The sequence below is a fragment of the Streptomyces sp. NRRL WC-3742 genome (assembly GCF_000720635.1).
Taxonomy (GTDB): Bacteria; Actinomycetota; Actinomycetes; order Streptomycetales; family Streptomycetaceae; genus Kitasatospora.
Window position 1 is genome coordinate 57,672 of the sequence record NZ_JOCF01000004.1, and the last position, 55,934, is coordinate 113,605.

Here is a 55,934-nt window from a genome sequence, read left to right on the forward strand (position 1 = left end):
GTCAGCATCCGGTCCAGCGAGCGGAACGCGCCGTCCAGGGTGCGCACATCGGTGACCCAGACCGGCACCCCGGCCGCGCGCAGCGCCTCCAGGTCCGGGCGGCGGTTCTCCTCGTCGTTGGCGAGGACGAGGTCGGGCTCGAGGGCGAGGATCGCTGGCACGTCCGGGTTCTTCGTTCCGCCGATCCGGGCCACGGCCAGGTCGGCGGGGTGACTGCACCAGTTCGTGGCGCCGACCAGCAGGCCGGGGGCGGTGGCGGCGAGCGCCTCGGTCAGGGAGGGGACCAGCGAGACCACCCGGCGCGGCGGGCGCGGCCCGAGCGGAACGGGCAGGTCGAGGTCGTCGCGCAGCACGGTGGGGTCGGCCATCCGGCCACCCTATGCGCGCACGGCCCACCGGGAGAGCCCGGGACGCCTGGGAAGCCCTGGGAAGCCCGGGAAAGCCGGAGGATCTCCGGGAACCCGCCCGCCCCCGCGCCCGACTACCTGGTCCGGGCCCGCAGCACGGGCCCCGTACCGACACCGACCAGGAGAGCCGCCATGCGCCCCCGCGTTCGCCGCCCACTTACCCGTCCGAGCACCCGTCAGGCGGTCGCCTCCGGCCTGGCGGCCGCCGTCGCCCTGCTCGCCACCGCTTGCGCGGGCGGCGGCGGCGCGAGCGGCGGCAGCGCCGGGTCGGGCGCGAGCATCACCGCCGTCGCCGACGGCTTCCCCGTCAAGGTCGCCGACTGCGCGGGCAAGGAGACGACCGTCGCCAAGGCGCCGACGAGGATCGTCACCAGCAACGCCTCCAGCCTCGAGATGCTGCTGCGCCTCGGCGCCGGCGACCGGGTGATCGGCACCGGCTTCCCGCCCGGCAAGGGCACCCTGCCCGCCGAGGTCGCCGAACAGGGCGCCAAGGTCCCGGTGTTGGGCGACAAGGCCATCCCCAAGGAGAAGCTGCTCGGCTCCGGCGCCGACCTCTACGTCGACACCTTCGGCGCCATGCCGATGATGGGCGGCGCCGCCGGGCCCAGCGAGGAGGAGTACGCGGCGGCCGGCATCCAGCACGTCTACCTGCTCTCCACCGCCTGCGCCGGCACCCCGAAGGCCGCCAAGGGGCCCCGCACCGACCTCTCCGGCGTCGAGGAGGACATCCGCCGCCTCGGCGCCGTCACCGGCACCTCCGCCCGCGCCGAGGAACTCGTCACCGGCATGGAACGGCGCACCGGCGAGGTCCGCAGCGCGCTCGCCGGGGTGCCCGCGGAGCAGCGGCCCAGCTACTTCCTCTTCGACTTCGACGGCGGCACCAAGCAGCCCGTCACGGTCTGCGGGCGCCAGGTCGCCAACGCGGTCATCACCCTCGCCGGCGCGCGCAACGTGTTCGCCGACTGCGACGCCGACTTCAAGCCCGGCAGCTGGGAGGACGTCGTCGCCAAGAACCCGGACTGGATACAGCTCGCCGTCCGCAACCGGGGCAGCGAGGAGGCCACCCGCAAGGCGTACGACGAGGCCGAGGCGTTCCTGCGCGGCTTCCCCGCCACCCAGGGGCTCAAGGCCGTCCAGCAGGGCCACTTCATCCGGCTCGGCTCCGAGGCCACCACCATCGCGGGCGTGCGCAACGCCGACGCCGTCCGGCAGATCGCCGCCGCCCTGCACCCCGACCTCGTCAAGAGCGGTCAGTAGAAGGTGACTTCGACCACCGTCCCGTCGGCGCGGGACACCGCCCGCCCGGCCCGCACCCTGCGGGCCGGGCCGCTGGCCCTCGCCCTCGCCGCCGCCCTGACGCTCGCCCTCACCGCCGCCGTCAGCCTCGGCGCCGTCGACATCCCGCCCGCCGAGGTGTGGTCCGTCATCGCCCGCCGCCTCACCGGACAGGCCCCCGAACCCGGCACCCGCGACCTCATCGTCTGGCAACTGCGCGTACCCCGCGCCCTGTTGGCCGCCCTCGTCGGCGCCGGACTCGGCCTCGTCGGCACCGCCGTCCAGGCCCTCGTCCGCAACCCGCTCGCCGACCCCTACCTCCTCGGCGTCTCCTCCGGCGCCTCCCTCGGCGCCGTCGCCGCGATCGTCCTCGGCACCACCCTCGGCCTGCAACTCTCCTTCGGCAGCGCCCTCGGCCTCACCGTCTCCCTCGCCGCCTTCGCCGGCGCCCTCGGCGCGTTCACCCTCGTCTGGCTGGTCGCCCGGCGCGGCGGAGGCTTCAACCCGCTGCGCCTGGTCCTCGCGGGCATCGGCATCGCCCAGTTCCTCGGCGGCCTCACCAGCTACCTCGTCCTCCAGACCCGCGACGAACAGCAGACCAGAGGCGTCCTGTTCTGGCTCATGGGCAGCCTCGGCGGCGCCGTCTGGGCCCAACTCGCCGTCCCCGCCGTCGCGGTGGCACTCGGTCTCGGCCTCCTCCAGGCCCGCGCCCGGGGCCTCAACGCCGCCCTCATGGGCGACGAGACCGCCGCCGGACTCGGCGTGGACGTCACCCGGCTGCGCCGCGAGGTCTTCGTCGTCACCAGCGTCCTCACCGGTGTACTCGTCGCCGTCTCCGGAGCGATCGGCTTCGTCGGCCTGATGGTGCCGCACGTGTGCCGGCTGCTCGTCGGCGGCGACCACCGGCGCCTGCTGCCCCTGTCCGCCCTCACCGGCGCCCTCCTGCTCGTCGTCGTCGACACGGCCGCCCGCACCGTCCTCGACGGCCAGGAACTGCCCATCGGCGTCGTCACCGCCGTCCTCGGCGCCCCCACCCTGCTCTACCTGCTCGACCGACGACTGGAGCGCGCGTGAGGATCGCCCTCGAGGACCTGAGCGTCACCCTGGCCGGACGCCGGGTCGTCGCCGGAGTGCACCTCGTCGCCGAGGAGGGCGAGATCGCCGGACTCGTCGGACCCAACGGCAGCGGCAAGTCCAGCCTGCTGCGCACCGTCTACCGGCACCTGCGGCCCAGCGCCGGACGCGTCCTGCTCGACGGGCGCGACCTCGCCGGGCTGCGCCCCGCGCAGTCCGCCCGGCACATCGCCGCACTGCCACAGGAACGCGGCGGGGACTTCGAGTTGAGCGTGCGCGAGGTCGTCGCGATGGGACGCACCCCTTACAAGGGCGCCTTCGCCGCCGACGACGCCGAGGACCGCGCCGTCACCGCCGAGGCACTGGAACGCGTCGGCCTGACGGCGGCCGCCGACCGCCGCTTCGCCCGGCTCTCCGGCGGTGAACGGCAACGGGCCCTGCTCGCCCGGGCCCTCGCCCAGCAGCCGGACGTGCTCGTCCTGGACGAGCCGACCAACCACCTCGACGTCCGCCACCAGGTCGAACTCCTCGCCCTGCTGCGGCAGCAGCGCCGCACCACCCTGGTCGCCCTGCACGACCTCAACGCGGCCGCCTCCGTCTGCGACCGGCTCCACGTGCTGCACGAGGGGGCGCTGGTCGCCTCCGGGGCGCCGCGCGAGGTCCTGACGGCGGAGCTGCTCGCCGAGGTCTTCGGCGTCCGGGCGGCCGTGGTCGAACACCCGCTCACCGGTGACCCGTTGATCGCCTTCGACCACCGCACCCCGGCCACCGCTCCGGCCACCGACCCGGCCACCGCTCCGGTGCGGCAGTGCGGCGGCGTCGCGCTCTGACGGGCTCGGTTCTGGTTCCGGTGGGGCGGCGGGTGAACGGTTCTCGTTCGCCCGGCGCCCCTTTCGTGTGGCCGTATTCGACTCAGAGCTCGGCTCGGAACTCAGCTCGGAACTCAGCTCAGGATTTAGTTCAGAATTCAGTTCGGAGCGCCTCGAAGTGGCTCGGCCGTCCCTCGCGCAGTACCGGGCGGCCGAGTCGGGCCGCAGTCTCACTGCGCAGCAACTCCCAGCTGTCGTCCGGGCGGTGCAGGGCGGACGAGTGCCACGGGGTGGTCCAGGCGTCGGCCGCCGCGAGCAGGCGGATGCCGAACTTCGGGGCGCCCACCGGCTGCGGGTGGATCGACAGCCGTACGGCGCCCGGGTGCCGCTCGGCGATCAACTCGCCCCAGGCGCGGCTGCGTTGGATCACCCCGTAGGCGCGGCGGCGGCAGTCGCGCTGCAGGGCGGAGCGGGTGCCGGTGAAGCCGGCGGTGTCCTCGACCAGGAAGCGGGTGATGCCGAGGTAGAGCCGCCTGGTCTCCTCGTCGCCCACCACCTGCTCGCGCAGCCGCTCCAGGCTCGGGGCGTAACGGGCGTGCACCCGGGCGCGCTTGTCCTCGTGGGGGAGGTCGCCGAGGACCTCGCGCAGGTCGAAGGTGGCCAGGTGGCCGAGCCCCTCGCGGCGGATCATGGCGGCCAACTCGTCGGAGTAGGCGTCGATGTGGTCGTCCGGGACGCCGATCAGGTCGCCGAAGACGTGGCCGTCCGAGCAGATCAGCAGCCGGGCGCCGGGGGAGTGGAGGCGGCCGATCGCGGCGCAGAGCCCGTCGAGGAAGGTCAGCGAGAGGCGCTCGCCCTCGTCGGGCAGGTGGCCCAGGACCTTGGCCGGGTTGGGGGACTTGCAGGGGAAGCCGGGCAGGGTGAGGAGGATCGGCTCGCCGGCGCGGACGAAGGCGGCGATCCGCGCGAGCTGCAGCGGGAAGTGCTCGGGACGGGCCTGCGCCCCGGGGTCACTGGCGCGCCGGTGGGGCAGCAGCAGGGCGAGGACGCGGGCGGCGAGGCGCATCGGCTCGTCGGGGCGGTCGGCGGGGTCGGGGCGGGCGGGGATCGCGTCGGGGCGGGTCGGGGCCGGGGGGGTCGGGGCGGTGGCGAGGGGCATGGTGTGTGGGGTCCTTCGGGATGGTCTTTACGGGAGGGGGCTGTCGGCGTCAGCGGCGCCGGTCGTACGCGACGGGGAGCCGGTCGACACCCCGCGCCAGGACGGCGGGGATCCAGGTGAGGTCGTCCAGCCCGTCGCCGGGTTCGGCCGAGGGGCGCAAGCCGGGCAGGCGGGTGAGCAGGGTGGCGACGGCGATCTGGAGTTCGGCCCGGGCGAGGGCCGCGCCCGGGCAGTAGTGGATGCCGTGGCCGAAGGCCAGATGGGCGTTGGGGGTGCGGTCGAGGTCGAGCCGGTCGGCGTCGGGGAACCGGGTCTCGTCGCGGTTGGCGGCGCAGAGCGAGACGATCACCGAGTCCCCGGCGGGGACGGTGGTGCCGAACAGGTCGGAGTCCTCGGCGAAGAACCGCCAGGTGGTGAGCTCGAACGCGGCGTCGTGGCGCAGCAGTTCCTCCACCGCCCGGGCGAGCGCGCCGTCGCCGCCGTCCGGCCCGTTTTCCAACCGCTGGCGCAGGCTCGCGAGTTGGGCGGGGTGGCGCAGCAAAGTGACCAGCATGGTGGTGATCTGGTTGGTGACCGGCTCCTGGCCCGCGACCAGCAGCTGGAAGACCATCGAGTCGAGCTCGGCGCGGCTCAACTCGCCTTCGTCGTGGGCCTCGACGAGTCGGCCGAGCAGGTCCTCACCGGCCGTCCAGCCGGGTTCGGCGCGGTCGGCGCGGTCGATGCGGTCGGCGCGCTTGCGGGCGACCACCTCGGCGATGTACGTCTGAAGGCCCCGCAGCCGCGCCTCGTACGCGGGCCGGGCGGGGTCGTTCGGGCCGACCGGCTGGACGACCTTGCCCCAGTCGCGGTCGAAGCGCGCCGCCAACCCGGCGGGCAGGCCGATGACTTCGGCGAGCACCCGGAAGGGGTAGTGGGCGGCGAACCCGGCGACCAGGTCGGCGCCGCCGTCGGCGGGCAGGGCGTCCACCAGCTCGTCCGCGAGACGCTGCAGTCGCGGTCGCAGGGCCTCCACCCGGCGCGGGGCGAAGGCGTCCAGCACGAGGCGGCGCATGGACGTGTGCTTGGGCGGGTCCTGGTGCAGGAGGTGGACCTGCAGTTCGGAGTGCTGCGGCTCGGGCATGATCGACGCCAGCGCGCGCCAGTTCGCGTTCCCCAGCGCGTGGTTCTTGCCCAGGCGCGGGTCGTTGAGGGCCGCGTGGGCGGCCTGGTGGCCGGTGACCAGCCAGGCGTGGATGCCGCTGGGGAACTCCACCCGGTGCACGGGACCGGCCTCGCGCAGCCGCCGGTAGAGCGGGTACGGGTCGCGCTTGTACTCCGCACCGTACAGCGGCACGGGATCGGCGCCGCCGCCGGTGTACGGGCAGCGCGGGGCCTGGGCGGGATGGTCGTGCATGGGGGTGCTCCTCCGGTACGCGGGGGGTCGGGGCGGGTCAGGTGGTCAGGTGGTCAGGTGGTCAGGGGCGGGCGCCGGGCGAGCAGCGCGACGGCCGTGGCGGCGAGCAGGGCGGCGAGGGCCAGGCCCGTACGGGCGGTGGCGGCCGCCGCCGTCGCCGTGGCGAGGGCGGGGCCGAGGGCGAACCCGAGGCTGCGGCACAGCTGGACGGCGGAACCGGCGGTGGCCAGGCGCCCCGGCGGCGCGGCGGACATCGCCAGCGCCTGGGTGGGGCCGCCGTTGAGTCCCATCCCGGCGCCGGCCAGAGCGAGCCGCCAGGCGATCTGCGGGCCGTCCCAGCCGGGGTCCAGCGGCACGAGCAGGGCCAGCCCGAGGGCGGTGACGGCGGCGCCGGTGAGCGCCGTCGGTCGGGCGCCCCAGCGGTCGGCCAGCCGCCCGCCGACCCGTCCGGCCAGCACCATGCCGAGCGGGAAGGCCAGCATGGTCAGCGCGGTGGCGGTCGCGCTCTCACCACGCGGGCCGCGCAGCTGCTGGGCCAGGAGGTAGTGGCAGGCGGCGAATCCGGCGGCGAGACAGAGTACGGAGGCGTCGGTCGCGGCCGTCCCGCCCGTGTGCAGCAGCTGCGCGAGCGGCCGCCCGCCGGGGCGGCGCAGCCACAGGAGGACCAGCGGTGCGGCGGGCAGCGCGAGCAGCAGCCACTGCGGCGCCCTCGGGGCGAGGGTGAGGCCGAGCAGTACGGCGGCGACGGCGGCGCCGATCAGCGCCGCGTCGCCGAGCGAGTCGCGCCCGGGCGCGCGCAGCCGTCCGTTCCCAGGGGCGTGGCGGTGGACGATCAGGGCGGCGGCCAGGCAGACGGGCAGCTTGACGAGGAAGACCGCCCGCCAGCCGAAGTGGTCGAGCAGCAGCCCGCCGACGACCGGCCCGGTGACGGCGCCGAGCGGCCCGAGGGTCGCGGGCACGCTCATCGCCCGGCCGCGCAGCTCGGGCCGGACGGAGGTGGCGGCGAGCACCGGCATCAGGACGAACAGCACGGCGGCGAAGGCCCCTTGGGCCAGCCGGGCGGCGATCAGCCACCAGGCCCAGGGGGCGATCGCCGCGAGCGCGCTGCACGCGGCGAACCCGGTCACGGCCGGCAGCAGCGCGGGCCTGGTGCCCACCCGGTCGAGCCACCGCCCGGCGGGCAGCAGCAGGGCGACGAGCGGGAGTTGGTAGCCGAGCGCGGCCCACTGGGCGAGGCCGGCGGAGACGTGCAGGCCCGTGGCGATGTCGGTGAGCGCGAGGTTGACCACGTTCATGTCGAGCATCGCGACGAAGGAGAGCAGGCCGGCGGCGACGACCAGGATCCAGCGGTCCGGCTCGGGGGCGATCTGACGGTTCGTCAGATCGGTGGGTATCGGATGCTGCGGAGCCGTCATGGAGCCCTCCGTTCGGATGCCGCTTCGGACCTGGGCGCCGCCTCGGCGGCGGGGTCCGGTACAGCAGTCGGGGGAGGGGCGGCCCGGGTTCCGAACAGGTGACGGATTTCTGCCCGGGCCGACGGCGAACAGATGTCAGCGAACGCCTTTCAGATGACAGCGAACAGATGACAGCTGGCATCAGCTGTCATCTGTTCGCTGAAATCCGTCCGCCGCCGACCGTCCGCCGCACCCCGGTTCGGCAGCCCGGCTCAGCAGGCCGCCGCGAACTCCCCGCGCTCGGCGGCGCGCAGCCGGGCGACCAGTTCCTCCCGTGCCCGCGCCACCCGGGAGCGGACGGTCCCGACCGGGCACCCGGCCACGGCGGCGGCCTCCGCGTAGCTGAGGCCGAGCACCTGCGTGAGCACGAACGCCTCCCGGCGCTGGGCGGGCACCCGGTCGAGCAGGTCGTCGAGGGCGACCCCGTCCTCGAACCCGGCGGCCGGCGCGGCCCCCGCGCCCTGACGCTCCGCCGCCTCCTGCCAGTCCGGCAGCACGGCGAGGCGTGGTCGGGCCGCCGCCGTGCGGTAGCGGTCGACCACCGTGCGCCGCGCGATCGACAGCAGCCAGGTGCGCGCCGAGGAGCGGCCCGCGAACGAGGGCAGGCCGCGCAGTGCGCGCAGGAAGGTCTCCTGGGCGAGGTCGTCGGCGGACTGGACGTCGGTGAGGTGGGCGACGAACCGCCACACGTCCCGCTGGGTGGCCCGGACGAACGCCTCGACGTCGGCGGCCCGCCCGCCACGGGCGCTCAGCGCGAGCGCGGTGAGCTGGTCGTCATCCACGGTCGCCTCCCACCCGGCCGGTCCGAACGCGGCCGCCGTGCGGGACGATGGTCAGATGAGATGCGCGCAGTTCCGTACCGCCCTGTCCGCTCGCCTCGACGGCGAGCCGACCGGTCTGCCGGAGCCCCGGCTGGACAAGCACCTCGCGCGCTGCCCCGGCTGTCGCACCTGGCAGGAGGAGGCCGAGCGGCTGCGCGTCCGTACGGCCGCCACCGCTGCGGGCACGGCCGACGGTCCGGACGAGCGGTGGACGGCCGGACTGCTGGCCCGGCTGGCCGACGAGCCGGCAGAAGAAGGCAGGGAGAAGTAGGGCGCCGGCCGGAGCCGGTGCGCCGTGATGGTCAGACATGTGAAGGTCCCGAGGGGAGGGCTGGCTGCGGCGCCGCCACACGGCGACACCGTCGGCATCCAGGGGCACGCGCCACCGCGCCTCCCGTGAAGGGACGGCCGACGGCGGAGCCCGGGCCCGGTCACCACGGCGGCGCGGGAACGGCGCGGCCGGGCGACGGGGCGACCTGCCCGCCACGGGTGAAGGCTCGGAGGTGAAGGAGCGGCGGCGGGCGCGTCAGCAGGCGAGGGCGAGCGCCGGCGGCCCGCGCCGGACCACGGCGTGCGTGAGCAGCACCGAACGCGCAGGCCGCACCGACCGGTCGGCGGGCCGGGGCGCAGTCGGCGGCCGGTAGCCGAACGGGCGCAGGCGCAGCGCCAGCAGCGGAAGCACCACCGCCCCCGCGACCACGGCACCGAGCGCGCCGAACAGCTCGAAGAGCCGCACCAGCGCGGCGTCCCCGCGCCACAGCAGCAGCGCACAGGCCAGCGCCGCCACCACGTGGGCGGCGAGCATCCCCGCCGACATGCCGTGCGCCATGCCGCCCGACGGACCACCCGACAGGCCGTGCGCCGACGACATCCCGTGCCGCATCCCCGACATCCCCGGCATGCCCGACAGCCCCGGCATGCCCGCCATCGCGTGGTGCATCCCCGCAGCGCCGTGCGGAGCCACCGAGGCCGGCGGCGCGACGCCGGGGTCGAGCCCGGCCATCCGTGCCAGCTCGACGGGGGAGAGCCCGCCCGGCAGCCGGTCGGGGTTGCACAGCAGAAGCGCGGCCCAGTCGGTGCCCCCGCCTCCGCCTCCGCTCCCGCCGGAGCCGGAGGACCCGGCACGCTGGAAGAGCAGGTGCAGCGCGCTCTGCGCCACGACCATCCAGACGCTGATCACCGCGAGCCCCCGCCGCTTCCCGGCCAGCAGCCAGGTCGGCAGGAGGACGGCCCCGGCCGCACCGGCCAGCACCGGCGCCGTGACCCCGGCCCCGCCCATGGCGACGTGCGCGGCGGCGGCCAGCGCCACGCACAGCGCGGCGAAGACCACGGCGCGCAGCAGGCGTACTCGGTCGGTCATCACGATGGCACTCATCGTCGCACCCGCCCCGCCCGCTGCGCGCCGCACCCTCCGGTGCCGGCTGGTTCCGCTCCGTGAGACCATGCCGCCGCTGCCGGGACCCGGCCGTCAGTGCGCCGGTTCCCACACCGCCTGGTCGTGCGCGAACAGCACCCAGCGCGGGGCCGCCTCCGCGACCCGGTCCAGCCACGCCGGGTACCCGGGCAGCGGGGGCTCGACCCCGTCGAGTGCCGCGCGCCGGGCCAGCACCCCGTGCCCGTACTCGCTCGCGAAGTCGTACGCCTGACCCGCCAGCAGCACCGAGCGTCCGCCCGAGCGCTCGACCAGCAGCGACTGGTGGCCCTGGGAGTGCCCGGGCGTCGGCAGCACCCGCACGCCCGGCCAGATCTCCGCCTCGCCGTCGACCTCGCGGTACTCGGCGCCGGGGAAGTCGACCAGCGCCTCGATGGTGTACCCGCCGCGCCGGGCGACGGCCAGTTCCGTGCTCTGCACCACCACCGGGGTCCCGGCCAATAGCGGGTTGGCGCCGCAGTGGTCGAAGTGCAGGTGGCAGTTGACCACCAGGTCGATGTCGGAGACCGCCACCCCGGCCGCCGCCAGCGCCTCCGGCAGCGGACGGCGGGACGGCCGGTAGTGCGCCTCGGTCTCCGGCTCGCCCGCGCCGATGCCCGTGTCGAACAGCAGCAGGCCCTCGGGGCGCCGCACCAGGTACGCGAGCACCGGCTCCACCCGGGGCTCCGGGCCGCCCACTTCGATGGCCGGCCGGACGAAGTAGCCCAGGTCGAGGCGGCGGATCGGGTGCATCGGCGTCATCCCCTGTTCGTGTTGCCCGGCACGGGCGGCACGGCACTGCTCATGCCCGCCCCATGCCGTCATGTCGTCACATCGTCACGTCGTCGTACGGTCGGGGGTGTTGCGGGTGACGTTCGTGCGCCCCCACCGCGCTCCGGCCGCCCCGGGGTACCCCCGCTCCCCGTGGACGCGCCCCCGCAGGGGCCGCGTCCGCACCCTACCTGTCGACCGTCAGGCCCTCGTCGGCCCGGACCACCTTGACGGCCGGACCGCAGCCGCCGCCGGACGCCCGCCGCCCCGGCCGTGGCGCCCCGGTCGTGCCGCTCCGACCGTGCCGCTCCGACCGTGCCGCCCACGCCTGTGGCGGGCGTTACGGCGACCGCCCGACCCGAGGCGCACAATGCCGTCCATGATCGAACCCTCCGCACCCGCGACCGATCCGTCGTCCACCGACCAGGCCGACCCCGCCCCCCTCGCGGCCTTCGACGGCCCGACCGCCGACGTCTGGACCGCCCTCGGAGGCCCGGCCGACCTCCTGCGACGGGTGAGCTTCCACGGCCCGCAGGGCGGCCTGCCCTCCGGCCTGCCGCTGCGCCGCCTCGCCCGGGCCACGGTGGCCGCCTGCTCCCTCGCCGCCGCCGAACTCGCCGCCCGCCGCGGCGCGGGGCCCGTCCCGGCGGTCCGGGTGGACGAGGGCGCCGTCGCCGCCTCCTTCACCAGCGAGCGCCACCTGACGATCGACGGCCGCAGCCCGGTCGGATTCGCGCCGCTGTCCGGCTTCTGGCGCACCCTCGACGGCTGGGTCCGCACCCACGCCAACTACCCGCACCACCGCGCCCGGCTGCTCGACGTCCTCGGCCTGCCCTCCGACACCGGGCCCGAACGCCTCGCCGAGACCCTCGCCGGGCTGCGCGCCGAGGACGTGCAGGAGCGCGCGTACGCGGCGGGGGCGCTCGCCGTGGCCGTCGCGCCGGTGAGCCCCGCCAGGCACCCCCTGGTCGAGCACCTGCCCGTCGCCGCCTCGAGCCTCGCCCCCGCACCCGTACGACCGCTCGGCGCCGCGCCCGTCGACCGCCCCGCCGCCGGGGTCCGCGTCCTCGACCTCACCCGGGTCATCTCCGGACCGGTCGCCACCCGCACCCTCGCCCTCCTCGGCGCCGACGTCCTGCGGATCGACTCGCCCCGGCTGCCCGAGTCCGACGACGCCCACGCCGACACCGGCTTCGGCAAGCGCTCCACCCGCCTCGACCTCGCCGAGCCCGCCGACCGCGCCGTCTTCGAGGACCTCCTCGCCACCGCCGACGTGGTCGTCAACGCCTACCGCCCCGGCTCCCTCGACGCCCACGGCCTCGCCCCCGAGGCGCTGTTCGCCCGCCGCCCCGACCTGATCCTCTCCCAGATCGACGCCTGGGGCTGGAACGGCCCCTGGGCCGGGCGACGCGGCTTCGACAGCCTCGTCCAGGCCGGCGTCGGCATCGCCGCCCACGAGGCCGGCCCCGACGGCCGCCCCGGCGCCCTGCCCGCCCAGGCCCTCGACCACGGCACCGGCTACCTCGCCGCCGCCGGCATCCTGCGCGCACTCGCCGACCGCGCCGCCGGACGCCCCGGCGGCCGCCACCTGCGCCACTCCTTCGCCGGCACCGCCTCCTGGCTGCTGCACGGCATCGCCCCCGAACAGCCGAGCGCCTCGTACGGCCGGCCCTACGACCCGCAGCCCTGGCTGACCGTCACCGACTCCGCGTACGGGAAGCTGCGCCACGCCCTCCCGCCGATCGGCTACGAGGGCGCCCCTCGCAACTGGTCGCGTCCGCCCGCCCGTTGGGGTAAGGACGAGGCCGTCTGGCTGGGCTGAAAACCGGTGGGCGGTGTCGGCGGCCTCCGACCGCGTCGCCCGTACGACGACGTCCCGGCCCGCCCACGCCGCCGACTTCACCTGGTTCCGGCAGGCCACCCCGGCCCGGCCGACGCCTACTGCCCCACCCACGTCCAGGGCCGCCTCGGGTACGTGCCCGGGCCCTGACCCCCTCTCGTCAGGGGGCCAGGGCCCGGGCACGCGCGGGTAGGGCGTCGCGTCAGACCCCGGACGGGATCCGCTTGGCCCGGCCCCGCACCTGAAGCGCCGTCACGATCTCCACCACCCCGAGGATCAGCAGCCAGCACCCGGCCAGCACGGTCAGCGCGGCGATCGAACCGACCGGCCAGACCATCAGCAGCACACCGGCCAGCGTGTTCGCCACACCCGCGAACGCCTGCCAGCCGCGCGCCGGCATCATCGGGTCGGAGGCCGCGGCGGCGAGCTGGGTGATCCCCCGGAACAGCCACCCGATGCCGATCCACAGCGCCAGCAGCAGCAGCGACTGCACGGCGCTGCGAAAGCACAGCAGGCCCAGCATCACGCAGATCGCGCCGCTGATGAAGGCCATCACCCGCAGCGCCGTGCTCGCGTGGGTGCCGAACGCCGCGACCAACTGCACGACACCGGTCACCAGCAGGTAGAGGCCGAACAGCACACCCACCACCAGCAGGGTCTGCCGCGGCCAGGCGAAGACGATGACCCCCAGGGCGAGCGAGGCGAGCCCGGCGGCCAGCAGCACCTGCCAGGCGGCCCTGGCGAGCCGCCCGAGCGGACCCTGAACCGGGGTGCCTTCGGGCGTGACGATCGGAGAGACCACGGCGGCGAACTCCTCGAGGTGGGAGCGGACAGAGGACGAAACCCAGCCTCATCGCGGCACCGCCCGGCCGCCCGCCGGACTGCTCCGTCCGGGGGACGGCACCCGGGTCGCGCCGCTCGGGAGGTGCTGCCATATCGCTCCGGATGGGCGGTAGGTCTTCTGAACGCCATGTTCCATCCACCGGCGATCGATACCATCCGGTATGACATCCGCAGGGTGGGGGACCCCGCCGGTCGAACCGATCAGCCAGCACTACATCGTGTGCGGGGGCAACGCCCTCGCCCACCGCCTCGTACTGGAGCTCGTCGAGCACTACGAAGTCCCGGTCGTCGTCCTCGTCGCCGACCGCACCCGGGACCACGCGCCCCAGATCGCGCAACTGCCGGGCGTCTCGGCCGTCGTGGAGTACGCCAGCATCACCGAGGAGGCGCTGCGCGCCGTCTCCGTCACCACCGCCCGGGGCCTGGCCCTCGTCGAGGGCCGCGACCAGGAGAACATCCACGCGGCGCTCAGCGCCCAGGGCCACAACCCGGACCTGCGGATCGTCCTGCGGATGTTCAACCAGCGCCTCGGTGAGAACATCGAACGGCTCCTCAAGAACGGCGCAGCGCTCTCCGGTTCGGCCACCGCCGCCCCGGCCTTCGCGGCCGCAGCGCTCGGGCGGCCCAACTCGGTCGAGATCGAGGGGCAGTTCCTCTACGTCGCCTTCGACGAGGCCATCACCTCGGACCGGATCTGCGTGGTCGCCGACCACATCGACCGCCAGGACCTCAGCAAGATCCGCCTCATGCCGGAGGAGCAGGGCGCCTTCAAGGAGTTCCTGGAACTGGCCACCGAGTTCGGGGACGACGGGCCGGTCCGGCGCCCCGGCGGCGGCGCCGGACGGGTGCCGTCTCCACGCGCGGAGGAGGAGCCCGAGGCGGCTGCCGAAGCCGCACCCGATGGCGGCACCGACACCGGCGCCGACGCCGACGCCGACGCGGCTGCCGCTGCCGCTGCCGCTGTCGCGAGCGAGGAGAGCCCCGGCGGAGTGGCCGCGCTCCAGGCGCTGCCGATGGAGCCGAGCGAGGCGATCAGCTGGGTGCAGCGGGTCAAGTGGCGGGCCTTCGACACCCTGCGCTTCCTCACCAGCGCCCGGCTGCGGGTGGTGCTGCTGATCGCCCTCGCCGCCGTGATGCTGGCCTTCGGCCTGCTCTGGTACCTCAACCGGGACTTCGGCTGGACGGTCTACGTCTCGCTGCTCGACCTGGCGGGCGCGGCCCAGCCCGACCAGCTCACCGACGTCGCCAACGGGACGGGCACCGGCGGGCTCCCGCAGCGGATCGCCCAGGTGGTGATCACGCTGTGCGGGATCACCTTCGCGCCGGTCGCCACCGCCATCGCGGTCGAGGTGCTCGGCTCGAAGCGGCGCGGACTGCCGCGCAACCCGGGGGCCGGCACCCGCGACCACGTGATCGTCGTGGGCCTCGGCAACCTCGGCACCCGCATCGCGGAACAGCTGCACGGGCTGGGGGTTCCCGTGGTTGGCGTGGAGCGCGACCCCCAGGCGCGCGGCATCGCGGCCCTGCGGTCGCTGGGCCTTCCGGTCGTGGTGGGCGACGGGCCGTTCGAGGACCAGCTGGGCCGGGCCCGGCTGCGGCACAGCCGGGCGGTGGTCGCCGTCAGCGGCGACGACGCCACCAACGTCGAGGCGGCGCTGGAGGCCCGGCACGGCAACCCGTCCGTACGGGTCGTGGTGCGGCTGTTCGACGACGACTTCGCCCGGCACTTCTACGCCACGCTGGACGACGCGGCCTCCCGCTCGGTCTCCTACCTGGCCGCTCCCGCCTTCGCCGCCGCCCTGATGGGACGTGAGGTGCGCGGGACGCTCTCGGTGTTCCGGCACGCGCTGCTGGTCGCCCAACTGACCGTGGAGGACGGCAGCGGGCTGATCGGCATGAACCGGCACGACCTGGAGGACCCGGGCGGCGTGCGGGTGATCGCCGTCGGCTTCGCCCGCAACCCCCGGCTGAACTGGAAGTTCGCCGACCGCACCCGCCGACTCGGCCCGGGTGACCGGATCGTGGTCGCCGCCACCCGCAGCGGGCTCGCGCGGATCAACACCGCGCTGGTGGAGGAGGCCGACGGTCCTCCTCGGGTGACGAGCGACGGGTGACAGCTGACAGCTGACAGCGAACGAACGACAGCGAACGGATCACAGATTTCACCATCTGAAATCTGTGATCCGTTCGCTGTCCTCTGTGCGCCGTCCGGCGCCCGCCGTCAGCGGTTCTCGAACTTCGGCGCCCGCTTCTCCGCGAACGCCGCCATGCCTTCCTTCTGGTCGGCGGTGGCGAACGCCGCGTGGAAGAGCCGGCGCTCGAAGCGCACACCCTCGGCGAGCGTGGTCTCGAAGGCGCGGTTGACGCTCTCCTTCATCATGATCGCCGCCGGGGCGGACATCGCCGCGACGGTCTCGGCGGTGGCCAGCGCCTCCTCCAGCAGCTGGTCGGCCGGGACGACCCGCGACACCAGGCCGGCCCGCTCGGCCTCCTCGGCGCCCATCATCCGGCCGGTCAGGCACAGCTCCATCGCCTTGGCCTTGCCGATCGCCCGGGTCAGGCGCTGCGAGCCGCCGATGCCGGGGATGACACCGAGCTTGATCTCCGGCTGGCCGAACTTCGCGGTGTCCGCCGCCAGCAGGATGTCGCACAGCATCGCCAGCTCGCAGCCGCCGCCCAGGGCGAACCCGGCCACGGCCGCCACCACGGGCTTGCGCAGCGCGCCGAGCCGGTCCCAGGGGCCCAGCCAGTCGTCCAGGTAGACGTCGGGGAACGCGTTGCCCTGCATCTCCTTGATGTCGGCGCCGGCGGCGAACGCCTTCTCCGAACCGGTGATCACCAGACAGCCGATCTCCGGGTCCCGGTCGAACGCGGTCGCCGCGGCGACGACCTCGTTCATCAGCTGCGTGTTCAGCGCGTTCAGCGCCTTCGGGCGGTTGAGCGTGATCACGCCCACCCGGCCCTTGCGCTCGACCAGGATCGTCTCGTAGGTCTCGGTCTCGGTCATCGCCGTCGACTCCCATTCCGCTGCTCGGCGCCGCACGGGCGCGCCCTGACCACCCGAGGATCTACGACGTGCCCCGCCTCGCGCCAGTCTTGGCATGCGAGACGACGATCACCAGATCACCGGGGCTCGAGGGCGAGGGCCTCGCCGGGCCTCAGGGCCGGGCAGCGTCCAGGCCCAACCCGCCGTCCGGGCGGGGCGCGAAGAAGCGCTCGACGTCCGCGTCCGTCACCTCGGCGAGCGAACCGGGCGACCAGTGCGGATCGCGGTCCTTGTCGATCACCTGGGCGCGGATGCCCTCGACCAGGTCGTGACCCTCCAGGGCGGCGCAGGAGATCCGGTACTCCTGGTCGAGCACCGCCTCCAGCGAGGGGAGTGTACGGGCCCGGCGCAGCGCGGCCAGGGCGGCCTTGACGGCGGTGGGGGAGTTCCCGAGCAGCTGCCCGGCGGCCTCCTTGGCCTCCGCCACACCGGAGTCGAGCAGCCGCTCGGTGATCTCCTCGACGGTGTCTGCCGCGTAACACGCGTCGATCCAGGCGCGCTTGGCGGCGAGCGGGGCCTCGGGCGCGGGTTCGGCGTGCGCGGCGACGGCCTCCCGGACGGCGGCGGCGGGTTCGGCGTCACCGTCCAGGGCGCGGGCCAGCGCGTCGAGCAGCCCGGGCACCCGGGCGGAGGGCACGAAGTGGTCGGCGAAGCCGCACAGCAGCGCGTCGCCGGGGGCCATCGAGGCGGAGGCGAGCCCGAGGTGGGTGCCCAACTCGCCGGGGGCGAGGGCGAGCAGGCGGCTGCCGCCGACGTCCGGGACGAGGCCGATGCGGGTCTCGGGCATGGCGACGGTGGAGCGCTCGGTGACGATCCGCACCGCCCCGTGGGCGGACAGGCCGACGCCGCCGCCCATGGTGATGCCGTCCATGACCGCCAGGTACGGCTTCGGGTAGTGCGCGATCAGGGAGTTGAGCCGGTACTCGTCGCGGAAGAACGCCCGCATGCCGGCCCCGCCGGCCTTGGCGTCCTCGTGCATGGCGCGGATGTCGGCGCCCGCGCAGAGGCCGCGCTCGCCCGCGCCGGTGAGCGCGACGGCGCGCACCCGGTCGTCCTCGGCCCAGGTGTCGAGGGCGGTGCGGACGGCCGTGATCATGCCGTGGGTCAGGGAGTTGAGCGCGCGGGGGCGGTTCAGCACGATCCGTCCGAGCCCGCCGTCCAGGTGGGTCAGGACCTCCGGCGCCTGCTCCGGCTGTGCGCTCATCCGTCCGCTCCCGTCCCTCGGTGGCGGCGGCCGGGCGGCCGCCGCGCTCCACCGTACCGGGGGCGGCGGGCGGGGGTGATCACGGGGACGGCCAGACCTGGAGGGCCAGTTCGGCGGTGCGGGCCAGGTCGTCGGCGGTGGCGCCGTCGCGGGCCTGCTGGGACATGCCCTGGATCACCGTGGCGAAGTAGCGGGCGAGGGCGGACGGGTCGGCGTCCGGGGGGAGTTCGCCGTCCTGCCGGGCGGTGTGCAGCCGGGCCTCGAAGATCCGCAGGTTGGCGTTGCGCAGGTCGCGCAGCCGCGTCTGGACCTCGGCGTCCTGGACGGAGACGTTGGTCGCCGCGCTGATGACCAGGCAGCCGGCCGGGTGGGCCGGGTCCGCGTAGACGGTGGCGGTCTCGCGCAGGAGGCGGAAGAAGGCGGCGCGGGCGGTGGGCTCCTCGGCCAGGGCCGCGCCGAGGAACGACCCGACGGGGGAGTTGCCGTACTCCCGGACGACCTCCTCGAAGAGGGTGCGCTTGTCGCCGAACGCGGCGTACAGGCTGCCGGGGCGGATGCCCATGGCGGCAGTCAGGTCGCTGACGGAGGTGGCCTCGTAGCCGCGTTCCCAGAACAGCAGGGTCGCCGCTGCCAGCGCCTCGGCGCGGTCGAAGGCCGGCGGCCGGCCGCGCCGGGCCGGCTGGGCGGGCCGGGCCTGCTGGGCCGGTTGGGCCGGCAGGTCGGCGGTGGCAGCCGGTGCGGGCGGGGTCGTCGGGCGGGTCTTCTCGGCCATGCCGAAATTTTAGAGCAGTCGCTCAAGAAGTGGGCGGCGCGTGTGCTAGCTTCTTTCTTGAGCGATCACTCAATAAATGAGTGGCGACGCGAACGACGCGAACAGGGAGGGGCAGGCCATGACCGGGCGTGCACTGGAGGGCAGGACGGCGCTGGTCACCGGCGGTAGCCGGGGGATCGGACGGGCCATCGCGGAGCGGCTGGGCCGGGACGGCGCCGTCGTCGCGGTGGGCTACGCGCGGGAGAAGGAGGCGGCCGCCGAGGTGGTCGAGGCCATCCGCGCGGCGGGCGGCCGGGCGTTCGCGCTGCCCGCCGCGCTCGGGTGGCACGGCGACGCCGCCGCGCTCTGGGAGGCGTTCGACGAGCGGATCGGCGAGCACACGCCCACCGGGGGCGTGGACATCATCGTGAACAACGCCGGGATCGGGCGCAGCGCCGACCTCGCGAGCCTGACCGAGGAGGGCTTCGACGAGGTGTTCGCGGTCAACGTCCGCGCGCCGTTCTTCATCGTCAAGCACGGGCTGGCGCGGCTGCGCGACGGCGGCCGGATCATCAACATCTCCAGCGGCCTGGCCCGCATAGCCATGCCGGAGGTCATGGCCTACGGTTCGACGAAGGGCGCGCTCGACACCTTCACGCTCAACCTGGCCAAGGAGCTCGGGCCGCGCGGCATCACCGTCAACTCGGTGGCTCCCGGCATCGTCGACACCGACAACACGAGCTGGCTGCACGGGGACCAGGAGGCCGCCGCCTGGGCCGCCTCGGTCTCCGCGTTCGGCCGCGTCGGGCAGCCGGAGGACATCGCGGGCGTGGTGGCCTTCCTCGCCTCGGACGACGCCCGCTGGGTCTCCGGCCGGGTCGTCGACGCCACCGGCGGGTCGGCGCTGTAGCGAAGGGCGGAAACGGCGAACAGCTCACAGCTGACAGATGATGAAATCCGTCAGCTGTGAGCTGTTCTCTGAAATCTGTCAGCCGTCAGCCGTCAGCCGTCGGTTGTCAGCCGTCAGCCGACGACCCGACCCGCCACCTCGCCGAACCCGACGACCGCCCCGCCGGCCCCCGGAGCGGTGGCGGTGATCACGACCTCGTCCCCGTCCTCCAGGAACGTGCGCGTCGTCCCGTCCGCGAGCTTGAGCGGCTCCTCGCCGTTCCAGGTCAGCTCGATCAGCGCACCCCGGGTGTCCACCTCCGGCCCGCTGACCGTGCCCGAGGCGAACAGGTCGCCCGTGCGCAGCGAGGCGCCGTTGACGGTCATGTGGGTGAGCTGCTGCTGCGCCGTCCAGTACATGGTGGCGAACGGCGGGCGCGAGACGGTGTGCCCGTTGAGCCGGACCTCCATGGCCAGGTCCAGGCCCCACGGCTCGCGGCCGCGGTCGTCCAGGTACGGCAGCGGCTCGACGTCGCGCGCCGGCGGGGTGACCCGGGCGTGGCGCAGCGCGTCCAGCGGCACGATCCACGGCGAGATCGAGGTCGCGAAGGACTTGCCGAGGAACGGGCCGAGCGGCACGTACTCCCACGCCTGGATGTCGCGCGCCGACCAGTCGTTGAGCAGGCAGACGCCGAACACGTGCTGCTCGAAGTCGTCCAGAGTCACCGGCCGCCCCAGCTGGGAGGGGGCGCCGACGACGAAGCCGACCTCGGCCTCGATGTCCAGGCGCCGGCTCGGCCCGAAGCTCGGCGCGGCGTCCGAGGGGGCCTTGCGCTGGCCGTGCGGGCGCACCACCGGCGTGCCGGAGACGACCACCGTGCCGGCCCGGCCGTGGTAACCGATCGGCAGGTGCTTCCAGTTGGGCGTCAGCGGCTCCGAGCCCGGTCGGAAGATCCGCCCGAGGTTGGTGGCGTGGTGCTCGGAGGCGTAGAAGTCGACGTAGTCGGCGACCTCGAACGGCAGGTGCAGTTCCACCTCGCCGACGGGCAGCAGCGCGCCGGTGAGCGCCTCGCGGTAGGACTCGTCCGTCAGCCAGGCGGTGAGGTCCGCGCGCACCTGGGTCCAGGCCGAACGCCCGGCCGCCATCAGCGGGTTGAGCGAGTCGGCGTCCAGGAGGACGGACGGCGCCCCGGCGGCGCGGGCGGCGGCCCCGGCGTCGAGGACGAAGTCGCCCACGCGCACGCCGATCCGCCGCTGCCCGGGCCGGTCGGCGGCGGTGAACACGCCGTACGGCAGGTTGTGCACGCCGAACGGCGAGTCCTGGGCGCTGACGAGCCAGCTGCGGGGGCTGCTGGGGGTGGTGCTCAACGGTCCTCCTGGGGCAGTGGACTGGCCGGCAGCAGGCCGAGCGAGGCCAGGTCGGCCAGCGGTTCGGCGATGCTGCAGGTGCCGAACGCGGTGAACGAGTCGCGGATCACCGTAACCTGACGATCGGTCAGTGTACGGACGGCCTTGGCCAGTACCTCGCCGTCGCGCTCCGCGAGCACCTCGGTCGCCACGGCCGGGTCGCTCTCCCGCGCGGCCAGCAGCACGTTCAGGAAGCCGTGGTGCTCGAAGCCCGTCGTCGCGTCGGTGTGCCGGACGGCGTTGTGCAGCCCGGCCGTGCACTTGTACGCCAGGCCGCGCCGCGCGCAGCCGGTGAGGAAGGCCGCCAGCTCCTCCTCGTCGGGGAACGCGTCGGCGACCAGCCCGCCGGTGCGGAACTTCGCCCGGTAGCGGCTGCCGGCGATCAGGTCCAGTGCCGCCTCCAGCCCTTCCCCGCGCAGGAGTTCGCGCGGCAGCTCGACGGCTGCGGGAATCTCCGGCGCCAGCAGGCGGTCCAGTTCGGCGAGGGCGCCGGCCGCGTCGCGGGTGGCCAGCTCCACGCCGGCCACCTCGAAGGGCGCGGCGGCGGCGAGCGCCGGGGCCAGCTCCGTACTGCCCCCCGGCAGTACGAGCCCGACCCGTAGCGGCTGCTCGCCCGCCGCCGCCGCGGTCAACTCGTCCAGCCGGCCCGCTCCGCACAGGAGCGGCCCGACGGACTCGGCGTACCAGGCCGCCCGGTGGGCGCGGTGCGCGGGCACCGCCTCGGCGACCGGCAGGTTCCCCGGTGGGAACACCGCCGCGTCGTCGAAGAGCCCGCGGAAGAGCCCGGGAATCACCGAAGCGGCGGGGTTCGCGGAGGTCGCGGAGCTCATCGCCCGGGCCCCCGACCCGCCCACGTCCAGGCGTAGTTGGAGTCCTCGGAGGCCCGCCCGCCCTCGCCGAGCTCCAGCGGCCGGAAGGTGTCCACCATCACGGCCAGCTCGTCGAAGAACTCCACGCCGATGCTGCGCTCGTAGGCGCCCGGCTGCGGCCCGTGGGTGTGCCCGCCCGGGTGCAGCGAGATCGAGCCCTGGGCGATGCCCGAGCCCTTGCGCGCCGCGTAGTCGCCGCCGCAGTAGAACATGACCTCGTCGCTGTCCACGTTGGCGTGGTAGTACGGCACCGGGATCGACAGCGGGTGGTAGTCCACCTTGCGCGGAACGAAGTTGCAGATCACGAAGCCGTTGCCCTCGAAGACCTGGTGGGCCGGCGGCGGCTGGTGGACGCGGCCGGTGATCGGCTCGAAGTCCTTGATGTTGAAGGCGTACGGGTACAGGCAGCCGTCCCAGCCGACCACGTCGAACGGGTGGTGCGGCACGGTGTACCGGGTGCCCGAAACCCCCTGCGGGCCACGGTGCTTGACCAGCACATCGACGTCGCCCGAGTCCTCGACGACCAGCGGCCCGACCGGCCCGCGGAAGTCCCGCTCGCAGTACGGCGCGTGCTCCAGCAGCTGCCCGTACTTGGACAGGTAGCGCTTGACCGGGGTGATGTGGCTGTTCGCCTCGATGCAGTACGCGCGCAGCGGCTCGTCCCCGGCGGGCACCCAGCGGTGGGTCGTGGCCCGGGGGATGAGGACGTAGTCGCCCTGTCCGACCTCGATCGAGCCGAAGACCGTCTCGAGCGTGCCGGAGCCGGACTCCACGTACACGCACTCGTCGCCGAGCCCGTTGCGGTACAGCTCGCTCGGCGCCCCGGCGGCGACGTAGGAGATCCGCACGTCCCCGTTGCCGAGGACGAGCCGGCGCCCGCTCACCACGTCCGCCGACTTCCACTCCTGGCCGGCGAACAGCTCGTGCAGCTTGAGGTGGCGCGGGAGCAGGGGGTGGTTGGGCACCGTGGACTGGTCCGGCAGCTCCCACGGCACCGCGTCGACCACGGCCGAGGGGATGCCCCGGTGGTAGAGCAGCGACGAGTCGGAGGAGAACCCCTCCTCGCCCATCAACTCCTCGTAGTACAGCCCGCCTTCGGGTGTGCGGTGCTGGGTGTGCCGCTTGGGCGGGATGCTGCCCAGCTGCCGGTAGTACGCCATCTCCCTGCTCCCTGTTCCTTCTCGACCGTGCCGAACGGGTTCGCCGCGACGGTTACGGCGGGTGAGGGACCGCCCGGCGCACGCCACGATAGGGGCGATTCGCGCCGGACGGCCCCCAGCGGTCACAGGTTGCCGCGGCGGTCCTGCTCGCGCTCGATGGACTCGAAGAGCGCCTTGAAGTTGCCCTTGCCGAAGCCCAGCGAACCGTGGCGCTCGATGAACTCGTAGAAGACGGTCGGGCGGTCGCCGATCGGCTTGGTGAAGATCTGGAGCAGGTAGCCGTCCTCGTCGCGGTCGACCAGGATGCCGCGCTTCTTCAGCTCCTCGATCGGCACGCGCACCTTGCCGATGCGCTCGCGAAGCTCCGGGTCGTCGTAGTACGCGTCCGGGGTGTCGAGGAACTCCACGCCGCGGGCGCGCAGCACGTCCACGGTGGTGAGGATGTCGTTGGTGGCGAGCGCCATGTGCTGGCAGCCGGGGCCCGTGTAGAACTCCAGGTACTCGTCGATCTGCGACTTCTTCTTGGCGATGGCCGGCTCGTTGAGCGGGAACTTCACCCGGTGGTTGCCGCTGGCGACGACCTTGGACATCAGCGCGGAGTACTCGGTGGCGATGTCGTCGCCGACGAACTCGGCCATGTTCACGAAGCCCATGACGCGGTTGTAGAACGCCACCCACTCGTTCATGCGGCCGAGCTCGACGTTGCCCACCGCGTGGTCCAGCGCCTGGAAGAGGCGCTTGGGCGAACCCTCCGGGTGCTTCACCTTGCTCTTCGCCACGACGTAGCCCGGCAGGTACGGGCCGTTGTAGCGGGAGCGGTCGACCAGGGTGTGGCGGGTCTCGCCGTAGGTGGCGATGGCGGCGCGGCGCACGGTGCCGTTCTCGTCCGTGACGTCGTTCGGCTCCTCCAGCACGGTGGCGCCGGTGGCGCGGGCGTGCTCGATGCACTTGTCGACGTCCGGCACCTCGAGCGCCAGGTCGACGACGCCGTCGCCGTGGCGGCGGTGGTGGTCCAGCAGCGGGCTGTCCGGCAGGACGCCGCCCTTGATCACGAAGCGGCAGGAGCCGGAGCGCAGCACGAAAGCCTTGCGGTCGCGGCGGCCGGTCTCCGGGCCGGAGTACGCGACCAGCTCCATGCCGAACACGGCCTGGTAGAACTGGGCCGTCTGGGTGGCGTTGCCGACCACGAAGACGACCGCGTCCTGGGCGGTGACGGGGAATGGGTCGGAGGCCGCGTCGTGCTCGACGAGGCCGACGAGGCGGCGCAGCTGGTCGGCGTCGAGACCGGCCTCGCGCTCCTCGGGGGTCAGCTCAAGGGCGTGGGACTGCGGAGTCATCGGTCGTTCCTCCAGTTAGGGCCTCGGCTCTGAGGCGTCCGCTTGGATCGCGCACTTGGATCGCGGCCGCGCCGCATTGCGGGTGGGCGGTGCGGTTGGCGGAGAGCTTGCTCCTGTCCGATGGGTTGGGCAACAGGTCGGGTTTTCACTGCTCAATGTGTACAAGCTGATCAGGAAATCCCCGGTCCGACTGTGCAAAGTGCGCGGCCTGGCGAGGGGATTCACCGGGTCTGCGCAACCGCCCCTCCTGCCCCCGGAGCGGACGGCAGATGACGCAGGAACCACGCCCCGGCCAGCTCGGCGGCCCGCTCCAGTGTGCCCGGTTCCTCGAACAGGTGGCTCGCGCCCGGCACCACCGCCAGCTCGCTGACGCACCGCAGCCGCTCCCGGGCCCGCCGGTTGAGGTCCAGCACGGCGGTGTCCAGCCCGCCGACCACCAGCAGCGTCGGGGCGCGCACCCGGGCCAGATCGCCGGGCCCGGCCAGGTCCGGGCGCCCGCCGCGCGAGACCACCGCCCGTACGGCCGAGCCCGGCTCGGCGGCGGCGTGCAGGGCGGCGGCCGCGCCCGTACTGGCGCCGAACAGGCCCAGCGGGAGGCCGCGCGCCTCGGACGGGCCCTCCTCGCCGTCCCCGCCGCCCCCGTCGCCCCGGACGCTCAGGGACCGGGCCACCGCCGCCAGCCGGGCGCCCAGCAACTCCACGTCGAACACGTTGCGCCGGTCCGGCTCCTCGGCCTCCGTGAGCAGGTCGAACAGCAGCGTGGCCAGGCCGCGGCCGTTCAGGTACCGGGCGACGCCCCGGTTGCGCGGGCTGTGGCGCCCGCTGCCGCTGCCGTGCGCGAACACCACCACGCCGCGCGGGGCCTCCGGCACGGTCAGCAGGCCCGTCAGGTGCACGCCCGCGGCGGTCAGCCGCACCTCCCGCTCCGGCGTCGCCGTCCCGGCGTCCGCGGAGCCTAGCAGCCGCAGCACCTCCTCGTCCTGGGTCTGCGAGAAGTCGCCGTAGAACTCACCGATCGCGAAGAACGGCGACGGCGTGGCCACGCACACCAGCTCGTCCGCCGCCCCGGCCAGGCGCTCCGTCCAGTCCCAGGGCGCCACCGGCACCGCCAGCACCACCCGCGCCGCGCCCCGCGCCCGCACGATCCGGCAGGCCGCCAGCGCCGTCGAACCCGTCGCCACGCCGTCGTCCACCACGACCACCGTGCGCCCGCGTACGGCCGCCGGCGCCCGCCCGCCCCGGTAGCGGCGCGCCCGGCGCTCCAGCTCCGCCCGCTCCCGCCGCTCCACCTCGGCCAGCTGCTCCCCGCCCACCCCGGAGGCCCGCATCACCTGCTCGTTCAGCACCCGTACGCCGTCCTCGCCGATCGCGCCCATGCCCAGCTCGGGCTGGTGCGGCACGCCCAGCTTGCGGATCACGCAGATGTCCAGCGGAGCACCGAGCGCCGCCGCCACCTCGGCCGCCACCGGCACCCCGCCCCGGGGCAGCGCGACGACCACCGTGCCCGGGCCGCGCAGATGGCCGAGCAGGGCGGCCAACCGCCGTCCGGCATCGGTGCGGTCGGTGAAGTGGACTCCGGTGACACGCATTTCCACGGCCTCCGGTCTCCACCGTACGTCGCCCGGGCGGGCCCCGGGCGGCGGGCGTCCCGCGCCCCTGCGGGGCCTGGGCGGGGGTGGGCCGGGTCCGTGGCGGGAGAGGGCCGGGACCCCCTGCCGGGACCACTTCCGGGACCACTTCCGGGACCCCCGCCGGGATCTCGGCGGGACCGGGTCGGGACGGCCCGGGACACGGGGGTCCGGGGCCGGGACGGCACGGGCCGGAGGCCGGGAGCGGGACGGGACGCCACTCCCGCGCGGACGGGACGGCGGGCGGCGGAGCGTGGTGCGCAGAGACGGACCGCAGGGCCCGTCCGGGACCCGAGGAGCGTGCGACATGCCCGGCACAGTCATCACCGACCTGCGCCGACGCGGAGCCGTCGACCCGGGCCGCCTGCTCGCCGGCCCGCTGCGCGCGGTCGGCCTGCAGCGGCTCGAACCGGGGCGCAGCGCCGAGGTGGGCGGCGACGGAGCCGAACACGCGCTGTACGTCACCGCCGGCTCCGGCGTCGCGGCCCTGCCCGAGGACGTCGTACGCCCCGACCAGGCCGAGCGCGCCGACATCGGCGTGGCGCTGGTGGAGGGCACGGCGGTCGTGCTGCCGCTCGACTCCCGGACGGTCCTCACCGCCGGGACGGCCGGGATGGAGTACTTCCACGCCATCCTCGCCGCCGCCACCGTGCCGCCTCAGGCCGCCCCCGACCGCACCACCCTCGACCGCACCGCCCCCGAGGAACCCGAAGAAGGTGATTCCCGGTGATCGTCACCACCGACACCGGCTCCGCGATGGTCCTGCTCGGCCCGAACGGCGAGCGGGTGCGGGTCCGCTCACTGGCCCGCCGCACCATGCTCGCCAGCGCCTGCGAGACCTTCGACCACCTGCGGCTCAGCCCGGGCGCCCACCACGTCCTGGAGGCCCGGCGCGATACCGAGACCGTCGTGCACGTGCTGCGCGGCAGCGCCCTCGTCGGCCAAGTCCCCGACGAGGTCGAACACTTGGCCTCGGACGGCGACCTGCTGCTGGCCCGCCGAGGACGCACCCTGCACCTCGAGGCCGGACCGCTCGGCGCGGAACTGCTCTGCCTCACCCTCGTGGCGCCCCGGCACTCCGCCGGTACGCGCGACTCCCTCGCGGGGCGCCGCGCCGAACGCCACAGCCGTCCCTGACCGCCACCCCGGTCCCGCCCCCCGGTCCCGCCACCCCTCTTCCGGGAGACCGCTCATGATCCTCGTCCCCGTCGCGGTGCCGCGCACCGCGCCCGTCTTCCAGCGGGTGATCGACCCCGACCAGCGCCCGTCCGTCCGGGCGGCGCTGGCGGTCGAGACCCTGCCGCCGGGGGCGCGTGCCGAGCAACTGCCCTGCCAGTCCGTGGAGTCGGCCACCGTCGTGCTCGCCGGACGGCTGCGCGCCGCCGACCGGACCCTGCTTCCCGGCGAGGTGCTCCACCACGCGCCCGGCAGCAGCCACCGGCTCGCCGCCCCGCGCGGCGGCGCACCGGCGGCGCTGCTCACCGTCCGTCTCGCGAAGGCCGCAAGGGTCGCGAAGGCCGAACCCGAGGGCCCCGGCATCCCCGCCCAGCGCGGAGGTTCGCGGAGCCCCGGCACCGCCCGGCGGATCGCGGTGGAGACGGTGGAGCTGGCGGCGGGCGAGGCGTTCGGGCCGTACACCGAGGCCGAGGCGGACACCTTTCTGGTGCTGCTCTCGGGAACCGGCGCCCATCTCGGCCCGGACGGCCGCGAAGTTCCGCTGTTCACCGGCGACTTGGTGTACGTCCGGGCGGGTGAGCAGTACGGCCTGCGGGCCGGGGAGGGCTCCCCGGCGGCCGTCGTGCGCGGCCGGGTCGGCGCCTATGTGGGACCTGAACAGGACCTCGAGCCCATGCAAACGGGGCTTGCCCGTCACCACAGTTGAGTACGGAGCGATCGGCCGGAACCGGATCGGTCGCCCGGAGGAATCAGGAGAACCACCTCATGAATACGAAACATTCGATCACGGCCTCCGAGGCGGTGTGCGGACTCGGGGCGATCATGGGACTGCTCGTGGCAGTGACCGCGCTGCGGGAAGCCTGCTCCCGATCCGCTCCGTCCCCGGGAAGCGCATCACTGGGAAGCGCGTCGACGGGAGGTGCGTCGACGGGGCTGTCCAGCGGCGAACCGACCCCGGACGATTGCCGCTTCGACTGCGGGCCCGGCAAGTGACAGAAAACAAGTGACAGTTAACAGCTAACGGCTGACAGATTTTGAAACCTGTCAGCCGTTAGCCGTATACCTGCATCTAGGTCGACAGACGTCACCATCCCGGCCTTCCGGCTATCGTGTCGGCTCGGGCGGCGGGCACCTCGCGCGGTGCGAGGAGGGGCCGTCGGCGAGGGGGATCGCGCATGCCGAAGGGGTTCGCCCAGATGGGCCCCGGGCTCTATGCGACGAGGGCACGGGATCGGCGCCTCGGCCCGGCCCCAGCGGGCAGTGGTGACCTGGGTCTGCTGCGCAGGGGGTCCGTGCCCTGCCTGCTGGCGGTCCTGCGGCTGGCGGCGCATCAGGAGGCGTACGAGGGAGCCGGCATGGGCCTGGCTGCGGAGCTCGTGCGGGCCGGTCATCTCGGCCGCGCGGTCGAGCTGGTTCGCGCGGGCGCGGGCAGGTCCGGCCCGGAGGGGGACCTCGTCCGTCTGGTGCGGATGGCGGGTGAGGCCGGAGACCTGGACGGTGCGGGGGCGCTCGCCGAGTCGCTGAGCGACCGCTCGCAGCGGGACCGTGCCCTGGTCGCCCGCATTCCGGCGGTGGCACGCGCCGGTGAACGCGAGCGCGCCGCCGGCTTGGTGGAGGCGCTCCGCTATCCGCACAGCCGGCCGCAAGCCTGGGCCGGGCTGGCGAAGGAGGTGGCGGACAGCGGTGACTTCCCCGCCGCGCTCGGGTACGCCGTCAGGGCCGCCGAGTACGCCTACGGCGCGGAGTTGGGGCACGTGCTCGTCATGTCGATGGAGATCGCGCACGCCGCCGGCGACCACGTCCTGGCCGGCACGTTCGCCGACCGCGCGGAGGACCTCGTCCGGCGAGAGGGGAGCAGAAGCCTCGGACACCGCGCGTTCTTCGCCGCGCTGCTGGCCTTCGAGGCCCGCAGCGGCGACCTGGACCGGTTCGATGTCGTGCTGTGCAGCCTGGCTCGTGCTGCCGCCGCAGCGGCGGCCGCAGCGGCGGCCGAAGCAGCGGAAGCGGCTGAGCTCGCGGCGGCGGGGGTGCAGGAGGGCGAGGCCGACTCCGATGGCCTGTACCTCACGATCCTCGCCCGGCCCCGCCCGCGTCCGCCCTTCGAGGTGGGGATCGTGTCCGATCTGCTGGAGGCGGTCGCCGAGACGGCCGACCGGGAGGTGGCACTCGTCCTGGCCGCCCGGGTCGAGGAACTGCTCGGCTGTGACGCCGGCTTCGACGGCTCCGCACTGTGGGAGGCCGTGGCCTTGCTGCTGGCCCGGCACGGGCGGCCCGAGCGGGCCCTGGCACTCGCCGACCAGATCGTCGAGCCCGACCTGCGGGCGGCGCGGAAGGCCGAGGTGATCGAGGCGCTGGCCTGGTCCGGGTATACGGACCAGGCCGAGGCACTCGCCCGCGCCCTCACCGACCGTTGGGCGCGCAGCCGGGCGCTGATGGCCGTCATCGGCGCGCTGGCCCAGCGCGGCGAGACGGCCCGGGCCGAAGCCCTCGTCCCCGCGATCCCCGACCGCTGGGGGCGGGGCGAGGCGGTCATCGACGTCGTCTGCGCGCTGGCCCGACAGGGCGAACCCCAACGGGCCGAGGCACTCGCCCACACGATCCTTCTCGGCGGGACGCGGGCCCGTGCCCTGGCCGCCCTGGCTGCCCTGGTGGACGCGTCGGACCCGGCCACGGCCCGCAGGCTGGCGGCCCGGGCCGTCTTCCTCGGTGGCTGGGCGGTCCTCTACGACTTGGAGGAGATCGCCCCCGGCGGGGCACTGGCCGTCGCCGACGAGGTGATGACCTGGTGGGACGCACACCCGCCCACAACGGACGGGACGAAACGGAGAGGACGGCCCAGGGCCCGGCGGCCGTGACGCGAGTCGGACAACGACGGACGGCGGGACGTCGGGCCCGGCCCATGGCTCGGGCGCCGGCGTGGGCCGGTGTGGTGGTGGTACCGGTCGGGCTCGCGTGCGCGGTCGGCGTCCAGCCCGCCGCCATCACCCCGAAGCGCCGATGTCAGCGGCTGTTACTCGTCGCTGAGTAGGCCCGGGGCGCGGTGCCGGGATTACTCCCGGTCCGTTTCCCCGGACCTCTCGCCGAACCCGCCGTGCGCCTCTCAACGCAACGGGCTCTCCACGGTCCTTGCCGTCAGGTCTCCAGCAAAAGCCAGGGGCTGGGAATCGACTTGCTGCGGTAGCGATACCGGGTCACCGGGATCGCACTGATCTTCCGCAGCTCGATCTCGCCCGCCGTGATCGACAGCCACCGCCCGGAGGCGGTGACGAACCGGCGGCGGACGTCCGACCACGTCCAGTGGTGCCGCTCGCGAAGCATGCGGATCAGCCTCCACCAGGTGAAGTTGTCCAGCATGCTGAAGGTGTTCTTCGCGACTGCGTGCCGGAAGTAGTTGGCCCAGCCGTGCGTGATCATGTTGAGACTGGTCAGCACGTAACCCAGGTCCTGCTGCGACGTCCTGCGGGTCAGGGCACGGATCTTCGCCTTCACCGACCGGAGCGGCCGCTGCGCGACGAACGTGTAGACGTGCCACTTGCTCGTTCCTCGCTTGCGGCGCCACTGGATGCGGAACCCCAGGAAGTCGAACCCGTCGCTCATGTGCACGACTCGGGTCTTGGCCGGTGACAGCCGAAGACCGATGGGCCGTAGAACATGTGCGATCTCCTCGCGCACCACCTCAGTGTCCTGCTCGGTCCCGTGGACCAGAACCACGAAGTCGTCCGCGTAGCGGACGACCCGCCAGTTCGGCAGACCCTTGAGGCGCCGTCGTTCCCGCCGTCGCTGCGTCGACATCCCGCCTCCTGGCTCCCATGTCGCGTGCAGATGCTCGTCGAGCACCGACAGCGCGATGTTGGCCAGCAACGGCGAGATGACGCCTCCCTGCGGTGTCCCGGTGTGGGTGTCCTGAAGTTCGCCGAGTTCCGTGAGGACCCCGGCTTTCAGGAACGCCTTCACCAGGGCCAGGACCCGCTTGTCCTTGATCCGCCTGCGGACGCGGTCCATCAGCGCGGCGTGCTCGATCTCGTCGAAGCACGCCTGGATGTCCGCGTCCAGGACCCAGCGGTAGCCGCGGGTCCCGAAGAAGTGGATCTCGGCAACGGCGTCCTGGGCCCGCCGGTTGGGCCGGAACCCGTAGGAGACCGGCTTGAAGTCGGCCTCGAAGATCGGTTCCAGCACCAGCTTCAGCGCGGCCTGGACGACCCGGTCGGCGACGACGGGAATCCCGAGCCGCCGAACCTTTCCGGACCCACCCGGCTTGGGGATCTTCTTCTCCCTCACCGGCAGGGCCCGGAACGTGCCCGTCTTGAGCTGGGCACGCAGGTTGTCCAGGAACCCGGGGACACCGATCCGCTCCTCGACGTCGGCGACCGTGAAGTCGTCCACGCCGGCGGTCCGCGCGCCCCGGTTTCCGGCAACCCGGTCGAACGCCGCGATCAGCGTCGCCGGGTCGTGCACGAGGTTGAACAAGTCGTCGAACCGGCGGCCGGGATCGGCCACCGCCCAACGGTGAAGCTTGGCCTGCATCTCCGATACCCGCCGGCGCGGCCCCACCGGGGCCTGCTCCAGCGTGGCGCCGGTGTTCACCGGTGCGTCTTTCGGCATTGCAGCCTCCTCCCCTCGTACAACCGCTGCCGCCCTTCCCCATGTGCCGGGCTCTCCCCGGCTCGGAGTACTACGGCGGCTCCGCCCCGCCCGTCCCGTTCGGCAGTCGGTGTGCCTATCCCGGCCCGCGAGCTGGCTGCCCGCCGACCGGGAGCCGCGAACGGGCGGTTCCCGTGTTCACTGTGGTTCGCTCGGCGAAGTAGGAGCCCGGCTGTGTCCCAGCGGCATCGCCATGAGTACGCCGCAGACCTTCCTCATGGCCTCCCGGGCGCCACGAATAAGACGCCCCAGGAGTTCCGGCCGCCCGAAGACGACCGTGCGCACCGCACCCGACCCATATCCACCAGATTTGAGTCGGTGACGAAGTTAGGACGTAACAACGCCGGTTCCTCTCGTACTCCTCTCCGCCACGCTTGCCGGACCCGCACCATCTGGCAGTACTGGCACGTCCCGGCGTTGTCAGGGCCGCTCCCGCCCTCCCCGGCACCACCCGGATCAGGCTGCCCTCAGCTTCACCGCCCTGCTGCGACAGGGTCGGTGGCGAAGGTCTCTCACCTCCACTCGAACCAACAACGCTTCACGGCGCAAATTCGTCATCCGTCACCCGTCACCTGTTCGCCGTGCGCGGCAGCACCGCCAGCACCCGGGTGCCCGCGTCCTTCGGCAGCGGCTCGACGGTGCAGCGGCCGCCGATCTCCGCCGCCCGGTCCGCCATCGACCGCAGTCCCACCCCGTCCCCCGGCGGCACCTCGGCCGACTCGTGGAACCCCACCCCGTCGTCCTGCACGGTCAGCGTCAGCGCGCCCTCGTCCACCCGCAGCGTCACCAGCACCGTCCGGGCCCGGGCGTGGCGCAGCACGTTGTTGAGCGCCTCCGCCGTGATCCGGTACGCCGCGACCTCCACGGCCGCCGGGAGCTGGGGCAGCGGATCCGGGGACACCTGCGCCGTCACCGTCAGCCCCGCCCCGCTGAAGGTGTCCGCCAGCCGCCCGACCGCCCGCGCCAGCCCCAGCTCGCCCAGCGGTGCGGGCCCGAGCCGGTCGGTGATCCGGCGAACCTCCCGGATCGCCATCCCCAGCCCCTCGGAGACCGTGCGCAGCGGGCCCGCGAGATCCTCCTCCGCCCCCGAGGCGGCGTTGTCCACCCGCAGCCGCAGCCCGGCCAGTGCGGGACCCAGCCCGTCGTGGATGTCCCGCCGCAGCCACCGCCGCTCCTCCTCCCGGGCGGCGACGATCTGCTCCCGGCTGGCCAGCAGGTCCTCCTGGAGCTGGAGGGAGGCGACGGCGGGGGACGCCTGGTCGGCCAGCGAGCGCAGGATGTCGATGTCGCTCGCCGACAGCCGCTCCTCCCCGGCCCGCAGCCCGATGGTCAGCTCCCCGATCGCCAGCCCGTTGTGCACGAGCGCGAACCCCTCGCTGCGCCCGTCCAGCCGCCCGGCGGTGGCCAGGGTGCGCCGCCCGGCCCGGGTGGTGACGGCCAGGGTGACGCCGGGCAGCTTCAGCTCCTCGGCGACCGTCGCGCACAGCGCCTCCGGCAGCTGCTCCGGGTCGACGACCTGGCGCACCCGTTCCGCGAGCGTGCGCAGCACCTGGTAGGGCTGCGCGCGTTCGCCGTAGTACAGCCGGTCCACCACGGCCATGGCCCGCCGCGCCGCCCTGGGCAGGGCCGCGCCCAGCACGTACACCAGGGCGATCAGCAGCAGGGCGGCCCCGCCCCGCCCGGGCAGCAGCCAGTCGGAGAGCACCGCCGCGGCCACCACGAACAGCGCGGTGACGCCGGTGCCCAGCTGCAGCCCGATGAGGACGTTGCGCGCGGCCCGGTCCAGCTGCCAGCCCCGGTCCCGCACGACCAGGAAGCCGACCGCGACCGCCCAGACGAGGCCCGCCGCGGCGAACAGCGAGTAGCTCAGCCAGTAGTGCTCGGAGCGGGTGCGCTCGTACATGTCCTGCAGCCCGACCCAGAGCAGGTACGCCCCGAGCATCGCCGCGACCCGCAGCCGGTGGCGGCGCAGCCCCGCCCCGCCGCGGTCGCGCTCCTGTGCGGCGGGCCGCAGCAGGCGCGAGAGCAGGACCAGCGCGACGAACCCGATCACGCACTCGCCGATCAGCATGTCGTGGCCGCCCAGGCGGTCGACGAGGTCGACGGCGAGGTGTCCGAGCGGGTTGGACGAGAGCGGGTTGGGCCGCCCGTACGCCGTCCGGTCGGGGAGCTGCGCCGCCACCTCGGGCGTCACCCACAGGGCGACGGCGGCGATGAACCACCACCAGCGCCGGCTGGTCAGCCGTCCGCCGGGCAGCCACAGCGGAAGGGAGTACAGGAGGGTGGCGTTGACGCAGGTGCACACCACGTCGAGGACCAGGGTGGCGCCGACGATGCCCGGGTCGGTGATCTCGACCCAGACCGGGGCCGCCGCCGCGCTCGGCAGGATGGCGGTGAGCGCGTAGACGAGCATCACCCAGCCGAGCGGGCTGCCCGGGCGGTGGGCGTGCAGCAGCATGCCGGCGGCGGCGGTCGGCAGGGTGTAGACGAGGATGGCGAGTTGGTCGCGGGGGTGCGAGACGCCCGGTTCTCCCAGGTGGACGAGCACGTAGCAGATCCACAGCGTCGCGGCGGCGAAGCACACCGCCGTCACGGCGGCGGCGGCGAACAGCTGCCGCTCGCCCCGGGTGCGGCGCGGGGGAGGGGTCACCGTGGTCATCGCACCACCTCGTTCCGGACGCGGCGTTGTCACCGGCCGCGAGCTGACGGGCCGGTGTCTCGTCCCCGGCATTACCTTCCAGTCTCGTCGGCCGGGTGTCCCGGTTGCGTGAGGCAGTGGTCACGCATGTCGTGCGGGACCCCGGCCCCGGGACCCCGAGCCCCGGAACCCGCACCCTGGATCCCGTACCCGGGACCTCGCACCAGGACCCCCGCCGTGCGGACGACCCCCGGGCACGCCACGGAGAGTCACATGATGTGCGCTGTTAGTGTCGGCCGGGTGGATGAACAGCAAGCGACAACCCCCTCGGACCAGCCGGAAGCGACCCCGCCCGTCCGGGTACTGATCGTCGACGACCACCCGCTCTTCCGGGAGGGCCTCAAGGCGGCCCTGGAGAGCGCCGAGGGCGTCCGGGTGGTCGCCGAGGCCGAGCGGGTCGCCGACGTGCCCGGGGCCGTGGCCCGCAGCCGCCCCAACGTGGTGATCATGGACCTCTCGCTCCCGGACGGCTCCGGGCTGGAGGCCGTGCGCCGCCTCTGCACGCAGGAGCAGGCGCCGCCGGTGCTGATGCTCACCATGTCGGACGACGACGGCAACCTGCTCGCCGCCCTCCAGGCCGGGGCGCGTGGCTACCTGGTCAAGGGCGCCGGCCGGGAGGAGGTGCTGCACGCCGTACGGACGGTCGCGGCTGGCGGCGCCGTCTTCGGCGGCGAGGTGGCGGGCCGGATCACCGCGCTGCTCGCCGGGGCGAAGATGCGCGAGGCCGGGCAGCTGTTCCCCGAGCTGACCGCCCGCGAGGCGGAGGTGCTGGACCTGGTCGCCCGCGGTCACGACAACCGGCGCATCGCCCGGGAGCTGGTGGTCGCCGAGAAGACGGTGCGCAACCACGTCACCCACATCTTCGAGAAGCTGCACGTCGCCACCCGAGCCGAGGCCGTCGCCCGGGCCCGCGACATGGGCCTCGGGGACTCCGCGACCCCCTGACAGATGACAGAACACGTCAGCTGAAACCTGTCGGCTGAACTACGTCAGCTGAAACCTGTCACCTGAAACCTGTCACCTGAAGCCCGCCAGGTGAAGCCCGCCAGGCGAAACCCGCCAGGTGAAGGCCGACGGGTGGGACCGGGGGTGCCGGTCCGCCGACCGGCACCCCCGGAGGTACGCCGAGCCCTACGGCCGCATCTCGTACGCGCCCGACAGCGCCTCGACCTTCGCCCACACCTTCGCGGACCGATCGGCGTCCGCGACCGGGCGGCGCACGTGCGCCAGCGCCCAGGCGGCCTGCTCCTCGGTGGTGGACGCCTTGCCGTGCAGCTCGGTGGCGTGCGCGGAGAAGTCGCGCACCAGCGCGTCGAAGATCTGGTCCAGCACGTCCGCGTCCAGACCCGTCAACTCGGCCTGCTCCAGCACCAGCTGGCCGTAGACGATCAGCGCGAACAGCTGGCCGATCTCCAGCAGGAAGTCCAGGTCGGCCTGCTGCTCCTCGCTCGGCGCGTGCTTGAGCAGCAGCGTGCAGAAGCCGTCCGCCTGCTCGCGGAAGCGGGCGACGTTGGGCAGGTGCGCGTGCCGGTAGTAGGCGATGCGCCAGTCGTGGAAGCGAATCGCGCCGAGGCCGCGGGCCGGGCCCTGCCGGAACAGGAACTCGTCGTCGGCGGCGTCCAGGCGGGTCGGCACCGAGGCGTAGTCGGCGGGCGCGAACAGGTAGTTGCCCATGAACTTGAGGATCAGCGCCAGGTTGACGTGGACGGTGCCCTCGAGCTTCGGCAGGCCCCGGATGTCCTTGGCGGCCTTGTCGAAGTAGGTGTCCGCCTCGAAGCCCTTGGCCGCGATGACGTCCCACATCAGGTCGATGACCTTCTCGCCCTCGGTGGTGACCTTCATCTTGGTCATCGGGTTGAACAGCAGGTAGCGGCGGTCCTCGGGGGAGGCGCTGCGGAAGTAGTCCACGGCCCGGGCGCTGAACAGCTTCATCGCGATCAGGCGGGCGTAGGCGTCCGTCAACTCCCGGCGCACGTGCGGGAACTCGGTGACGGGCTTGCCGTAGAGCACCCGGTTCCGGGCGTGGGTGACGGCCTCGTACATCGCGTGCTCGCAGATGCCGATCGAGGCGGTGCACAGGTTGAACTTGCCGACGTTGACGGTGTTCAGCGCGGCGTCGAAGGCGGCCCTGCCGGTGTGCAGCACGTCCTCGGCGCGCACCGGGTAGTCCTCCAGCCGGAACTCGCTGACGTACATCTGGGCGTTGACCACGTTCTTGACCAGGTGGTACGCCTCGTGGCGGCTGTCGGCGGCGAAGAAGACGTAGCCCTCGGGGCCCTCGACGTCGGAGCGGCGGCCGAACACCGAGACCAGTCCGGCCACGTTGCCGTTGCCGATGTAGTACTTGGAGCCGGAGGCGGTGAAGCCGCCCTCGCCGTCCGGGGTGAGGATCATGTCGGTGGAGTAGATGTCCGCGCCGTGGGTGCGCTCGGACAGGCCGAAGGCCATCACGTGGCCCTCGCGCAGGAGTTCGGCGGCGCGGGCGCGCAGCGCCTCGTTCTCGCTCTGCCACACCGGGCCCAGGCCCAGGATGGTGACCTGCCAGGTGTACCAGTAGCCGAGGCCGTAGAAGCCGAGGATCTCGTTGAGCTCGGCGATGCGGGCGGTGTCCCAGCGCTTGTCGGCGTCGGCCGAGGAGGGGGTCAGGAACTCGGCGAACAGGCCCTCGCGCGCGGCGAACTCGAGGAAGTCGGCGTACCAGGCGCGGTCGATGTAGGTGTCGAGGAGCGCCTTCTTGCCGCGGGTCTCGAACCAGTCGACGGTCGCGCGCAGCAGCCGGCGGGTCGGCTCGTCGAACTGCGCGGGGTCGTAGGTGCGCGGGTTGAAGAGCATCGCAGGGCTCCCGTCAGGCGTGGGTGGGGGTGGTGGGTAGGGCGGTGGGTCGGGTGGTGCGGCAGGCGGTGGGCCGGGGTTCGGCTCAGCGCCGGGTGAGGCGGTGCAGCGTGGTGAGGACGTCGTCGAGCCAGGCGATGGTCATCCGCTCGTACTCGATGCCGCCGCGCAGCACCACGTGCTGCAGCTCCCGGCGGGGGTCGGGTCCGGCGGAGGGGGCCTCGGGGAAGTCGCGCTGCTCGCCGTGCAGGTAGCGGGCGAGCAGGGCGGCGTGGGCCTCCCGGTGCCGTTCGACCTCGGAGATCAGCGCGGCCGGGTCGTCGAAGGCGGCGGCGCGGATCTTGACCGCGAGCTCGTGCCGGACGGTCTCCGGTTCGACGGGCTCGCGCAGCCAGTCGGCCAGGGAGGCCCGCCCGTCCGAGGACGCCGCGTACACCTTCTTGTCCGGCCGTCCGTCCTGGGCGACCTCCTCGGAGACGACCAGTCCGTCGGTCTCCATCCGCCGCAGCACCCGGTAGATCTGCTGGTGGGTGGCGGTCCAGAAGCGCCCGATGGAGCGGTCGAACCTCCGGGCCAGCTCGTAGCCGGAGCCGGGTTGCTCCAGTAGCGAGACGAGGATCGCGTGCTCCAGTGCCATGCCCCGCATCCTGCTATGCAACGAGTTGCATAGGCAATGGCGGCGCGCGGCGGTGAGACGCAGGTCACCGGCGTGACCGGATGGTTATCGGTCATTCGGGACGATCGGGTGCAAAACCATCGAGAAGCGCCAGAATGGGGTAGGGCGCATGCGCCTTCACCCATCCGGACCACAGGAGGTGGTATCGGTGGCAACCCATATCCCGACGGGCATGGAGCACCATCCGGACATCGTCGAACTCCGCGAACACTACGAGCGGGTCACCTCGACCCCCCGCGCCCAGGGCATCGAAGCCCTGGCCGTACTGGCCGGCCTCTTCCTCGCGGCATCGCCGTGGATCGTCGGCTCCACCGCTTTCAGCACCCTGACCGTGACCTGCCTGATCGTGGGTCTGGCCTACACGGCGCTGATGGCCGGATACGGATCGGCCTACGAACGCACCCACGCGAGGGCCTGGGCGGCCGCCGCGCTCGGCGTCTGGACGATCATCTCCCCCTGGGTCGTCTCCGGCTCCGTCGCGCACGGCAAGAACATCGTCACCTGCCTCATCGCCGGTGCCGTCATGTTCCTGCTCGGCCTCGCGGCGCTGTCCATGGCGACCATGACGTCGAACGGAGCCTCGATGCGGCGCGGCCGTGCCGGCCGAGCCAGGGGTTGAAACACCCCGCAGCCCGTGCCGGGGCGCGGAGGGCCTCACCGCCCACCGCGCCCCGGCGCACGTCCTCCGCCCGCCCGCCTGCCCGTCTGCCTGTCTGCCCGCCTGCCCGTCTGCTCGCCGCTACGGGCGGGTCATCCGCAGGACGTCCAGGGCTTCGTCCAGCTTCGCCTCCGTGAGCAGGCCCCGCTCGACGTAGCCGCGGTCCAGCACCACCTGACGGATGGTCCTGCGCTCGGCCAGCGCCTGCTTGGCGACCTTCGCGGCCTCCTCGTAGCCGATGTAGCGGTTCAGCGGGGTCACCACCGAGGGGGAGGACTCCGCGTACTCCCGGGCCCGCTCGACGTTGGCGGTCACGCCGTCGATCGTCCGGTCCGCCAGCAGGCGGGCGGAGTTGGCGAGCAGGCGCACCGACTCCAGCACGTTGCGGGCCAGCACCGGCAGCATCACGTTCAGCTCGAAGTTCCCGCTCGCGCCCGCCAGCGTCACCGTCGCGTCGTTGCCCACCACCTGGGCCGCCACCATCAGCACCACCTCGGGCAGCACCGGGTTCACCTTGCCCGGCATGATCGACGAACCCGGCTGCAGGTCCGGCAGGTTGATCTCGCCCAGGCCCGTGCGCGGGCCCGAGCCCATCCACCGCAGGTCGTTGGCGATCTTCGTGAACCCGACCGCCACCGTGCGCAGTTGGCCGCTCAGCTCCACCAGCGCGTCCCGCGCGCCCTGCGCCTCGAAGTGGTCGCGCGCCTCGGTGAGCGGCAGGTCGGTGGTGCGGGCCACCTCGGCGATCACGGCCTCGGGGAATCCGGGCGGGGTGTTGATGCCCGTGCCCACCGCCGTTCCGCCCAGCGGCAGTTCGGCCACCCGGGGCAGCGTCGCCAGCAGCCGCTCGCGCCCGTGCCGCACCTGCGCCGCGTACCCGCCGAACTCCTGGCCCAGGGTGACGGGCGTGGCGTCCATCAGGTGCGTGCGACCGGACTTGACCACCGTCGCGAACTCGGCCGCCTTGCGCTCCAGCGCCTCCGCGAGGTGCTCCAGCGCGGGGATCAGGTCGTGGGTGACGGCGGCGGTCGCCGCGATGTGGATCGAGGACGGGAAGACGTCGTTGGAGGACTGGCTGGCGTTCACGTGGTCGTTCGGGTGGACGGGCCGGCCGAGCCGCTCGGAGGCGAGCGTGGCGATCACCTCGTTGGCGTTCATGTTGGAGGAGGTGCCCGAACCGGTCTGGAAGACGTCCACCGGGAACTGGTCGTCCCAGCGCCCCTCGGCCACCTCCTCGGCCGCCGCCTCGATCGCCGCCGCCGTGGCCTCCTCCAGCACTCCCAGCCGCGCGTTCACCCGGGCGGCCGCCGCCTTGATCCGCGCCAGCGCCGCGATGTGCGCCCGCTCCAGCCGCTGCCCCGACACCGGGAAGTTCTCCACGGCCCGCTGCGTCTGCGCCTGCCACTTCGCGTCGGCAGGCACCCGGACCTCGCCCATCGAATCGTGCTCGACCCGGTACTCCCGCTCGCCACCCATCACGCCCTGCACCTCCTGTACGGGCCTCCCCGTGCGCGGGGACGGCTCCTGATCACCACAGCTCTACCCGGGCCCCGGGTATTTCCGCGAGTGGTGAGGGACCTCTTGGCCCGCCGCCGGTGCTGCCGGGCGGCGCGGCGGAGTCCCGGTGTGCGCGACGATGACCGTATGACCGGTAATGACGCGGCCGCCGCCGCCCTCTCCCGCTACGAGACGATCGCCGAGGACCTCGCCCCGCTCGGCGCCCACCGCTCGCAGATGTTCGGCATGCCCTGCCTCAAGGACGTCAACGGCAAGGCGTTCGCCGGGCTGCACGGCGCCGAACTCGTCTGCCGGCTGGGCCGGGACTCGGCGGAGCACGCCGAGGCCCTCGCCCTGGAGGGCGCCCACCTGTTCGACCCGGCGGGCGGGAGGCCCATGAAGGACTGGGTGTGTGTGCCCGCCTCCTCCTCCGCCCGCTGGCGGCGTTATGCGGAGGCCGCGCTCGCCGCACCGCGCTGAGCCGTGCTGAAGCGCGCTGAACGGTTGCTGAGCCCTTCGGTGCGGCGCGTGTGCGGTGTTTCGCTCCATGATCACTCGATCGGGTGAGAAAGCGGAGCCGCGGCTTCAAACGGCCGTACGGCGCTTCGTACGCTCCTGACCGGGCCCGGCCAGATTCGGACCGGGCGATCGGGACCGAGGGACCAGGGGCGGACGAATGACCACCGAGCACGGCCGGCACAGCCGAACGACCGAACCGGCCGCACCAGCCGAACCGACACCACCGACACCACCGACACCACCGACACCACCGGCACCACCGGCCGGCCCGGCCGGGGGCCTCACCCGCCGTCGGCTGCTGGGCGCCTCCGCCCTCGGCGGCGCGGCCTGGCTGCTGCGCGCCACCATCGGCCCGGACGACGCCCGCGCCGCCGCGCCCGTACCGCCGGGCCTGCCCGCCGGCACCGAGCTGTACCAGCGCGTCTTCCAGAACTGGTCCGGCGAGATCCGCACCGACCAGCTGTGGACCTGCGCGCCCCGCACCCCCGAGGAGGTCCCCGCCCTCGCCGACTGGGCGCACGCCAACGGCTGGCGCCTGCGCGCCACCGGATACCGGCACACCTGGGCGCCGCTCACCGTCGCGGGCGGCACCCCGGAGGCGGCGCGCGTCCTGCTCGTGGACACCAGCCGCCACCTCACCGCCGTCACCGCCGACTCGCCCACCACCGTCCGCGCCCAGACCGGCGCCACCATGGAAGCCCTCCTCGCCCACCTCGCCGACCGGGGCCTCGGCCTCACCGCCTGCCCGGCGCCCGGCGAGCTGACCGTCGGCGGCGTCCTCGCCATCGGCGGCCACGGCACCGCAGTCCCCGCCACCGGCGAGCTGCGCCCCGACGGGCACGGGTACGGCTCGGTCAGCAACCAGGTCGTCCGGCTCACCGCCGTCGTCCTCGACCCGGCCACCGGCCGCTACACCCTGCGCACCTTCGACCGTACGGAGGCCGACAGCGCCGCCTTCCTGGTGCACCTGGGCCGCGCCTTCCTCACCGAGGTCGTGCTGCGCGCCGGCGCCGACCGGCCGCTTCGTTGCGTCAGCCGCCTGGACATCCCCGCCACCGAGCTCTTCGCCCGCCCGGGCGCGACCGGCTCCGGCGCGAGCGGCGGCGGACTGCTCGGGGGAGTGCTCGGTGGCCTGCTCGGAGGAGGCGACGGGCCGCGCACCCTCGCCGAGTTCGTCGAGCGCGACGGCCGCGCCGAGGCCATCTGGTTCGCCTACACCGACTACCCCTGGCTCAAGACCTGGAGCGTCACCCCGGCCAAGCCGCTCGCCTCCCGGGCCGTCGACCAGCCCTACAACTACCCCTTCTCGGACAACATTCCGGAACCCGTCGCCCGCCTCGCCGGCCAACTCGTCTCCGGCGCCTGGGGATCGGCCCCGCTGTTCGGCCAACTCCAGTACCTGATCGCCAAGGTGGCGCTCACCGGCGACCTCACCGACGTCCTGCTCTCCGGGGGCCTGCTGCGGGACCTGCTCACCGGCGACCTGATCACCCACCTACTGGCAGGGGGACTGCGCTCCGACCTCTGGGGCCCCTCGCGCACCCTGCTGCAGTACGTGCGACCCACCACCCTGCGCGTCACCGCCAACGGTTACGCGATCCTCGCCAGGCGCGCCGACCTCCAGTGGGCGGTCAGCGAATTCGCCGCGTACTACCGGCAGTTGCTCGCCGAGTACCAGGCGCGCGGCGAGTACCCGGTCAACGGCGCCGTGGAGATCCGGGTCACGGGCCTGGACGACCCGGCGTCCAGTGGCGTGCCCGGCGCCCGGCCGCCACTGCTGTCCGCGCTGCGCCCGCGCGCCGACCGGCCGGAGTGGGACACCGCCGTCTGGCTGGACGTCCTCTCCCTCCCCGGCACGCCCGGCCTGGAGCGCTTCGCCCGGGACCTCGAGCAGTGGCTGCTGCGCACCTTCGACGGCACCCGGGCGGGCCTGCGCGTCGAGTGGTCCAAGGGCTGGGCCTACACCACCGACGCCGCCTGGTCCGACCCGGACGTGCTCGGCCGGGCCATCCCCGAGAGCCTGCGCGCCGGCGGCGGGCCCGGCTGGGACGAGGCGGTCGCCGTCCTCGACCGGCACGACCCGCACCGGGTGTTCGGAAACCCGTTCCTGGACGGCCTGTTGAGGTAGTTCACGGGCTCGCTGACGTCTCGTCAGATATGACGCTCCGTCAGATGTGCTCCATCACGATCACCGCCAGGGTGTCGGGAGTGAGGGCGCGGAACACGTGCGGGGCGTCGCCGGGGTAGCTGATGTAGTCGCCCGGGCCCAGTTCGACGGGCATCTCGCTCGGTCCGACCAGGGCCCGGCCCGCGCCGATCATCACGTGCTCGACGGACCCGGGCATGTGCGGGTCGGAGGCCCTGGTCTCGCCGGGCTGCGCCTCGATCCGGTAGATGTCGCGACGGGCGTTGGGCGGGCAGGAGGAGAGCACGGTCGCGGCGTAGGTGGCCTGCTCGGAGTGGGTGACCGGGCCCTCCCCGGCCCGGATCACCTTCACCGCCGGGCGCGGCGGGTCGACGAGCCGGCTGAACGGCACGTTGAGCGCCACCCCGAGTGCCCAGAGCGTCTCCACGCTGGGGTTGCCCGCGCCGGACTCCAGCTGGGAGAGCGTCGACTTGGCGATGCCCGCGCGCCGGGCGAGCTCGGCCATCGAGAGCCCGCTGCGCTCGCGTTCGCGACGGATGGAGGCGGCGATCTGGCCGATCAGCTCGGTGCCGGTCCCGGCGGCGGGGCCGGGGGTGCCCGTGCTGCCGGTGGTGCCCGTGGTGCCCGTGGGCTGGGCGGTCTGGTCGGTCATGGTCGGCACGCACACTTTCTCCCGGCTCCTTCGGCCCGGTGCCGTTCATGCTGTCACGGCCGCCGCCGATCGCGCTTCGGGCAATCGGCGTTCGTTCTGTCGGTACTCTCGTTCGGGTTGACGAACCCGGTCGGACGGGTTCACTCTAATGAACATGCGTTCGTTCTTCCGAACCCCTCTCGGGGCCCTGGAGCCGGCGACCCTGCGCAACATCGCCCTCGTCTGTCTCGCCGACGCCCTTGTCGGCGCCTCCTTCGGCGCGATCAGCGTCTCCGGGGGCCTGCCGCTGTGGGTACCGATGGCCATGTCCGTCCTCGTCTTCGCCGGCGGCTCGCAGTTCGCGGCCGTCGGTGTGGTGCTCTCCGGTGGCGGCGCGCTCGCGGCCGTTGCCACCGGGCTGGTCCTCAACGCCCGGATGCTCCCCTTCGGGTTCACCGTCGCCGACGTACTCCAAGGCCCGTGGTGGAAGCGGCTGTCGGGCGCCCATCTGCTCACCGACGAATCGGCCGCGTTCGTCCTCCAGGAGAAGGACCCGCACCGACGCCGGGCCGCCTACTGGACCTGTGGCCTCGCCCTGTTCGTCGTGTGGAACCTCGCCGTGCTGCTCGGCGCGGGCGCCGGCGGACTGATCGGCGACACCGATGCACTCGGCCTCGACGCCGCCTTCCCCGCCGTCCTGCTCGCCCTCGTCCTGCCCTCGCTGACCGATCGCCGCACCCGCACGGCGGCCCTGGCGGGAGCCGCCGTCGCCGTCGCGGCCACGCCGTACGTCCCGGCCGGGCTGCCCGTGCTGCTCGCCCTCGTCGGCCTGCTGCTCGCCGGACGGCCGGCGCCCGCGCTGTCCGTACCGGCCGTCCAGCCCGGGCCGATGCCGAAGGATGCCGTCCGATGATGCCGCTCTACGCCGTCCTGATGCTCGCCGCCGGCACCTACGCCTTCCGCATCGCCGGGCCACTGCTCGGGCACCGGCTCCAACTCTCCGACCGGCTGCGACACTTGCTCACCGTCGCGGCGACCGTCCTGCTCGTCGCCCTGGTCGCCACCGGCGCCCTGACCCAGGGTCACGGCTTCGCCGGCTGGGCCCGCCCGGCGGGCGTCCTCGTCGCCGGAGCCCTCGCGCTGCGCCGTGCGCCGTTCCCGGCCGTGGTCGTCGCGGGCGCGGCGACCACGGCGCTGCTGCGGCTGTGCGGGGTGGGCTGACGGCGGACAACTGACAGCTGACGGATGACAGCCGACAGATAACAGCCGGCAGATAACAGCGAACAGATGACAGCTGACGGTATCCGTCAGCTGAAGCCTGTCAGCCCTCCTCCGCCAACCGCTCCGCCTGCACCTCGGGGCGCTTGCTGTCCCACAGCATCTCCCACACCTTGAACACGCAGTGGTAGTCGCGCATGCTCCCCTGGGAGATCAGCAGATAGGTGTCCCCGTCCCGCAGCAGCGTCCGGTGCCGGCTGTTGAACGGGTGCTGCGGAGTGAACGTCGGCACGATGCGCCGCAACTCCTCCACGGCCTCCTCGCGGGAGCCCTCGACCTCGCCCAGCACCTGGCTGCCCCAGATGCGGTCCTGGCCGATGCCGACGGTCTCCTCGACGACCAGCGCCCAGCGCGCCATGCCACCCTCCCCGTGTCGCTTTCCTCACGCCTTCGCGTCCGTCCACCGCCGGGCCGAGTGCGCGATACTCGCCGCAACCCGCCCACGGCCGGTGCCCCTCGAACACTACGCAGACAGTACGCCGAGACGACAAGGAGCTTCGATGACGAAGCCGCCCCGGATCGACCCCGCCGACCTCCTCGCCGTCGGCGACCTCCTCACCGACGAGGAGCGGCTGATCCGCGACACCGTCCGCCGGTTCACCGAGGAGCGTATCCGCCCCCACCTCGGCGACTGGTTCGAACGCGGTGTCTTCCCCGCCCGCGAACTCGCCCCCGAACTCGGCGCCCTCGGCGTGCTCGGCATGCACCTCGACGGCTACGGCTGCGCGGGAGCGGACGCCGTCGCGTACGGGGTGGCCTGCATGGAACTGGAGGCCGCGGACTCCGGGCTGCGCAGCTTCGTCTCCGTCCAGGGCTCCCTGGCCATGCGTTCCATCCACGCCTACGGCTCCGAGGAGCAGAAGCAGCGCTGGCTGCCCGGCATGGCCGCCGGCGAGCTGATCGGCTGCTTCGGCCTCACCGAGCCCGACTTCGGCTCCGACCCCGCCAACATGCGCACCCGGGCCGTCCAGAAGGGCGGCGAGGGCGGCGACTGGGTGCTGACCGGCAGCAAGATGTGGATCACCAACGGCAGCATCGCCGACGTCGCCGTCGTCTGGGCCCAGACCGAGGCGGGCGTGCGCGGCTTCCTGGTCGAGCGCGGCACCCGCGGCCTCACCGCCACCGACGTGCACGGCAAGCTCTCCCTGCGCGCCTCCGTCACCAGCGAACTCGCCTTCGACGAGGTCGTCCTGCCCGCCGACGCCGTCCTACCCGGCGTCACGGGCCTTCGCGGCCCCCTCTCCTCCCTCAACGAGGCCCGCTACGGCATCCTGTGGGGCACCGTCGGCGCCGCCCGCGACTGCTACACCGCCGCCCTCGACTATGCCAAGAGCCGTATCCAGTTCGACCGCCCCATCGCCGGCTTCCAGCTGACCCAGCAGAAGCTGGTCGAGATGATGCTGGAGGTCGAGAAGGCGTACCTGGTGGCGCTGCGCATCGGACGGCTCAAGGAGCAGGGCGCCGCCCGTCCGCCGCACATCAGCTTCGGCAAGCTCAACAACGTCCGCACCGCCCTGGAGATCGCCCGCAGCGCCCGTACGATCCTCGGCGCCAACGGCATCACCACCGAGTACCCGGTGCTGCGCCACGCCAACAACCTGGAGTCGGTGCTCACCTACGAGGGCACCAGCGAGATCCACACCCTCGTCCTCGGCGAGGCCATCACCGGCGAGTCCGCCTACCGCTGACACCCCGTCCGTACGGTCCCACCAGGGAAAACGGGTGGCCGGGCCCGCCGTGGCCCGGCTACCGTTCCTGGCATGACCAGCCAGCCCGTCCAGCCACCCCCGACCACCACCCTCTGGCGCCCCACCGGCCCCGAGGAGCTGGCCCTGGTCGAGGCGTCCGGCTGGCGCGTCTGGCCGCCCCGGCTGCCCGACCAGCCGATCTTCTACCCCGTCCTCAACGAGGACTACGCGATCCGCATCGCCCGCGACTGGAACGTGCCGGCCTCCGGCGTCGGCTACGTCACCCGCTTCGAGGTCGACACGGAGTTCCTCGCCCGCTACCCCGTCCAGCAGGCCGGCGGTCGTACCATCCTCGAACTCTGGGTTCCGGCCGATGAGTTGGAGGAGTTCAACACGCACATCGTCGGCCGCATCGACGTCGTCCACGAGTTCCGGCCCCAGCCGTGAGCCCAGCCGTGAGCCCAGCCGAGAGCCCGATCGTGAGCCCAATCGTGACTCAGCCGCGACCCCAGCCGTGACCGGGGCCGTGAAGGGGCCCGCGCCCGTCCTGCTCACCTCCGCCCAGGCGACCAGCACCACCGCCCTGCTCGCCGGGGCCGCCGCCCGTCGGCGCCTGGACACCGCCGTCCTGACCGGCCCCGGCACGGTCGAGGAGCTCGCCGGGCGGCCCGTCCACTGGTACGGCGGCCCGCTCGCCGCCGCCCGGATCGCCGGGCCGCTCGGCCTCGCCCTGCTCGAACCCGAGGACGACTGGCTGCCGCGCCTGCCCCGGGAGTTCACCCGCCGCCGGATCGAACTCACCACCCTCGCCGAGGCGTGGACGCTGCGCCACCCGGCCTTCGTCAAACCGCCCGCCGACAAGTCGATCCCGCCCGCGGTCTACCCGGACGGCACCCGGCTGCCCCGCACCGGCGAGCGGATCGGCCCGGACACCCCCGTCCTGGTCAGCGAACCGGTGACCTTCGCCGCCGAGTACCGGCTCTTCCTCCTCGACGGGCAGGTGCTCACCGGCAGCCGTTACGCCCGCTTCGGCCGGCTCGACCCGGCGCCGCTCACCGAGGCGGCCACCGCCTTCGCCGCCCGCCTGCTCGACGCCGTCGGCGATACCCTGCCCAGCGCCGTCGCCCTGGACGTCGGCCCGATCGCCGACCCGTACGACCCGGCCGAGCACTGGGCCGTGGTCGAGGCCAACCTGCCCTGGTTCGCCCACTGCTACGCGGCCGACCCGGACCGCGTCCTGGACGTCGTGCTGCGCGCCGCGGGCCCGGCCGCCGCACTCTCCCCGGCCGACCGGCGCTTCGCCCGTGCCGCACGCACCGCCGGGACGGCGACCGGCTGACGGGGCCGCTCGACACCTTCCGGACACCTCGTGTTCGATGGGGCGACGCCGCACGGTACGGCGGGCGGTGAACCATGGCGCGGTCGGCGGCGCCCCTCTGCGCGCGCGGCCGGGTGTGCACGACCGAAAGGAACCCCTCTGCCATGACCGCTGCCCAGTGGCCCCGTCCCCGGGTGCTCGTCGTCGGGATCGACGGCGTCCGCCACGACTACCTGGCGAAGGTGCCGATGCCGCACCTCCAGGAGGTCGCCGAGGCCGGATTCCTGGTGCCGGTCACCGTCGCGGACAGCGTGCCCACCATGTCCGGGCCGTGCTGGGCCACCATCGTCACCGGGGTCGAGCCCGCCAAGCACGGCGTCTGGGGCAACCACCTGGGCGGCAACCGCCTCGACGTCTTCCCCGACTTCGCCACCCGCCTCAACCGGGGCGACCGCCGCCGCACCTTCGTCGCGGCCGGCTGGGACCCGCTGATGATCAACGAGTCCGGCGGCCCGCTCTTCCGCGCCCCCGGCCGCCTCTCGTACATAGCGCCCGCCGAGGACACCCCCGAGGCGTGGGAGACCGTCGACGAGGAGGTCACCCGCGAGGCCGTCCACGTCCTGGCCACCGCCGACCCCGAAGCCTCCTTCGTCTACCTCGGCGCCGTCGACGAGACCGCCCACTTCCTCGGCTGCGGCGAGGAGTACCGCGCCTCCATGCGCACCGCCGACGAGCGCCTCGGCCGGCTGCTCGACGCCGTCCGGGGCCGCGCCACGTACGCCGAGGAGCAGTGGACCGTCATCGTCGTCACCGACCACGGGCACGTCGACGAGGGCGGCCACGGCGGCCGCACCGACGAGGAGCGCACCGCCTGGGTCGCCTGCGCCGGGCACGACATCCCGGTCGGCCCGCCCACCGGCGAGATCCGCCACCCGGACGTCGCCGCCCAGGTGTACGCCTCGCTCCTGCGCCCGATCGACCCGCACTGGACGCTGGACGGGCGGCCCTTCCCCGTGGCCCGGCCGGTGGCCACGGGCGTCTGACGGGCGCCTGACGGGGGGACCCCGGGGGACCCCGGGAAGTCCGAAGGGAGTCCGGGCGCCTGCACCCGGGGGAATCCGGTGCCCCGGGTGCAGCAGGCCCGGCTGCGCCGCGGGCGGCCCGGGGCGAGGCTCGATCGGGGCCCGGCGCAGGGCCACCACACGGACTCCGCCGAAGGGGCATACGCCGGAAGGTGGAGACCGTACCCCGTAAGTCGGAAGCAGGATCGCGACCTGGTGGTGACGATCCGACGGCTCGGGCTGGGCCACGATGGGTACACCCGAACGGCGCAGGCCGCCGGCCGGGGCAGGACACGCAGGCAGGACATGCAGAGCAGGACATGCAGGGCAGGGCACACGGGAGAGGGCAGGCGGGCATGAAGGGCATCGTGAGCAAGGTCGCGCTGGGAGTCGCGGGCACCGGCATGGCCGTCGCCGTGGCGGCCGTGGCCATCGGCCCGCGGGTGTCCGACTGGTACGACGAGCACCACCAGGAGCAGTCGGCGTACGAGACCGGCGAGCAGGCGAAGAACGACCGCCGCTCCGTGCCCGGCTGGCTGCCCGACAACGCCTCCTCGGTCAAGTACGTGATGTCCACCACCGGCGACGACCGGCTCCTGGTAGCCACCCTCCCCGAGGGCCGGCTGCCCACCGGCTGCGCCATCGGCGTACCGGGCCGTGTCTCGCACCCGGTGCCGGCGCTCAAGGCCGGCTGGTTCCCGCAGGATGTCGCGGGCAAGGCCACCGGTACCTGCGGCCACTACAGCGTCGCGCTGCACGGCAACCGGCTCTACGCCTGGCAGGACGGCGCGGCGGTGCAGGCGGCGCACCGCGCCGAGCACTCCGCCCGGCGCTGACGGGGCCGTCCGGGGGGACCCCTCCTGTCGGAACCGGGCCGGGCTGCGATAGGACGGGGCGTGATCGAACATCCGTCCCCCTCCGATAGGAGCCCCATGCCCGGCCCGACCGCCGGCGCCGCCGGACCCGCCGGCACCGCCCCCACCACCGGCCCCGAGGCCGCCGCCGATACCGCAGATGTCGCGGATGCCGCCGACGCTGCGGAAGCCGCGGAATCCGCTGGACCCGCCTCCATCACCGGCCCGGCCACGATCGTCGTCCTCGGCGGGCTCGCCGCCCTCGGCCCGCTGACCATCGACCTCTACCTGCCCGGTCTGCCCGCCATCGCCGACGACCTGGCCGCCGACCCGGCCGCCGTGCAGCTCACCCTCACCTTCTCGATGTTCGGCGTCGCCGCCGGGCAGCTGCTCTTCGGGCCGCTCAGCGACCGCTTCGGACGCCGGCCGCCGCTGCTCGTGGGGATGGTCCTCTACACCCTGGCCAGCGCCGTGTGCGCGCTCGCGCCCAACCTGCCCGTGCTGATGGCCGGACGCTTCGTCCAGGGCGCGGCCGGGTCGGCGGGTCTGGTCATCGGACGGGCCATAGCCCGGGACCGCTTCCAGGGGGTGGCGATGCTGCGCTTCCTCGCCTCGATCACGATGATCTCTGGGCTGGCGCCGATCCTCGCCCCGATCCTCGGGGCCCAGATGCTGCGGTTCACCTCCTGGCGGGGCACCTTCGGCGCGCTCACCGCGCTCGGGCTGCTGCTCGCCCTGGCCTCGTTCGGCGCGCTGCGCGAGACGCTGCCCGCGCAGTCCCGGCACGGCGGCGGGATCGGCACGACGCTGCGCACGATGGGCCGGCTGCTGCGCGACCTGCCGTTCCTCGGGCTGGTGCTGACCAACGGCTTCGCGTACGGCGCGCTGTTCGGGTACATCAGCGGCTCCTCGACGGTGCTGCAGCACGTGTTCGAGGTCTCGCCGCAGACGTACAGCCTGCTGTTCGGGCTGAACTCGGTGGCGATCGTGCTGATGACGCAGGTGAACGGGCGGCTGCTGGCGCCGCGCTTCACCCCGCGGGCGCTGGTGCTGGGCGGGCTCGGGACGGCGGTGGCCGCCGGGGTGGCGCTGGTGCTGGGGACGGCGGTGTGGGACGCGGGCCTGGTCGGGTTCTGCGCTCCGCTGTTCGTGCTGATGGGCAGCCTGGGCGTGCTGCTGCCGAACGCCTCCGCCCTGGCGCTCGGCCTGGTCGAACCCCGGGCGGCGGGTACGGCGGCGGCGCTGCTCGGCACGGGCAGCTTCCTGGCGGGCGCGGTGGTCGCGCCGCTGAGCAGCCTCGGCGGACGGCCGTCCGCGGTGCTGCTGGCGATCGTGGTGCTGGCGTCGGGGTTGCTGTCGACGCTGACGTACCTGGTGCTCTGCCGGCCGGGACGGATGCCGGAGGCGGCGGACGCCTGACGGATGGCAGATGACGACTGAAGGATGACGACGGACGGATGACAGCGAACGGATAACAGCTGACGGATGATGAAATCCGTCAGCTGTTATCCGTTCTTCGTTACCTGTTACCTGTTACCTGTTACCTGTCACGTGTCACCCGTCAGCCGTTCGCGCCGATCAGGCGATGGAGAAGTCGTCCCCGTAGACGTTCCCCTGGCCGTACCAGCCGTGCAGGTACACGGTGACGGTGCCGGAGGCGCCGGTGGTGAAGGGGACGGTCAGCTGGGTCCAGCCGGAGGCGACGGTCCAGGTGCTGGCCGTGGCGCCGCCGGAGACGCCCACGTAGGCGTAGTTGCCCTGCACCCAACCGCTCAGCGTGTAGCTGGTGTTGGGCTTGAGGGTGACGGTCTGGGTGCACTCGCCGGTCTGGCTCGCACCGGCCGCGGCCTGGAGCGCGTAGGAACCGGAGTGGACGGGCGTGGAGACGACCGCGCCGCCGCTCTGGCAGGTCCACGGAGCCAGGTTGCCGGTCTCGAAGTCGCCGTTGACCAGGCCGGTGGACGGCGGGGTCGTGCCGGTGACCGTCAGCGAGTAGGTCGCGGTGTGGGTGCCGGAGGCGCCGGTGGCGGTCACGGTCAGGGGGTAGGTGCCCGCCTTGGCGGCCGCCGTGGTGGCGATGTTCAGCGTCGCGCCGTTGCCCGCCGTGACGGTGCCCGGGGTGACGGTGGCCGTGACGCCCGCCGGGGCGCCGCCGACGGACAGGTTCACGCTCTGCGCCGAACCGCTGGTGACGGCCGTGGCGACCGCCGCCGAGGTGGACGAACCGGCGGCGACGCTACCGGAGTTCGGGTTCACCGCGACGGAGAAGTCGTTGCCCGGCTGGGTGCCGGTGACGTTCAGCGTGAAGGTGGTGGTGTGGCTGCCGGAGGCCGCGCTGCCGGTGACGGTCAGCGGGTAGCTGCCGGGCGTCACCGAGGAGGTGGTGGAGACGTTGAGCGTCGCACTGCCGCCCGCGGTGACGGTGCCCGGGGTGACGGTGGCCGTGACGCCCGCCGGGGCGCCGCCGACGGACAGGTTCACGCTCTGCGCCGAGCCGTTGGTGACGGCGGTGGAGATGGCGGCCGAGGTGGACGAACCCGCCTTGACCGTGGCCGAGTTGGGGTTCACCGCCACCGAGAAGTCGTTGCTCACCGTCGTGCCGCCGGTGAACTGCTCGAAGATGTGCGAGAACTCCCAGGTCTCCTGGGTGGTCCCGGAGCAGGTGTCGTCCCCGCCCTTGCCCGGGCAGCCGCCGTTGTCCCGCTGGAGCGCCCAGAAGGACAGCGTGCTGATGCCCTTGGAGACCGCCCAGTTGTAGACGGTTTTGGCGTTGGCCACGGTGAAGGTCTCGGCGGCACCGAAGTCGTCGATGCCGATCATCTCGATGATGCCGATCGAACTCCACAGCTGCGTCGGGGTCTTGCCCGGGTAGAGCTGGGCGAGCTGGTTGTACAGGCCCTGCGCCGAGGTCTGGGTGTCGGCCGCCATGTCGTGGGTGGCGTTGTCGTAGTAGTCGAAGGTCATCATGTTGACGACGTCGATCCGCGCCTTGTTGCTGACGGCGTTCTGGAGCACCGCGAGGCCGCTGTCGGCCAGCCCGTGGGTGGTGGTCGGCAGGGTGTAGGAGAACTGGACGTTGCGCCCGTTGGAGGCGGCCCAGTCCTGCACCTGCTTGATCGCCTTGTTGCGGCGGTCGATTCCGGCGGTGTTGTTCAGCGAGTTGTCCTCGATGTCGAGGTCGATCCGGCTGATGTCGTAGGTGGTGATCACGTTCTCGAACGCGGCCGCGATCTGGCCGACGTCGGTGCAGCTGTCGGCGATCTCGGTGCCGGTGTTGTCGGCCGTGTAGCCGCCGAAGGAGGGGATCACGTCCCCGCCGTTGGCCCGGATGGTGGCGATGTCGGCGCCGAAGGTGGAGGAGGAGACCGGCTTGGACGTGTCGCCGTTCCAGTACGGCGTGCAGGAGCCCTTGGTGGCGGCCTGGAGGAAGGCCATCGTCAGGTACTTGTTGCCGGACTGCGCGGCCACGGTGGCGGGGCTCTGGCCGGTCCAGGACTCGAAGTAGGGGGCGAAGACCCGGCTCGGCAGCGGGGTCGCGGCCTGGGCGGTGCCCGTCCCGGCGGCGACGAGGCCGGCCGAGGCGGCCAGGGTGGCGCAGGCCGTCAGCGCCGCCTGAATGGTTCTGCGTAGACGCATCGGTTCTCCAACAGACGTGGTGGGGGATGGTGTTGGGGCGGTGCGAAGCGGGCCGGGGCGCTGGTGCGGCCGGTGGGGTCGGCCGCGTGCACGGTCCGGTCCGGGGGAGCCGGGGAGGTGGACATACGGGCGTGCGGACATGTGGACATGCGGGCGTGCGAGAACCCGCCGACTCGCGCGGCGGTGCGGCGGCGGTGCGAACGCGCACGCCGTACCGGGGGCGGGGGGTGGAGCGGGACAGGGCAGGGCAGTGCCTCAGCCGCCGGTGGTCACACCCCCACAGTGCATCCCGGTCGGATCGACATGCCTATGTTTGGACTAGACCACTGCTCTGTCAAGAGTCCTAACTGTTCGTCGGCGCACGGGCTTTGGCGTGTCCGGACAGGAGCACGAAAGGCGGAGGGCCCCGGAAACGCCACGGCCGCGCACCCGTCGGACGGGGCGCGGCCGCGGCCGCCCGGCGCTCAGGACACCGGGCGGTCCGGAGGCCGCGGGCGGTGGGGGCCGCCGCGGCCGGAAGTGGTCGGCGAGAGGGTGCGGCTAGGGCCTGTCCGGCAAGATCCGCCGGACAGGCCCTAGCGGGACGGCGGGCAGAGCGTGGAGCGCAGCGCGTCGTTGATCTTCGCGGCGGTCTCCGGTCCGAGGCCCTGCGGGTGCTGGGGGGAGGTGAAGCGCTGGTCGGCCAGTTCGGCCAACTTCTGCTTGTCCTTGGGGAACTGGAAGATCGCTTGGCACTGGCTGCGGGCCCGTTCCACGGCCTGGCCGGGCTTGCCGTCGACGATCGCCGGGTCGATCGCGTTCAGGGCGGCGACCAGCTTGGCCGTCAGGTCGGCGTCCGGCTTGCCGGGCAGTCCGGCGTCGGTGGGCGGGGCGGGCTTGGCGGGGGCGGGCGCCCCGGGGGAGGCGCCGTCGGCCGGGGTGGAGGCCGGGGCGGTGCCCGTCGCATCCGCGGTGGGAGCGGCCGAAGCGGCCGTGCCGTTGGCCGTGGCGGCGGTGGTGGTGGGGGAGCCGGCGGCGGAGGAGCCCGATCCGGAGCCGGAACTGGAGCAGGCAGCGAGGCTCACCGCGGCGAATGCCGTGAGGGTGGCGGCGAGGAGACGAGTGCGCATGGCGTCACCCTGTCATGTTCGCGGCGCCGAAGGGAAGGTCCCCCGGCGAAGGACCGGCCCCGGGGGAGGCCCCGGAAACGGCCGCGGAAACGGGCGCGAAAACGGCCGCGGACGGGCACGGGCGACGGGCGACGGGCGGCGAGGTCCAGGACCCCGCCGCCCGTCACGCCGCACAGCGGACCAAGTGGAGCGTCAGCCGAGGCCGTTGGACTTCAGCCAGTCCTTGGCCACCGCCGACGGGTCCTCCTTGTCCACCGCGACCCGCTTCATCAGCGCCGTCAGCCCGGCCGTGTCCAGCTTGGCCGAGACCGCGTTCAGCGCCGCCGTCGCCTTGGCGTCCACGCCCGACTTGTTGACCAGCGGGGTGACGTTCTGCGCGCCGAAGACGTTCTTCGGGTCCGCCAGCGGGACGAGCTTGTACTGGACGATCTTCGGGTCGGTGGTGAACACGTTGCCGACCTGGATGCCGCCGTCCTTGAGCGCGTTCGCCGTGGTGTCGCCGGTGGGCTTCCACTCCTTGAACGTCAGCCCGTAGACGTCCTTGAACTGCTGCTCGCGGCGGGTCTTGAACTCCGGTGGCCCGCCGATGCTGAACTCGCCGGCCTTGGCCGCGAGGTCGGCGATGCTCTTGAGGCCGTACTTGTCGGCGCTCTCCTGGGTCACGCTCAGCGAGTCCTTGTCCTCGGCCGGCGAGGAGTCCAGAACCGTCAGCGAGGAGGGCAGCGCCTTGGCCAGCGCCGCGTTGACGTCCTGGGTGGTGACGGCGGTGGCCTTGGCGTCCAGGTAGGCGAGCAGCGCGCCGTTGTACTCGGGCAGCACCGTCAGGTTGCCGCTCTGCAGCTGCCCGTACAGCACCTCGCGGCTGCCGATGTTGAACTTCTCCTCGACCTTGACGCCCTTGGCCTTGAGGGCCTGCGAGTAGATCGAGCCGAGCAGCACGTTCTCGGGGAAGTTCGCCGAGCCGACGACCACCGTCGAACCGGAGCCGCCCGAAGCGCCGGAGCCGCCCGCGGCGGAAGCGCCCGAGGAGGCCGTGGAGGCGCCCAGCGGGTCGCCGCCCGAGGAGCTGCAGGCGGTGGCGCCGAGGGCGAGCGCGGCGAGCGTGCCGAGGACGACGGCGCGTCGGCCCCTGTGGGATGTCGACATGGTGACGAATGTCCTTCCGGAGTGGACGGGAGAGGCGAGTAGAAGACCTGGAAGACGTGGAAGACCTGGAAGACGTGGAGGAGGAGTGGCCGGGAGGGGATCAGCGGGCCCGCGCCTGGGCGCGCACCCCCGACGGGAGCGCGAACCGGGAGAGCAGGGCGAACACCGCCTGGGCGGCGACGGCGAGCAGCACCACCAGCAGCGCCCCGCCCACCGTGGAGGAGAAGCGGCGGGTGGCCAGCCCGTCGATGACGTAGCGGCCGAGCCCGCCGAGACCCACGTACGCGGCCACCGTGGCCGTCGCGATCACCTGGACGGTGGCGGTGCGCAGCCCGGCGAGCAGCGTCGGCGAGGCGGCGGGGAGGCAGACCTGCCACAGGACCTGCGGGTGGGTCAGGCCGATGCCGCGCGCCGCGTCCCGTACGTCCGGGTCGGTGCCGCGCACCCCCTCGACGGCGGCCACCAGCAGCGGCGGCGCGGCCAGCGCCACCAGGGCGATCAGCACGGCCGTCTCGCCGACCCCGATGAGCAGCACCGCCAGCGTCACCAGGCCCAGCGTGGGCAGCGCGCGGGTGGCGCCCGCGAAGGCGGTGACCACGGTGACGCCCCGCCCGGTGTAGCCGATCAGGAGGCCCAGCGGTACGGCCAGCAGCGCCGCGTACAGCAGCGCCTCGCCCGAGAACAGCAGGTGCTCCAGGACGCGGTGGACGATCGCGTCCGGGCCGCTGCGGTGGTCGGGGGCGGTGAAGAACTCGTTGAGCCAGTCCAGCCAGTTCACGAGCCGGCCCCCTTCTGCCGCACGGCCCACGGCGCCAGCAGCCGG

The 55,934-nt window shown here is 73.6% G+C and carries 51 protein-coding genes (2 of these 51 cut by a window edge); 23 read left to right on the forward strand and 28 right to left on the reverse strand.

The features are described 5' to 3' along the window. Positions 1–368, reverse strand: the 5' end (the start) of a protein-coding gene (locus IH61_RS0103860; RefSeq protein WP_234327012.1) for a helical backbone metal receptor. It extends 451 nt beyond the left edge of the window; only the first 368 of its 819 coding nucleotides appear in the window; it begins with the start codon at positions 366–368; its stop codon lies off the left edge, out of view. A 171-nt stretch (positions 369–539) separates the two neighbouring features. On the opposite strand from IH61_RS0103860, the gene IH61_RS0103865 reads away from it, so the two are divergent. The 3 genes from IH61_RS0103865 to IH61_RS0103875 are packed head-to-tail and all read left to right on the forward strand — an operon-like array spanning position 540 to position 3,586. Further along, entirely contained in the window at positions 540–1,664 is a 1,125-nt protein-coding gene (locus tag IH61_RS0103865) for an ABC transporter substrate-binding protein (protein ID WP_078910807.1), read from the forward strand. Between the two features lie 3 nt (positions 1,665–1,667). After that, the gene (locus IH61_RS0103870; protein ID WP_031064880.1) at positions 1,668–2,756 is read left to right on the forward strand and encodes a FecCD family ABC transporter permease; all 1,089 of its coding nucleotides are present in this window, start codon (positions 1,668–1,670) and stop codon (positions 2,754–2,756) included. After that, entirely contained in the window at positions 2,753–3,586 is an 834-nt protein-coding gene (locus tag IH61_RS0103875; RefSeq protein ID WP_031064883.1) for an ABC transporter ATP-binding protein, read from the forward strand. Before IH61_RS0103870 ends, IH61_RS0103875 begins: the two co-directional genes overlap by 4 nt. Positions 3,587–3,716: 130 nt before the next feature. On the opposite strand, the gene IH61_RS0103880 is transcribed toward IH61_RS0103875, so the two are convergent. From IH61_RS0103880 to IH61_RS0103895, 4 genes are all read right to left on the reverse strand, one after another. Beyond that, positions 3,717–4,631 carry an L-tyrosine/L-tryptophan isonitrile synthase family protein gene (locus tag IH61_RS0103880; RefSeq protein WP_031064885.1) on the reverse strand — a complete coding sequence of 305 codons (915 nt, stop codon included), beginning with the start codon at positions 4,629–4,631 and terminating at the stop codon, positions 3,717–3,719. Between the two features lie 142 nt (positions 4,632–4,773). After that, the gene (locus IH61_RS0103885) at positions 4,774–6,117 is read right to left on the reverse strand and encodes a cytochrome P450 family protein (protein ID WP_051836194.1); all 1,344 of its coding nucleotides are present in this window, start codon (positions 6,115–6,117) and stop codon (positions 4,774–4,776) included. 53 nt (positions 6,118–6,170) lie between these two features. After that, a complete protein-coding gene (locus tag IH61_RS0103890; RefSeq protein ID WP_078910809.1) occupies positions 6,171–7,532 on the reverse strand; it encodes an MFS transporter in 1,362 nt (453 codons plus the stop codon). Between the two features lie 251 nt (positions 7,533–7,783). Beyond that, complete coding sequence (locus tag IH61_RS0103895; protein WP_031064891.1) at positions 7,784–8,353, reverse strand: sigma-70 family RNA polymerase sigma factor; 570 nt, start codon at positions 8,351–8,353, stop codon at positions 7,784–7,786. A 55-nt stretch (positions 8,354–8,408) separates the two neighbouring features. On the opposite strand from IH61_RS0103895, the gene IH61_RS42500 reads away from it, so the two are divergent. Continuing rightward, positions 8,409–8,663: a zf-HC2 domain-containing protein gene (locus IH61_RS42500; RefSeq protein WP_051836195.1), complete on the forward strand. Its 255-nt coding sequence runs from the start codon at positions 8,409–8,411 to the stop codon at positions 8,661–8,663. Positions 8,664–8,918: 255 nt separating this feature from the next. Here the strand turns inward: IH61_RS42500 and IH61_RS0103905 are convergent, their stop codons facing one another. Both IH61_RS0103905 and IH61_RS0103910 read right to left on the reverse strand, forming a co-directional pair. Further along, the gene (locus IH61_RS0103905) at positions 8,919–9,752 is read right to left on the reverse strand and encodes a hypothetical protein (RefSeq protein ID WP_158844631.1); all 834 of its coding nucleotides are present in this window, start codon (positions 9,750–9,752) and stop codon (positions 8,919–8,921) included. A 108-nt stretch (positions 9,753–9,860) separates the two neighbouring features. Beyond that, positions 9,861–10,565: an N-acyl homoserine lactonase family protein gene (locus tag IH61_RS0103910; RefSeq protein WP_031064899.1), complete on the reverse strand. Its 705-nt coding sequence runs from the start codon at positions 10,563–10,565 to the stop codon at positions 9,861–9,863. A gap of 388 nt (positions 10,566–10,953) precedes the next feature. Between IH61_RS0103910 and IH61_RS42505 the strand changes: the two genes are divergently transcribed. Beyond that, entirely contained in the window at positions 10,954–12,396 is a 1,443-nt protein-coding gene (locus IH61_RS42505; protein WP_051836234.1) for a CoA transferase, read from the forward strand. 220 nt (positions 12,397–12,616) lie between these two features. Here IH61_RS42505 and IH61_RS0103920 read toward each other — a convergent pair whose 3' ends face one another. Beyond that, positions 12,617–13,216 carry an HdeD family acid-resistance protein gene (locus IH61_RS0103920; protein ID WP_031064904.1) on the reverse strand — a complete coding sequence of 200 codons (600 nt, stop codon included), beginning with the start codon at positions 13,214–13,216 and terminating at the stop codon, positions 12,617–12,619. A gap of 202 nt (positions 13,217–13,418) precedes the next feature. Here IH61_RS0103920 and IH61_RS40350 point away from each other — a divergent pair, with 202 nt between their 5' ends. Continuing rightward, positions 13,419–15,371 carry an NAD-binding protein gene (locus IH61_RS40350; protein ID WP_037971572.1) on the forward strand — a complete coding sequence of 651 codons (1,953 nt, stop codon included), beginning with the start codon at positions 13,419–13,421 and terminating at the stop codon, positions 15,369–15,371. 107 nt (positions 15,372–15,478) lie between these two features. On the opposite strand, the gene IH61_RS0103930 is transcribed toward IH61_RS40350, so the two are convergent. The 3 genes from IH61_RS0103930 to IH61_RS0103940 form a co-directional block, all read right to left on the reverse strand. Continuing rightward, positions 15,479–16,264: an enoyl-CoA hydratase gene (locus IH61_RS0103930; protein ID WP_031064909.1), complete on the reverse strand. Its 786-nt coding sequence runs from the start codon at positions 16,262–16,264 to the stop codon at positions 15,479–15,481. Between the two features lie 151 nt (positions 16,265–16,415). Then, on the reverse strand, positions 16,416–17,507 hold the full coding sequence (locus IH61_RS0103935; RefSeq protein ID WP_031064912.1) for an enoyl-CoA hydratase/isomerase family protein: 1,092 nt from the start codon (positions 17,505–17,507) through the stop codon (positions 16,416–16,418). Between the two features lie 79 nt (positions 17,508–17,586). Then, on the reverse strand, positions 17,587–18,279 hold the full coding sequence (locus IH61_RS0103940; RefSeq protein ID WP_078910810.1) for a TetR/AcrR family transcriptional regulator: 693 nt from the start codon (positions 18,277–18,279) through the stop codon (positions 17,587–17,589). A gap of 118 nt (positions 18,280–18,397) precedes the next feature. On the opposite strand from IH61_RS0103940, the gene IH61_RS0103945 reads away from it, so the two are divergent. Next, positions 18,398–19,168: an SDR family oxidoreductase gene (locus IH61_RS0103945; RefSeq protein WP_031064920.1), complete on the forward strand. Its 771-nt coding sequence runs from the start codon at positions 18,398–18,400 to the stop codon at positions 19,166–19,168. A 113-nt stretch (positions 19,169–19,281) separates the two neighbouring features. Here IH61_RS0103945 and fahA read toward each other — a convergent pair whose 3' ends face one another. The 5 genes from fahA to IH61_RS0103970 all read right to left on the reverse strand — a co-directional run bounded on the left by fahA (position 19,282) and on the right by IH61_RS0103970 (position 25,508). Beyond that, on the reverse strand, positions 19,282–20,514 hold the full coding sequence (gene fahA, locus IH61_RS0103950; protein WP_031064923.1) for a fumarylacetoacetase: 1,233 nt from the start codon (positions 20,512–20,514) through the stop codon (positions 19,282–19,284). Beyond that, on the reverse strand, positions 20,511–21,383 hold the full coding sequence (locus IH61_RS0103955; protein ID WP_051836236.1) for a hypothetical protein: 873 nt from the start codon (positions 21,381–21,383) through the stop codon (positions 20,511–20,513). Before IH61_RS0103955 ends, fahA begins: the two co-directional genes overlap by 4 nt. Then, complete coding sequence (locus tag IH61_RS0103960) at positions 21,380–22,582, reverse strand: homogentisate 1,2-dioxygenase (RefSeq protein WP_031064930.1); 1,203 nt, start codon at positions 22,580–22,582, stop codon at positions 21,380–21,382. The genes IH61_RS0103955 and IH61_RS0103960 overlap by 4 nt, the downstream gene beginning before the upstream one ends. 122 nt (positions 22,583–22,704) lie before the next feature. After that, positions 22,705–23,919 carry a 4-hydroxyphenylpyruvate dioxygenase gene (gene hppD / locus IH61_RS0103965; protein ID WP_031064933.1) on the reverse strand — a complete coding sequence of 405 codons (1,215 nt, stop codon included), beginning with the start codon at positions 23,917–23,919 and terminating at the stop codon, positions 22,705–22,707. Positions 23,920–24,140: 221 nt separating this feature from the next. After that, positions 24,141–25,508: a phosphoribosyltransferase family protein gene (locus IH61_RS0103970; protein WP_031064937.1), complete on the reverse strand. Its 1,368-nt coding sequence runs from the start codon at positions 25,506–25,508 to the stop codon at positions 24,141–24,143. A gap of 346 nt (positions 25,509–25,854) precedes the next feature. Here IH61_RS0103970 and IH61_RS0103975 point away from each other — a divergent pair, with 346 nt between their 5' ends. The 4 genes from IH61_RS0103975 (at position 25,855) to IH61_RS0103990 (ending at position 29,578) form a co-directional block, all read left to right on the forward strand. Then, positions 25,855–26,277 carry a hypothetical protein gene (locus IH61_RS0103975; RefSeq protein WP_031064941.1) on the forward strand — a complete coding sequence of 141 codons (423 nt, stop codon included), beginning with the start codon at positions 25,855–25,857 and terminating at the stop codon, positions 26,275–26,277. Beyond that, positions 26,274–26,684, forward strand: a complete 411-nt coding sequence (locus tag IH61_RS0103980) for a hypothetical protein (RefSeq protein WP_031064944.1) — start codon at positions 26,274–26,276, stop codon at positions 26,682–26,684. The genes IH61_RS0103975 and IH61_RS0103980 overlap by 4 nt, the downstream gene beginning before the upstream one ends. A 55-nt stretch (positions 26,685–26,739) precedes the next feature. Next, on the forward strand, positions 26,740–27,429 hold the full coding sequence (locus tag IH61_RS46740; protein WP_031064947.1) for a cupin domain-containing protein: 690 nt from the start codon (positions 26,740–26,742) through the stop codon (positions 27,427–27,429). Positions 27,430–27,898: 469 nt separating this feature from the next. After that, a complete protein-coding gene (locus tag IH61_RS0103990; protein WP_031064949.1) occupies positions 27,899–29,578 on the forward strand; it encodes a hypothetical protein in 1,680 nt (559 codons plus the stop codon). Positions 29,579–29,855: 277 nt separating this feature from the next. Here the strand turns inward: IH61_RS0103990 and ltrA are convergent, their stop codons facing one another. Further along, a complete protein-coding gene (gene ltrA, locus IH61_RS0103995; protein WP_031064952.1) occupies positions 29,856–31,325 on the reverse strand; it encodes a group II intron reverse transcriptase/maturase in 1,470 nt (489 codons plus the stop codon). A gap of 607 nt (positions 31,326–31,932) precedes the next feature. Next, entirely contained in the window at positions 31,933–34,023 is a 2,091-nt protein-coding gene (locus IH61_RS42510) for a sensor histidine kinase (protein WP_051836196.1), read from the reverse strand. A 279-nt stretch (positions 34,024–34,302) separates the two neighbouring features. On the opposite strand from IH61_RS42510, the gene IH61_RS0104005 reads away from it, so the two are divergent. Continuing rightward, positions 34,303–35,007 carry a response regulator gene (locus IH61_RS0104005; protein ID WP_031064956.1) on the forward strand — a complete coding sequence of 235 codons (705 nt, stop codon included), beginning with the start codon at positions 34,303–34,305 and terminating at the stop codon, positions 35,005–35,007. A gap of 186 nt (positions 35,008–35,193) precedes the next feature. Here the strand turns inward: IH61_RS0104005 and IH61_RS0104010 are convergent, their stop codons facing one another. Beyond that, positions 35,194–36,894: an acyl-CoA dehydrogenase family protein gene (locus IH61_RS0104010; protein WP_031064961.1), complete on the reverse strand. Its 1,701-nt coding sequence runs from the start codon at positions 36,892–36,894 to the stop codon at positions 35,194–35,196. An 85-nt stretch (positions 36,895–36,979) separates the two neighbouring features. After that, on the reverse strand, positions 36,980–37,531 hold the full coding sequence (locus IH61_RS0104015; RefSeq protein ID WP_031064963.1) for a PadR family transcriptional regulator: 552 nt from the start codon (positions 37,529–37,531) through the stop codon (positions 36,980–36,982). Positions 37,532–37,742: 211 nt separating this feature from the next. Between IH61_RS0104015 and IH61_RS0104020 the strand changes: the two genes are divergently transcribed. Beyond that, complete coding sequence (locus IH61_RS0104020; protein ID WP_031064965.1) at positions 37,743–38,189, forward strand: SPW repeat protein; 447 nt, start codon at positions 37,743–37,745, stop codon at positions 38,187–38,189. Between the two features lie 120 nt (positions 38,190–38,309). Here the strand turns inward: IH61_RS0104020 and IH61_RS0104025 are convergent, their stop codons facing one another. Further along, positions 38,310–39,704: a class II fumarate hydratase gene (locus IH61_RS0104025; RefSeq protein ID WP_031064968.1), complete on the reverse strand. Its 1,395-nt coding sequence runs from the start codon at positions 39,702–39,704 to the stop codon at positions 38,310–38,312. 168 nt (positions 39,705–39,872) lie between these two features. Here IH61_RS0104025 and IH61_RS0104030 point away from each other — a divergent pair, with 168 nt between their 5' ends. Together IH61_RS0104030 and IH61_RS0104035 are read left to right on the forward strand one after the other, a co-directional pair. Continuing rightward, a complete protein-coding gene (locus IH61_RS0104030) occupies positions 39,873–40,205 on the forward strand; it encodes a hypothetical protein (RefSeq protein WP_051836197.1) in 333 nt (110 codons plus the stop codon). Between the two features lie 196 nt (positions 40,206–40,401). Continuing rightward, complete coding sequence (locus tag IH61_RS0104035) at positions 40,402–42,372, forward strand: cholesterol oxidase substrate-binding domain-containing protein (RefSeq protein ID WP_078910811.1); 1,971 nt, start codon at positions 40,402–40,404, stop codon at positions 42,370–42,372. 40 nt (positions 42,373–42,412) lie between these two features. On the opposite strand, the gene IH61_RS0104040 is transcribed toward IH61_RS0104035, so the two are convergent. Next, entirely contained in the window at positions 42,413–43,042 is a 630-nt protein-coding gene (locus tag IH61_RS0104040) for a helix-turn-helix domain-containing protein (protein ID WP_078910812.1), read from the reverse strand. Positions 43,043–43,196: 154 nt separating this feature from the next. Between IH61_RS0104040 and IH61_RS0104045 the strand changes: the two genes are divergently transcribed. After that, on the forward strand, positions 43,197–43,934 hold the full coding sequence (locus IH61_RS0104045) for an AzlC family ABC transporter permease (protein WP_037971597.1): 738 nt from the start codon (positions 43,197–43,199) through the stop codon (positions 43,932–43,934). Then, complete coding sequence (locus tag IH61_RS0104050) at positions 43,931–44,242, forward strand: AzlD domain-containing protein (RefSeq protein ID WP_031064982.1); 312 nt, start codon at positions 43,931–43,933, stop codon at positions 44,240–44,242. The genes IH61_RS0104045 and IH61_RS0104050 overlap by 4 nt, the downstream gene beginning before the upstream one ends. Before the next feature lie 100 nt (positions 44,243–44,342). Here IH61_RS0104050 and IH61_RS0104055 read toward each other — a convergent pair whose 3' ends face one another. Continuing rightward, a complete protein-coding gene (locus tag IH61_RS0104055) occupies positions 44,343–44,657 on the reverse strand; it encodes a hypothetical protein (protein WP_051836198.1) in 315 nt (104 codons plus the stop codon). Positions 44,658–44,799: 142 nt separating this feature from the next. On the opposite strand from IH61_RS0104055, the gene IH61_RS0104060 reads away from it, so the two are divergent. The 6 genes from IH61_RS0104060 (at position 44,800) to IH61_RS0104085 (ending at position 50,639) form a co-directional block, all read left to right on the forward strand. Continuing rightward, positions 44,800–45,987: an acyl-CoA dehydrogenase family protein gene (locus IH61_RS0104060; protein ID WP_031064987.1), complete on the forward strand. Its 1,188-nt coding sequence runs from the start codon at positions 44,800–44,802 to the stop codon at positions 45,985–45,987. A 72-nt stretch (positions 45,988–46,059) separates the two neighbouring features. Next, positions 46,060–46,434: a hypothetical protein gene (locus tag IH61_RS0104065; RefSeq protein ID WP_031064990.1), complete on the forward strand. Its 375-nt coding sequence runs from the start codon at positions 46,060–46,062 to the stop codon at positions 46,432–46,434. Between the two features lie 67 nt (positions 46,435–46,501). Next, positions 46,502–47,326: an ATP-grasp domain-containing protein gene (locus IH61_RS0104070; RefSeq protein WP_234327013.1), complete on the forward strand. Its 825-nt coding sequence runs from the start codon at positions 46,502–46,504 to the stop codon at positions 47,324–47,326. A gap of 143 nt (positions 47,327–47,469) precedes the next feature. Continuing rightward, complete coding sequence (locus tag IH61_RS0104075; RefSeq protein ID WP_031064995.1) at positions 47,470–48,348, forward strand: alkaline phosphatase family protein; 879 nt, start codon at positions 47,470–47,472, stop codon at positions 48,346–48,348. Positions 48,349–48,722: 374 nt separating this feature from the next. After that, positions 48,723–49,202, forward strand: coding sequence for a hypothetical protein (locus IH61_RS0104080; RefSeq protein ID WP_031064997.1), 480 nt, complete (start codon positions 48,723–48,725; stop codon positions 49,200–49,202). A gap of 96 nt (positions 49,203–49,298) precedes the next feature. Further along, positions 49,299–50,639, forward strand: a complete 1,341-nt coding sequence (locus IH61_RS0104085) for a multidrug effflux MFS transporter (protein ID WP_051836199.1) — start codon at positions 49,299–49,301, stop codon at positions 50,637–50,639. 159 nt (positions 50,640–50,798) lie between these two features. Here IH61_RS0104085 and IH61_RS0104090 read toward each other — a convergent pair whose 3' ends face one another. The 5 genes from IH61_RS0104090 to IH61_RS0104110 all read right to left on the reverse strand — a co-directional run. Continuing rightward, positions 50,799–52,856 carry a carbohydrate binding domain-containing protein gene (locus IH61_RS0104090; protein ID WP_031065002.1) on the reverse strand — a complete coding sequence of 686 codons (2,058 nt, stop codon included), beginning with the start codon at positions 52,854–52,856 and terminating at the stop codon, positions 50,799–50,801. Positions 52,857–53,431: 575 nt separating this feature from the next. Continuing rightward, entirely contained in the window at positions 53,432–53,965 is a 534-nt protein-coding gene (locus tag IH61_RS46745) for a hypothetical protein (RefSeq protein WP_051836200.1), read from the reverse strand. A 192-nt stretch (positions 53,966–54,157) separates the two neighbouring features. Beyond that, a complete protein-coding gene (locus IH61_RS0104100) occupies positions 54,158–55,111 on the reverse strand; it encodes an ABC transporter substrate-binding protein (RefSeq protein ID WP_031065007.1) in 954 nt (317 codons plus the stop codon). Positions 55,112–55,211: 100 nt separating this feature from the next. Next, positions 55,212–55,889, reverse strand: coding sequence for an ABC transporter permease (locus IH61_RS0104105; RefSeq protein WP_031065011.1), 678 nt, complete (start codon positions 55,887–55,889; stop codon positions 55,212–55,214). Further along, on the reverse strand, positions 55,886–55,934 hold the end of the coding sequence (locus IH61_RS0104110; RefSeq protein WP_031065014.1) for an ABC transporter permease. Its footprint extends 620 nt past the window's final position; the window shows 49 of its 669 coding nt (coding positions 621–669); its start codon lies beyond the right edge, outside the window; the stop codon is at positions 55,886–55,888. The genes IH61_RS0104105 and IH61_RS0104110 overlap by 4 nt, the downstream gene beginning before the upstream one ends.

Bases quoted from the DNA above. Each gene is read 5' to 3' on its own strand.
- IH61_RS42505 (WP_051836234.1), top strand. From the start codon at position 10,954: ATGATCGAACCCTCCGCACCCGCGACCGATCCGTCGTCCACCGACCAG.
- IH61_RS40350 (WP_037971572.1), top strand. From the start codon at position 13,419: ATGACATCCGCAGGGTGGGGGACCCCGCCGGTCGAACCGATCAGCCAG.
- IH61_RS0103990 (WP_031064949.1), top strand. From the start codon at position 27,899: ATGCCGAAGGGGTTCGCCCAGATGGGCCCCGGGCTCTATGCGACGAGG.
- IH61_RS0103945 (WP_031064920.1), top strand. From the start codon at position 18,398: ATGACCGGGCGTGCACTGGAGGGCAGGACGGCGCTGGTCACCGGCGGT.
- IH61_RS42510 (WP_051836196.1), bottom strand. From the start codon at position 34,023: ATGACCACGGTGACCCCTCCCCCGCGCCGCACCCGGGGCGAGCGGCAG.
- IH61_RS46745 (WP_051836200.1), bottom strand. From the start codon at position 53,965: ATGCGCACTCGTCTCCTCGCCGCCACCCTCACGGCATTCGCCGCGGTG.
- IH61_RS42500 (WP_051836195.1), top strand. From the start codon at position 8,409: ATGAGATGCGCGCAGTTCCGTACCGCCCTGTCCGCTCGCCTCGACGGC.
- IH61_RS0104025 (WP_031064968.1), bottom strand. From the start codon at position 39,704: ATGGGTGGCGAGCGGGAGTACCGGGTCGAGCACGATTCGATGGGCGAG.
- IH61_RS0104075 (WP_031064995.1), top strand. From the start codon at position 47,470: ATGACCGCTGCCCAGTGGCCCCGTCCCCGGGTGCTCGTCGTCGGGATC.
- IH61_RS0103935 (WP_031064912.1), bottom strand. From the start codon at position 17,507: ATGAGCGCACAGCCGGAGCAGGCGCCGGAGGTCCTGACCCACCTGGAC.
- IH61_RS0103970 (WP_031064937.1), bottom strand. From the start codon at position 25,508: ATGCGTGTCACCGGAGTCCACTTCACCGACCGCACCGATGCCGGACGG.
- IH61_RS0103880 (WP_031064885.1), bottom strand. From the start codon at position 4,631: ATGCGCCTCGCCGCCCGCGTCCTCGCCCTGCTGCTGCCCCACCGGCGC.
- IH61_RS0103910 (WP_031064899.1), bottom strand. From the start codon at position 10,565: ATGACGCCGATGCACCCGATCCGCCGCCTCGACCTGGGCTACTTCGTC.
- IH61_RS0104055 (WP_051836198.1), bottom strand. From the start codon at position 44,657: ATGGCGCGCTGGGCGCTGGTCGTCGAGGAGACCGTCGGCATCGGCCAG.
- IH61_RS0103865 (WP_078910807.1), top strand. From the start codon at position 540: ATGCGCCCCCGCGTTCGCCGCCCACTTACCCGTCCGAGCACCCGTCAG.
- IH61_RS0103905 (WP_158844631.1), bottom strand. From the start codon at position 9,752: ATGACCGACCGAGTACGCCTGCTGCGCGCCGTGGTCTTCGCCGCGCTG.
- IH61_RS0104020 (WP_031064965.1), top strand. From the start codon at position 37,743: ATGGAGCACCATCCGGACATCGTCGAACTCCGCGAACACTACGAGCGG.
- IH61_RS0104015 (WP_031064963.1), bottom strand. From the start codon at position 37,531: ATGGCACTGGAGCACGCGATCCTCGTCTCGCTACTGGAGCAACCCGGC.
- IH61_RS0103940 (WP_078910810.1), bottom strand. From the start codon at position 18,279: ATGGCCGAGAAGACCCGCCCGACGACCCCGCCCGCACCGGCTGCCACC.
- hppD (WP_031064933.1), bottom strand. From the start codon at position 23,919: ATGACTCCGCAGTCCCACGCCCTTGAGCTGACCCCCGAGGAGCGCGAG.
- IH61_RS0103930 (WP_031064909.1), bottom strand. From the start codon at position 16,264: ATGACCGAGACCGAGACCTACGAGACGATCCTGGTCGAGCGCAAGGGC.
- IH61_RS0104060 (WP_031064987.1), top strand. From the start codon at position 44,800: ATGACGAAGCCGCCCCGGATCGACCCCGCCGACCTCCTCGCCGTCGGC.
- IH61_RS0104065 (WP_031064990.1), top strand. From the start codon at position 46,060: ATGACCAGCCAGCCCGTCCAGCCACCCCCGACCACCACCCTCTGGCGC.
- IH61_RS0104045 (WP_037971597.1), top strand. From the start codon at position 43,197: ATGCGTTCGTTCTTCCGAACCCCTCTCGGGGCCCTGGAGCCGGCGACC.
- IH61_RS0103960 (WP_031064930.1), bottom strand. From the start codon at position 22,582: ATGGCGTACTACCGGCAGCTGGGCAGCATCCCGCCCAAGCGGCACACC.
- ltrA (WP_031064952.1), bottom strand. From the start codon at position 31,325: ATGCCGAAAGACGCACCGGTGAACACCGGCGCCACGCTGGAGCAGGCC.
- IH61_RS0103975 (WP_031064941.1), top strand. From the start codon at position 25,855: ATGCCCGGCACAGTCATCACCGACCTGCGCCGACGCGGAGCCGTCGAC.
- IH61_RS0104030 (WP_051836197.1), top strand. From the start codon at position 39,873: ATGACCGGTAATGACGCGGCCGCCGCCGCCCTCTCCCGCTACGAGACG.
- IH61_RS0104040 (WP_078910812.1), bottom strand. From the start codon at position 43,042: ATGACCGACCAGACCGCCCAGCCCACGGGCACCACGGGCACCACCGGC.
- IH61_RS0104080 (WP_031064997.1), top strand. From the start codon at position 48,723: ATGAAGGGCATCGTGAGCAAGGTCGCGCTGGGAGTCGCGGGCACCGGC.
- IH61_RS0104010 (WP_031064961.1), bottom strand. From the start codon at position 36,894: ATGCTCTTCAACCCGCGCACCTACGACCCCGCGCAGTTCGACGAGCCG.
- IH61_RS0103885 (WP_051836194.1), bottom strand. From the start codon at position 6,117: ATGCACGACCATCCCGCCCAGGCCCCGCGCTGCCCGTACACCGGCGGC.
- IH61_RS46740 (WP_031064947.1), top strand. From the start codon at position 26,740: ATGATCCTCGTCCCCGTCGCGGTGCCGCGCACCGCGCCCGTCTTCCAG.
- IH61_RS0104085 (WP_051836199.1), top strand. From the start codon at position 49,299: ATGCCCGGCCCGACCGCCGGCGCCGCCGGACCCGCCGGCACCGCCCCC.
- IH61_RS0103955 (WP_051836236.1), bottom strand. From the start codon at position 21,383: ATGAGCTCCGCGACCTCCGCGAACCCCGCCGCTTCGGTGATTCCCGGG.
- IH61_RS0104090 (WP_031065002.1), bottom strand. From the start codon at position 52,856: ATGCGTCTACGCAGAACCATTCAGGCGGCGCTGACGGCCTGCGCCACC.
- IH61_RS0104100 (WP_031065007.1), bottom strand. From the start codon at position 55,111: ATGTCGACATCCCACAGGGGCCGACGCGCCGTCGTCCTCGGCACGCTC.
- IH61_RS0104035 (WP_078910811.1), top strand. From the start codon at position 40,402: ATGACCACCGAGCACGGCCGGCACAGCCGAACGACCGAACCGGCCGCA.
- IH61_RS0103890 (WP_078910809.1), bottom strand. From the start codon at position 7,532: ATGACGGCTCCGCAGCATCCGATACCCACCGATCTGACGAACCGTCAG.
- IH61_RS0104050 (WP_031064982.1), top strand. From the start codon at position 43,931: ATGATGCCGCTCTACGCCGTCCTGATGCTCGCCGCCGGCACCTACGCC.